The following is a 57,134-nucleotide window of genomic DNA, read 5'->3' as shown; positions in this document are numbered from 1 at the left end:
TAAAAAATTTAGCGGATCTCCGGCACCTGTTTAATGTCGGTCCCTCCGGGACAAGAGGCTTACAGCCTCTTTTGTGATTTGCGGTTATTGCTTTAATTTGTGCATTATGAAAAATTATATCCTTACGCAGCAGGTTGCCGAAAATAAGTTGCGACGCATGGCCTTTGAGATCCTGGAGAATAATTCGCAGGAGAAAGAATTGATCCTTGCAGGAATCCGGGAGAGTGGCAGCGTAATTGCACGGAAAATCCGGAAATTATTGCTGGAGATCACCAATAATCAAATAAGCATAGAATTAATTACGATAACACTCGATAAAAAGCTTCCCGGAGATGTTACGCTGAGCGAAACCCTTTCTTTTGATGACCGTGTGATCATTGTCGTGGATGATGTGGCCAACAGCGGCAAAACACTTTTATATGCTATGAAACCTTTTTTGAATTTCCACCCCCGGAAGATCGAATCCCTTGTTCTGGTAGGACGTACTCATAAGGCTTTTCCGGTGCAGCCGGATTATACCGGGCTGTTCCTTTCCACCACCCTGCAGGAGCATATTTATGTCGAGACAGAGGGGGATGAGGTAAAAGGAGCCTGGCTGGAGTAAGACGGCCTAAGTGTAAATACCTAAAGATCAAATCAATAATAATAAGAAACATTCTTTGCCGTTTGATGGAGTGCTCAGATTGGTTTCTGATAAATTGTTGATACATAAAGTGAAAGCATGGTTAAGGCTCCGTTACCCTTTGATGAAAACATTCGTCTCCGGCAGTTATATACTTATGAAATTCTGGATACTCCGGAAGAAGAAGATTTTGACGAAATCGTCCGTCTGGCTGCTCAAATCTGTAATACTCCCTATTCCTTAATTGCCCTGGCGGATGCCGACAGGATCTGGTTCAAAGCAAAGACCGGAACGAAAATGACAGCCTCATTAAGAGATATCTCCTTTTGCGGCCACGCCATTCTGAAAAATGAGCTATTAATTGTTCCGGATACGCTGCTGGACAAAAGATTTCATGACAATCCCCAGGTAACCGGAGATCCTGAAATACGGTTCTATGCCGGTGTTCCGCTGGTATCTCCGCATGGCGCCCGTTTGGGGACCTTATGTGTATTTGACAGCGTTCCACGCCTGCTGGGGGAAGATCAACAAAATGCCCTGACTGTATTGGGAAAACAAGTCGTCAGGCTAATGGATCTGCATAAGGCTAAAATTGAAGTAAACCGGCTTACCCGCCAGGAAAAACTACTTTTCGAAGAAAGAGGAAGGATTGCTGAAGTGAAAGATAAAATAGTGACTATACTTTCCGGTGATCTGCGAAATTCCCTTGGCTCCTTAACCAGTCTGTTACAATTGATTCCGGATAAGACCGGAGGTCTTGCTCAATCCGGTTTATTGCTGGAGAGGGCAGGAGGACAGTTGAAGGTCACTCTATCCCTGGTAGATAATCTGGCAGGTTGGGCGCAGCTGCAGTTAGATACCGGAGAACCGGAATTCAGGGATTTCAGGCTGTTCGAGGTAGTCAGGCAGCTGACTGGCAGCCTTGAGAAACAAGCCGGTGAAAAAGGACTGACCCTTAGAAACCAGGTACATCCTGACATGAAAATAGCTGGTGACGAAGCCAGGGTCAGATTCATTCTCCGCAACCTGCTGACCAATGCCATAAAATTCACACCGGGCGGCCAGATTGCCGTTGACGCCGTACTTACGCAAAAAACCATACTGATCTGTGTCGAGGATAGCGGCATAGGAATGCCACCTGCCTTATTGGAGCAACTTTTTCTCGAAGGCAGGAAAACACCCCGCAAAGGCACCCAAAATGAAGCAGGATCAGGTCTTGGTCTTCTAATGGCAAAGGAATTGACAGAGCAGATGATGGGCAGGATCTCCGTAGAAAGCGAAGAAGGAAGGGGTACGGTGATTGCTGTTTGTTTGCCTCGTTTTCCAGAGGGATCCTCCCCCTGTAACCTATTCACACTCGTGGAAAAGTTGTCTGTTAAAAAAGACTGACCAGATCAGGTTTTCAGCCTCAAAAAGGGTAGATTTGCAATCCTTCCCAAAAGGACGGGAATAGTTTGCATAATAGGCCATTTTGGCCTAAAACCTTGCCAAAATCGAGTATGGAAGAAAATAGTAAGCCACTGGAAACCCAAGACAGCAACCGCATCATCCCGGTAAATATTGAGGAGCAAATGAAAACAGCCTATATCGACTATTCTATGTCGGTAATAGTAGGCCGCGCATTACCGGATGTCAGGGACGGATTGAAGCCCGTTCACCGCCGCGTGCTGTTTGGAATGAATGAATTAGGGAATCATAGCAACAAACCTTATAAAAAATCAGCCCGTATCGTGGGTGAGGTAATGGGTAAATTTCATCCGCATGGTGATAAATCCATTTATGATACTATGGTCCGCATGGCCCAGGAATGGAATATGCGGTATGTGATGATCGATGGACAGGGAAACTTTGGCAGCCAGGATGGAGACGATCCGGCCGCCATGCGTTATACCGAAGCGCGGTTGCACAAAATGGGAGAGGCGATGTTGGAAGATATTGAAAAGGATACGGTGGATTTTCAGGCGAATTTCGATGACTCCCTGAAGGAACCAACTGTTCTGCCTACGCGAATTCCTCAGTTACTGCTCAATGGATCCAGCGGTATCGCCGTTGGTATGGCGACCAATATGATGCCCCACAATTTGTCCGAGGTCATCGATGGCTGTATCGCTTATATCGAAAACAAGGATATTACCATTGACGAATTAATGGTACATGTTAAAGCCCCCGATTTTCCTACCGGAGGAATTATTTATGGAATGGAAGGGGTTAAGGCCGGCATGCATTTCGGAAGAGGCAGGGTTGTTTTGCGCGGTAAACTGCATGTCGATACCAAGGCCAGCGGAAGGGAACAGATCATCATTACCGAAGTGCCCTACCAGATGAACCGGGATGCTTTGTGCGACAGGATCGGCCAGCTCGTCAATGAAAAGGTGCTGGAAGGGATCGCTCATATCAACAACGAATCCAACAACAAGGAAGGTACCCGTATCGTCATCGACCTGAAAAGGGACGCTGTGGCGAATGTGGTGATCAATCAACTTTATAAACATACAGAATTACAAACTTCCTATGGGATCAACAACGTAGCCCTGGTAAAAGGCCGGCCGCGTACCCTGAATATAAGGGATATGATCAGTGAGTTCGTCGAATTCCGCCATGAAGTTGTGGTCAGACGCACCCAGTTCGAATTAAAGGAAGCGGAAAAGAAAGCCCATATTCTGAAAGGGTTTCTGATTGCGCTCGATCACCTGGATGAAGTGATCGCCCTGATCAGGAGTTCCTCGACTCCGGATCTGGCCAGGGAAGGACTGGTAAATGCAGGCTGGGGACTGGACGAAATCCAGGCAAAAGCAATCCTGGAATTGCGTTTGCAAAGGCTTACCGGAATGGAAAGGGATAAGATCCGTGCCGAATACGATGAATTGATGAAACTAATCACCTTTCTGAAGGAACTGCTTGGTGACGAAGTCAAACGATTCGAGGTGATTAAAAAAGAATTACTGGAAGTAAAAGAAAAATGGGGTGATGAAAGGAAGACGGAGATCACCTATCTGGACGATGAAGTAAATATCAAGGATCTGATAAGGGAAGAAGATGTAGTGATCACGATTTCCCATCTTGGATATATCAAACGTACCTCGGCCACTGAATACCGTCAGCAACGCCGGGGTGGAAGAGGGGCCATTGGTGGAAAAACAAGGGAAGAGGATTATATTGAGCATCTTTTCGTTGCTTCTACCCACCACACTATGTTATTCTTTACGGAAAAAGGAAGGTGTTACTGGCTGAATGTATATGAGATCCCGGAAGGTGACAAAACCAGTAAAGGGCGTGCTATTCAGAATCTGATCCAGATTCCGCCGGACGATAAGATCAGGGCAATTGTAGATGTAAAGGATCTGAAAGATGAAGCATTTGTCAATAACCATTGTATCGTACTTTGTACCAAACAGGGCATCATAAAAAAGACTTCCCTGGCCGATTTCAGCCGTCCACGCCAGACGGGCGTAAATGCGATCACCGTGCTGGAAGGAGACCTTTTGCTGGAAGCCCGCATGACAGATGGGAACAGTGAGATTCTCCTGGCCGTAAGAAGCGGAAGGGCTATCCGGTTTGAAGAACAGAAAGTGCGCCCTACAGGAAGGGGAGCAATCGGCGTAGGCGGGATTGAAGTGGATGATAAGACCGATGCCGTTATTGGCATGATCTGTGTCAATAGGGATGATAAGACCAGGACAGTTCTGGTTGTAAGCGAAAAGGGTTATGGCAAACGGACTTCCCTGGAGGAATACAGGATTACGAACAGAGGAGGAAAAGGAGTGAAGACGATCAGTGTAACGGAAAAAACAGGCGGATTGGTCGGTATCCTTGATGTTACGGAGTTTGAAGATCTGATGATCACCTGCAAGAGCGGTGTAACGATCCGGATGCCGGTAAACGGGATCAGCGAACAGGGGCGGGCAACCCAAGGCGTTAAATTAATCCGTTTGGATGAATCGGATGAAATTGCCGCAATCACCAAATTGGATAAATTAGAGGAAGATAATGGATTGCCGGTTACAGAAATAACAGAAGGAGAAATTTCGGCAGTTACTCCGCCTGAATTGGGGGAAACACCGGAAAATGATTCACCTGCCACTAATTTGGGCTCTGAATCAGAAAAACCTGAAAATCAGTAATTAAGGGCTATTATTTAAAATAAATATTCAAAAATGGAACCAAAAATCCATAAACTCCTTAAAACGAAACGTATGATTAAGAGCAAAGGTCTCTTTCTGACAGGATTGTTTGCTTTGGCCACTTTGGGTCTCTTTGCACAGAACCTTGATAAAGCCAAAGAATATTTAAAGGCAAATAAACTTCCTGAAGCCAAAGCGGAGATCGATAAGGTTTTGGGAATCGATAAAAATCTGAAGAACGGGGAAGCCTGGTATATTAAAACAAAGATTTATAATGCCATTGCTGCCAATGATCAGTTGAAAATCCAATATCCCGATGCCCGGGACCAGGCTTTTACAGCACTGAAAAAATATACGGAAGTAGACGATAAGAAATTATTACTTCTTCAACTGGACGCATACAAACCTGTTAATGAAATCTATCAGGGATATTTCCAGGTAGGGGCCAATGATTATAATGCGGCCAAATACAGTGAGGCCCTTCAGAGTTTCAGCGGTGCTCTTCAGACAAGCGCCTTTATGAATGAAAAAGGATGGACCAATCTCAAGATCGATACGACATCTACACTGTACGCAGGAATTTCTGCTGAAAAAGCCGGCAAAAGGGACACTGCGGTTATTTATTACAGCAGGTTAGCCGATGCAAAGATCTCTAATATCAATGGCTCTAATATGATTGAGATCTACAAATGGCTGGTAGATTATTACAATCAGAAAAAAGATGTTGCGAATACGGCTAAATATCTGGCGATCGCCAAACAGGAATTCCCAGATGATCTTTTCTGGCCAAGTCTCGAATTGGAAAACCTGAGGGAAAAAGGGCCTAAGGATTCCCTGTTTGCCAAATACGAAGAAATCACCGCTCACTTTCCTAAAAATCACCTGTTCTTCTTTAATTATGGACTGGAATTATATCAATACTCTTCAGATACCAGCTCAGGAAAACGTCCTGCCAATTCTGACGTATTGATCCAAAAAGCCCAGACGAACCTGGCCAAAAGCCTGGAACTTCAGCCGGACTATCCACAGGCTGCCCTGGTACTTGGACAGATCTATTATAATGCCGGCGTAGACCTTCAGGGACAGACCAAGAAAATACCTGGAAAAGCTCCGGAAGATATAAAGAAAAGAGCCGATCTGCGTATCGCGGCCGGTAAAAAATTCGATGAGGCCATTCCTTATTTTGAAAAAGTGGAACAGATCCTGGGAACAAAAGGAAAGTTGAAAATGGATGAAAAGAATACGTTGAAAGATGCCTATGACCTTTTGATCACGATTTATGAGCAGAAGAACCTGAAAGAAAAAGTAGAAGCCTACACGACAAAATTTAATGAAGTAGATAAAGCACACTAAGTTTAAAATTACTGAGGCAAAGAGCCATCTCCGCAGTTTTTGCTGCAGGGATGGCTCTTTTGTTTGCGTGGTTTTGCTATGAAGACTGTTCTGGTTCTCCGGTCTTTGATCCTATTTTAATTTTTCATATATTTATCGATCCGAGCCCTTTACGTAAAGAGAAATTCTTTTTATTTCCGTAAAAAAAGAAACCATGCCCACGACCAGGAAACTGAATTGTATACTACTCGTAGACGATAATGATGCGACAAATCTTTTGAATAAACTGGTTATCGACGAAATGGAGATTACTGAAAAGGTTGCTTTTATGAAAGACGGACCCTCGGCGCTCCAATACCTGGGTTCTCATGCAAGCGGGCAGGAACATGGTGTAGAACCTATACCGGAGTTGATCTTTGTGGATATCGGCATGCCTTCTATGGATGGATGGGAATTTCTTCGGGAGTACAACAAATTCTCTGTTAAGGGTCTTCCTGAAAATACGGCAAAAAAAACGGTAGTAGTAATGCTGACAGGATCCATAAATCCGGAGGACGCAAAAAAAGCAAAAACTTTTCCCTCTGTTACCGAATTTCGTTTGAAACCCCTGAGCATGGATATGCTCGAAGAGATCATGGGGTTGCATTTTGGGGATTAATAACCGCTATTCGTTAATGAAATTTACTCATAAGGGCCAGTTCTGCTTTCTTCTGCCAACCCTAACCTCCCCACCACTGATTTTCACTTTCTCCAATAAGCATTATTTCATTTTTCATCCGAGCCTATACTTTACTGTGGAATAAATCCCGGAAGTAACCGAGCGAAGCAAAGGTTACGAACGAGTAGAAGCGAGAACCGAAGCTTCTAAGAAGTTCTAAAAGGTGGCGGTTGAGGGTAGGGCTGGCAGCAGCGCTTGTGTATGCAAGGGTTCATATTTGTAAATTACGCTCATGCAATGGAAGTATTCTGGCGGGTATATAGTAAAATTTGACAGAGCTTCGTCGAAGCGTCGTCCCTTGCTTCTCCTCGCCCGCAACATTCGCTTCGCTCAGTTGTGTTCGAGCGGTTCTGATGTTGATATTGGCCTTGCTGATATTTTTTCAGATGCTGGGTTATAGCTTTGGCTAATGAGAAAAATCAGTCAAATTTTACCATATACCCGCCAAAAGCACCTAGAGCAAATTCATCCCATTCTTCTCCAGATGCCTGTAAATCTCCGACCGCACTTCTCCGGAAGTAAGGGAGGTCTTGCCAATGTCCTTACACCAGAAATAGATCTTTATTTCAATTGTTTTGGAGGAAATATTATTCATAAATATTTCAGGCTCCCTGCGTTCCAATACATTCGGATTGTCCATTATGATTTTTTTCAGGTCTTCCATCTGAATGGTATCCGGATTGGCTGGTTTTTCGATGGTAAAAGACAGACCGACCCTTACATGGCGGTTGCTCAACGTCCAGTTAACAATATTATGGGATAGGACATCCCCGTTCGGGATGATCACTTCTGCACCTTCTTCGGTCAATAAGGTGCTGGATCGAATACTGATCTCCTTTACACGCCCCTTTTTATCCCCGATCTCCACGGTATCTCCGATCCTGAGCGGCCGGTCGAATATCAGGATAATGCCGGATACAAAGTTATTTACAATGCTTTGAAGCCCGAGGCCTATACCGACTCCTAATGCTCCGAGGATAACCGTTATCTTATCTATCGGAAGCCCCGAAGCGGCTACGGCGAGCAAAAAACCAGCGACCAGTAAGATAAGCCGGGTTATAAGCAGTCTGGATCGTTGTCCCTTATCGTCAATAGCGGCATCGTCGCCCGTATCTCCAAAGAAATAAGCGATATATTTCTGTAAAAAATTTGCAATCCAGATAATACCCAGGAAAAGGGCCACTCCGCCAAGGGTAAAGGAAAAACTGCCCAGGTCACGTGGAGCTGAAAATAGCTCCAGAATCATATCGTTGATACTATCGAATAAATTAAGATTGGTCGTAAATACGATCAGCCATAAAAGAATAGCCAACGCATTGACGAACCGGGAAATGGATCGGGAGATACCGGCAAAATCAAATTGTTCCGGGTATTTTTTGCGGACCCTGCTGGTTTGGATTTGCAGCAGGAAGGCCTCCACGATCAAGCGTACAAAAACCGTCAGGCTAACTGTTTGTGCAAAGGCATAAACGGCACTAGTCCCGAATATTTGAGACAAGGTGACCCTTCCGGTTAAATTGCAAAGCACGGCAAGGGCATTAAGGAATACATATAATCCGGCGGAGAAAAGGACGATTCTTGGCCATTCGGTGGTCCTTTCTGCCGCCTTATCTGTGCTTTTATCTTGCATCCGCTGTCTGTTTCTCCATTTGAAAAGGAAAAACAAACCAAAGGCAGCCGAAAGGCCATTCTGCAGTACATTTCCCCAACGCTGCCAGCTCATGGGCAGTCCAAGTATACGGGTGACAGGTACCAGCAGAAACAAAAGAATAAAGAGGCACCATCCATAGAACTGGTTACGGGCCAGCCTCTTCCAAAAAAGGATCGTTAAGAGGACGATCAGTAGGAATTGGGTGGATTCAATATAAATGGCAGGCGCATGCAGATCAAATAAAGGCGCCAGACTCAGCAAAAAGATCAGGGATACGACTACTGGTCTGGGATGGATATACCTGAAATGAAAATCGTCGATGGCATGCAAATTATCCAACCGTTTCAGTCTCCTGAAATTGGACCAGACCCAATAAAAAAAGACGACTCCCGTTAGCAAAAGCCAGGATCGTTTACCACGGGTATTGGAAAAGTAATATTGGACCAGTTTCTGCTCGCTGTCAAATGACTTTTTAAAATTGTCTCTGGAATAATTAGCAGTGGCGGATGAACGGGGCTCCCATAAATAGCGGCGCTCTTTTCCAAAGGCCCTGTTGCCTACTGTCTCTAGTTCAGTATCAACCTGGTATAACAATTCCCGGATCGTAATAGCATTCGCAGAGGCACGGGCCTGAAGGTTATTGATCTCCCGTGCATTGGTCCGAACCAGGCTATCTACCAGTTTCCATTTTGTTTTTAATTGAAGCATCTGGGGCTGGAAACTAGTTCTTAAGGATGAATCCTTGAAGATCTTAAACAGTAGCGTATCTTTTTTGAGTCCGGCAATACCCCTTTTTACCTCATCCATCGTGCTGTCATAACTATCCAGGAAATCCGTATAATCTCCTGTTTTATCCTCCAGTTCATCCAGGAGGGTGTTAAACATTTGCAGGTTGCGGATATTAAAAGTCCTGTCATTCTGGGACATTCTTTCTTTTAAAATGGCCAGTGCCGAGTCTTCCTGGTCAAGCTGTTCATGGATATCCTTTAACTGTATAAAGGATGCCGTGGTGGCAGGCACCTGGTTAAGCAGCTGAAAAACCTTTTCCAGATTTTCCAGGTAATCGCTACGTGTCAGGGTATTGCTTTCCGAGAACAAGGAAGAGTCAAATTTTCTTCTGTCGGACCTGATCGTATCTTGTGCAGTTACGAATCCGGCTCCGAAAAGACATAGGCTCAGAAACAGGAAGGTTCTCATGGTGGAAATCGATTTGAAGCGCAAATTAAAGGGAATAGGCGGTATTTTCCTTACCTTTATCGGTCTTTTCTGCAAAATAGTTGACCTGTATTGGATATGGAATTCTTTGGGAAAAAGATCATATCTTCATTTTCACTTTATTGTTCTTCTCTTCCATGGTCAATTCACTAACTTCTTAAAAATGAAGCACGATGAAATCCATTCATTTTATGATGGGAGTATTCCTTTTTTTTGCCGCTTGTGAAAATAAAAACAATAAACCAACCGACAAGGATGTAGCTGCAACAGGTGATTCAGTATCGGTCCGTGATACGGTAAGAAATGTTTCAACGATTGAGTTTCAGCAGGGCATTACGCCGGAGGCCGTATTGGAAAAATTCAAGGTGGGCAACAGAAGGTTCCTGGATAATAAAATGCTTCATCGTGATTATTTATCACAGGTTGATCTTTCTGCTAAGGGGCAGCACCCTTATGCCATAATAGTCAGTTGTGTGGATTCCCGTAAACCTGCGGAGATCATTTTCGATAAGGGCATAGGGGATATGTTTAATGCCAGGATTGCAGGGAATTTCGTGAATACGGATATCCTGGGCAGTCTTGAATTTGCCTGTAAGGTTTCCGGGGCGAAACTGATACTGGTTATGGGGCATAGTGATTGCGGGGCTATTAAAAGCGCCTGTGACCACGTTAAACTGGGTAATATTACATCCATGCTTGCCAATATAACACCTGCTGTCAATGCAGTCAAAGGGTTTGACCCGGACAGGACCGCTGCCAATAAAGATTTCGTTGCAGCAGTGGCGAAACAGAATGTCATAATGGCCATGGCAAAGATCCTGAAGGAAAGCCCGATACTCAAAGAAATGGTTGATAAAAAAGAGGTGATCATTGCCGGATGCATGTATAATCTCAAAAATGGAACTATAGATTTTTATTAGGTAAACCAGGATCATTCTTTTCCTTCCCAATCTTTTGGGTGGAAATTCAGCTTTTCCATTTCCGCCATCATGCTGGTATGCAGGGATTGATCTTTACTCATTCGCTGAAGAGATAACTCCGGAAAGACTTTGGCTCCATCTACCGGAGAGGTGATCTCCTGCTCATAGTCACAATTGCCGATCTTTAAGATCGGACAAAAGGCACAGCTGCCCACGGTCCGGTGGAGGTGGCCGGAGGCGGCGTTAAAACTTAAATTACCGGCCCGGGCCTCTTCCACCAGCTGTGCAATTACCTTTTGTTTGGCTTTCTGGAATTCTTTCGGATTACCTGTTGCATGCGGGGAAAAAATAACTCTTGCAGAAGCCGTCAGGCCTCCGGGCAAGGTTCCCAAACCCAGGACTACTTTCTTGTCTATTAATTTTTCCAGGGTATCATTTACTTGTGGATCCCCTTGTGTAAAGGATCCTTTAAAGGTACTGATGAAGGCGCCGGCCGTTGTCTGACTGAAGATCAGGATCACCTTGGGCAGACTTTGCAAAAGTTGCCGTAAAAAATATTTTCTTTTAAAAAAACATTCCTGGACAATACCTTTTACCTCTTTGGTGCTCATCGGTGGTAAACTTGGGTTTGCGGTATCTTTAGCTGTCGTCCATTTGGCTGAGGCACAAGCTACCATATTCCCATAACTCAGATCTTCCCCAACCGAGAGGTGGTGACCCTTCCAATGCATGACTTTTGCAACAGAAAAAAGAAGGTCCTGGTAGGCAAGATACATCGCCTGGTGTTGTGGCGCTGTGGCAAGAACCTGTTCTCCGGATGGATCGGCGGGAACCTTGAGGAGCAAGGTGGTGAAAGGATTGTCCGTGGGTGCTCCTCCGTATTGTTCATAGTCTTTTCCCGGGATCTCCAATTTATCCGTGGAGCGGTATCTGAAATAATGGGCATATTGCTGGTAATTATCGAATAAGGGGGCAATGGAATTCATCTTGCCCGGCCAGAAGCCTGGAAGATTGGGGTTGATCCCCAGAGCCAGAATCGGAGCCTTCCGGCAGCCCGACAGAACTTCCGGGACCATGAATGCCCGGCCAATATATTCGGGTTCTTTTTTGACGGCCGGCCCGAAAGGGCTGAAATCCCAAGGATAATCATAACTATGATAAGTACCCCATTTCCGGAAATAACCACAGGGGTGCGGGCTTTCCAGGGGTTCTTGCGAGACGCGCATCGCATTGCAGGGCATTACCTCATAGATAAGCTCCACTTCAACCGGCATTTGTGTATTCATGGGCGTGCTATTAATCCGTCATTTATTATCCTGTCATTTTATTAACTTGTCAGCCTGTTTAGCCTACTTCAGGGAAGCAACCACCGCCCAGCAGGCGATAGCGCTGTTCACCGTAGTCCAGTATCCATATTTTTCATAAGTCCTTGCGGCAACCTGTACCTGGTCCTTGTAGGCGAGTGTTCCGTCGATCTGGGGATCGCTGGCATTTCTGATGGCCAACCAGTCTGGAGAATTGACCATTTCACTACAGGCCAGTCCCAGCACGGCATCGCCCATTTCTACGGCCAGTCCAAGTGATTGAAGCTTGTATAAATCGGTAGAATCGTCAAAGGCAAAAAAATCTGTAGTCACCACATCTATTTTCTTGAATTTGGCAGAGGTCTTCGTTATGATCTGTGAGGTCCGGCTGCTTTGGGGCAATCTGGATGTCGTTATTTCCATCAGCTTGTCATTAGCCACGGAAACTTTTGTAAGTGGGAGGTTTTTCTTGCTGACGAATTCACTATTTCGAAAAGAGGCGTTCTTAAAGGTTTTGGTACAATCAAATCTTACCTTTTTTGTGAGCGCGACGTCTCCCAACTGAACATTGGCACCTACACCTCCGGCAGTTCCCGTAGTAATAACCAGGGTCGGCTGCACTTCTGCTATAAGCTGTATCCAAAGGTCTTTTATAGGAAGTTTTGCCCCATCCCGGGCAAAATGTAATTCTGATTTAAAACAAATGACATTCTTCTTACCGATTTTTGTCCTGAACCAACTCCCTAATCTTTTTGAATTCAGCGAAGGAGCACCGCCTTTAATGATCGGCCGGAAATGGGAGACCCAGTTATGCGTATAGTTATACCAGCTATCCTTGCTTCGGAAATTTGGCGTCAGGATGTCGGAAAGGGCCATTGCTTCTGCAACTGTCCAGGTTACGATAAGCACATCCGCTCTGGGAAGTGGAGCTTCAGGGTCGGGGGTGGCGGAAAGTTTTTTTGGTGAAGGAGCCAGTCCTTTTGGCCAGGGGATAGGAGGAAGGGTTTTGGGAGAAAGAAATTCTGGCTGAAGGGTAGATGTCTTTAGTGAGGTTGCTGCAACTTCAGGATCAAACGTAAGGATATGATCGATGAGTTGATCGGAACTACCTGTTAATACTTTTCCCATAATTTTGATTTAATTCGGTTTATAATTGATTGGACCGACCAGCAGTACCCCATGGAAAACGGAGCCATCGCTAATCGTTATTCCCTATATAATTTCATTGGGAAAGGATAGAATTATTTTTCTTCAGAGAAGCATTTGTGAGAGTATTATCGGGAAGACAAGTATTTCAGGTGGGATCAAGGTCGGATTTTTTTTGAAACAAATGAAAAACCCGGACCATTTTTTACACAAATACCGTGTTTATACGTACCCGGTAAGTAGTATACGGACTGACTTCACAACATCAAATCCAGGGTATCTTCCATCTTCCTGTACCGGAAGGCATCGACGATATACAGGAAGCCCATGATCAACCCAAACACACCGATTACCGTAGTAACGCCGCTGGCTTTCGGGAAGGGGTGAATAATAAGGAGAGATCCGAAAAAGACACATAGGATGCCTACCCAGAAAATAAAGCCCCATCCCCGTACGAATCGTTTCAGGGAAAGGGCGGCTATGATTTTAAAGATCCCTACCAGGAAAATCCAGGCTCCGGTAATAAAGGGAAGGGCAATAAAAGTAAGTAAGGGGTTGAACAGGAAAAGCATCGCAAAAAAAAGGTGCAGGATACTTTCGGTCTGCATCCAGATCCTTTCCCTGGGATATCGTTTATTGGTGGCTGCTGCGAATATCAGCATTATACCATTAATCAGCAGGCAAATGCCGGTGAACTTTACCAGTTTCAGGTAGCTGCTGAATGGATCAATAAAAGAGAATATCCCAATTCCAAAGAATATAACCCCTGAAATGATCAACAGTAACCAGGTAATCTTTAATTTGGCATTAAGGGGCATCGGGCAATTTAGGAAACATTTCCGGTAATACTGTTTTACTTTGGTGCAAATTTCGGAGCCAGTTTAAAAAGGAAATTTGGAAAAAAACGGTTTACCAGCAGGGCCACTTTTTCCAAACCGAATTTGCCAATATAGGCCTCGGACCGGCCTGCCGAGATAACACGCAATATTTGACCGGCAGCTTTATCTGCCGCCAGGCCATTTTTTATATTTTCTCCCAGGTGTCCCAGTTTGGACCCATCACCCGTTATAGCATTTAAGGAGATATTGGTCCGGATATAGCCGGGGGTCAGAACAGAAACTTTTATATGGCTGCCAGCTACTTCAGCCCTGAGACAATCAAAGAAACCATGCAAAGCATGTTTGGCCGCAGCATAAGCAGAACGCATGGGTGTTCCGATCTTGCCCATTACACTGCTCATAACCACAAAATGACCGGTTTTCCGGGCTAAAAAATGAGGAAGCAAATGATTGGTAAGTTCCACATAACTAAAGTAATCCAATTCCATTATCTGCCGGTGTATTCCCAGATCCGTATCGATGGCATACGATCGCTGGCTTATACCCCCATTGTGGACCATAATATCGATATGGCCAAATAAAGAGACCGCTAAAACCGTTTTGGCTTCCAACGAAGGGATATCCTGCAGATCCAAGGCCAGAATTTTCACCTGATCAACATGAGCACAGGCTTTTTTGACTCTTTCCAGCTCTTCGGTCCGCCTGCTCGATAAGATAAGGTTTGCTCCGGCACCCGACAAGGCATATGCTAAGGCCTCACCGATACCCGAAGAAGCTCCGGTGATCCATATAATTTTATTCTCGTAAAAATTCATTCGATTTTCCTTTTATCCTGGTTGCCATAATCAGGATAATGAAAATACGATTTTACATTAATTTGTTACCTGAATATTTATTTCTTCTCCGGGTTTTACTTCATATTCCAGAGAGGAGATGATTATTCCCTGCTGGTCTTTTTCATGTATTAATGTAAGGTTGGCATTCCTGTTGACTAAAACTTTTTTAAAGGTCCCTGAGAACCGGGCCTTCCAATGTAATGGATGTTTGCCGGTATTGACCATGGCCGACCAGTTGGGATTAAAATGGGTGAGCGTCAGGGTCGTATTTAATACGGGCAGGTCAATCAGCTGAGACCTGACTGAATCGCCGGATCGGTAAATTGTGCTCACCGTCCGGGTTTGGGCATTTGCTTCAACGCCCATCAGGCCCTGGACCATAGCTTCAATTACCCCATAGGATACTTCGGGGTATTCCCTTCTTTGGGTGGACGGGTTAGCCAGGTGGAGCATTAATTCATAACCCTTATCCCAATAACCATTTTTATAATATTGTAAAGGCAGGTAAGAGAGATTCTCAACATTAAGATCCATGGACTGAAGGTGTTCAATGGTTTTTCTTTTGCGCAGGGTATCTTTCAAAACATCAAACCAGAGCAGGAATGTCTCTCCTTCCTCTTTGCCAAATTGTTTTTTATTGGTGTAATGCGTATTGTAGCGAGCGGCTTCACCGTCCCACCAATCGGCTTCGATCCGTTTCAGGTAGGGCATTGCTTGTTGCCGGTAACTGGCGGATAATTGGAGATCGCCATTGGCCTTCAGGATGTCGGCAAAGGAGTTCAGTCCCCGATACAAGGCTGCGGCCAGATCCACGCCCATTTTTAAATCCGGCACGCCTTCCGAATAGGAGGGAAGACCTCTGCAGCGGTTAAAGGGATCTTCGATATTAAACGGGACCGGGGCATTCGGGTAAGCCGGCCGTGTAAGTAATGAATCTGGCTGAAGGATCCATTTGCGGATGTATTCCCCGGTACTCCGGGTATAGAAATTCAGGAATACCCGGTCTTTCAGGTACATCGTATCACCTGTCCATAAATAGGTCCGCCAACAGGCATCCAGCAGATCGAAATTAGCATCCAGGTTATACCAGAATTCCCTGTCACTCCGGTAATCCGATGGGGAAGGGCGATCGAATTTATCAATTTCCCAAAAAGAACACCAGTCTTTGGATGCGGAAATATTGGTCGTGAATTTTGAAAACATGTTTCTGTTTTCCCTGTGCATACCCAGGATTTCGGCCCCGATACACTGGTGGGATACGTCCCGCATACAGAAGGCGTAACGTGGAGGCAAGGCAGATTCGTACCAGGGGCCAACAGGATCTCCGGGGTGACCTCTGTAATGAAGGGCCATAGTCTTAGCCCAGGCAAATGCGTTTTGAAGGGAGCTGTCCGTAGATCTGAATTGCACACCTGAATGCTGACCAACGTCTTTATGCTGATCAAAACCTTTTTGCTGACCAACACTTTTATGCTGACCAAAGGCCAGGAAAGCCAAACAGAATTGAATGATAAAAAGAAAGAAGTGCATTTTCATTAATCTGTATTTTTTAGAGAAACAGTCAGTGGTTTTTTTCCATCCCAGGAATAGGTCTTTACCGTTCGGTCTTCTTTTGAAATATGGATCTGTTCAAATTTGCCCGCTCGTTTAACGGTTATGGTAAAGTCCTGGCCAAATGCCCGGATATGTTCCAGTGCCATGCTGTTCCAATTTCCGGGAAGCCTTGGGTTGATGGTAAAGGTTTTGAACCCTGTCGGTTCAATGCCAAACAATCCTTCCGTTATTACCCGGCAGTATAAGCCGCTTTCTGCGGACAAATGCCGTTGATCCCCTTCCGGCCAGGCTTCCACCGCATAAGGTACATGCTCACCCAACAATCGCATGGCAGAATAATAATTGAAATAGGATAAGCTTGTGTCTGTTGCTCCGGCATAAAATAATCCCCGGAAGGCATAGAGTGTGGAACGGTCCCAGAATATATCAGAACCTGATTCGGTCAGGATTCCGTTCCTTGTCCACAGATAAGCAGAAAGTAGGGCTTCGATGGTCTGACCCTTTCTCTCAAAGATGCCCATCACCAAAGGAAGGCAAATCCATGAACGCAAACTGGTATTTCCCTCGTAGTACCGGTATGTGTCGAACCCCTGCACACGGGCACCAAAATACCGGTTAATATTTTTTTTCAACTCCGCAGCCTCAGACTTATACTTTTCGGATTCGTTCGTTTTTCCAAGCGCGCCTGCTAACTGACCTGCACTGATAAAAGCGCCATAAGCAAGTGTATTGGTGGACAAATTGATTTTTCCGGCAGGAAAACGCCCTTCAAGTTCATCAGAGGTTGAAGGAATAACTCCTCCGGCCGTTTTTATTCTATCAAGGTATTCCAAACACCAGCTGATCAAAGGCCAAAGACGCCTGGCCTCCGTAGAGTCCGCATAGGCCAATGCAAAGCGGGAAGCACCGTAGGCGATCATCGCCTGGTCGCCGCGATCGCCTGCTCCATTCCAGATACCGGCACCTTCTGCCACAATTGAACTGGGGATCGGGTCGTACTGCGGGTTCATATACCTGGAAAAAAGACGGTAGCAATTTTTCGCGGATTCATTACCTGCCGGGTTTCCCAGAAAAGGGAAAAATGGATTGATATATTCTGCCTGATCATTAGCCCAGATTGCCGCGTAATAACTTCCGCCACCCGGACTATGCATCAGTCCCTCTTTCGTATCGAAAATACTTTCCGCCGCACGGACCTTGGCAAAGGCAAACATCCGGTTCAAGGTATCGTTAGGGGTATGCAGGATCAGGGTGTTCTTTAATCCTTCTACAAAATTCTTTCGTTTTTCCCATTCATAGTCAGCCGAATAATGATAAGGCTCATCGGTTGCTTTTCTACCGGAGATAACCACAGAAAATTCATGTGTTCTCCCTGGTAATAGCTGTACTATGCCCGCGTCCATAGTCCGGTAGCAGAGGATATAAGCGCCATACACACTTTTTGCGGGATCGGTGACCCTGGTTTTATTTAAAACCGGTATGCTGACCATTACCGGTTTGGCAGTGGTATTGGTGAGAACATATTTTTCCAGGCAGGCCGCCTTATCAACAGAAGGATAAATCCATCGTTCTATATGGATGCCTGTATTGCTGACACTTTGCGACAGGAGACCAGCATTGATGGTAAAGCTGACCGGTCTTTCCTTCAATAACCGGCCATCAACTATAACAGAATCGATGATATTCTCCTGATAGGCTTCCTGCAGACTTCCCCGGGTGTCATTGGGAACTGTCCGGAGCATGGGGAAAACAAGTTTCCGCTGCAGTATCAGCTGATTGGTTGAATCGATGCCATAGGTGATCATAGCCGACACTTGTCTGCCGCTCATTTCAATATGGTCTGCATGTGTAAGGATTTCGCCAGGAATAGTCCAGGTAATTCCTCCGTCTGCGGCCATATGCCACCAAAGTTTTTGGGCGGAAGAATAAAAAGGACAGGCGACAAGGACGAGCAAAAAAAACTTTTTCATGAAGCGCTGATTTTTCTCAGGGTAAGCAATAGTACTATTCTGTTCTATTCTATAAAATTAATTATTTTTTATGTAATCCACACTGTTTTTTTTGATTTTCAGGCGAGCCCTGCATTTGAAAAAATAAGGAAAAGCAGGGCCATCAGGATCAGCAGCAGAACGGCATAAATATGCCGGTTCTTCCATGGCTGAATATCCACGTGATTGTTCAGTTTTTGGCGGTAGGGTATGGTCATGGGATATAGTTTTCCGATGCCCAGCATCAGGGCCGAGGTTAGCAGGAAGAGAATAAAAAGAATATGCAAGAAATGAAGTTTGACATCGAAGAATAGCTGGATGGTCCCGTAGCACAGGATAAAGAAGATCAGCCCTGCTTTTGCCGCAATGGCCGGAACTCTTGTCGTTAAAAAGCCAATGATAAGGATCGTAAAGATAGGAACGTTAAAAAAGCCATTGACTGTTTGCACATAGGTATAAAAACCTTTTTTGGCAAAAATGATAAATGGAGCAATGAACATGGCGGTCAGGCAAACAGCTATTTCAAATCGTTTGGCGATCCGGATCAGGTTAGCTTCATTTTGCTGCCGGCCCTTTTTTTCAAGCCATGGCTTATAAATATTCAGCACAAACAGGGTGCTGGAACTATTCAGACCGGCATTAAAAGTACTGAAGGCCGCCCCGAATAAAATGGCTGCCATATAACCCGCCATAAATGGCGGGGAGACCAGGCTTGTCATTTTGGGGAATACCTCGGCAGTATTATGCATATGGGTGAAAAGGTGTACGGCGATAAGCCCTGGGATATTCAGCAGCAGCGGAGAGATCAGTTTCCCGAGGCAGGCAACGGCAATTCCTTTTTGACAGGAAGCCAGATCCCGGGAAGCCAGGACCTGCTGTACAATATATTGTTCCGTTCCCCAATAATACAGGTTAACCAGTAACATACCGGTAAATAATGTCGAAAAAGGAATGGAGTCGTTAACCCCGCCAATACTGTTCAAATGGTTTGTCCTTGCAGACAGGACAATATGCAACCCTTGTCCCGCATCTCCTCCGCCAAGATACTTCAGACCTAAAAAAGGCAGCAGCAACCCGCCGGCAAAGATGCCCAGACCGAGCAAGGTATCAGAAACAGCGATGGCACGCATGCCTCCCAGGATAGAATACAGGCAGCCAATAGCGCCAATAATCCATATTAATATCCAAATGGTTGTCCAGTAACCGGACCGGTAAAGATCCGAAAAATGGAATAGTCCGTTAAATGCGACGGCCCCGCTGTAAAGGACACTGGGAAGCAGGTTGACGATATAACTGATCAGGAAGATAATGGAAACGATTGTTTTGGTACCCCGGTCATACCGGGCCTCGAGATAATCAGGAGTGGTGGATATCCCTGTCCGGAGATAAATGGGCATAAAAAATTCCGATACGATGAGCATGGCAAAAACGGAGGTAACTCCCCAGGCCATGACCGTCATATTATTCGTATAGACCAGCTCATTTTCTCCGATGATCGTAGCTGTATTGATATTGGTAAATAGTAAAGCGCCGCCGACGAACAAAAAACTCAGATTTCTGTTGGCGAGAAATAATCCATTTAACGTGTCGATCTTTTGTTTTCTGACTTTATACCAGGAGACGACTGCTACGATACCCGTAAAAACCAGAAAGCTAAATATCGTCAGGAGATTCATGGTTAGTATTTCCTATAAGGTATTTCTTCGTAACAAAAGGGTAGGGATGGTTTCTTTTACTTTTTCCCTGTTCATGACCGCCTGACCTGCTCTTTTTCCCATCAGAGAAAAATTGGTGGACAAGGTAGTTATACCAATAATCTCTTTGGCGGGTTCGTCATTAAAGGAGAGGATTCCGAGATCTTTTCCGGGGCATAATCCTTTTTCTTTGCCATCTTTCATGATCTGCCATAAGGCAAAGTTGTCCAGCGTAATATAAACTTTTCCCTTTTCGACGGTGCCTGCCTTATACTCCGTCAGGATCCTGCCTTTGATCTTAAAATTTTTCAGGAATTTCTTAAAGGCCGGCACAATTTCCTTCGGGTCCAGAGAATCCGGGGAATGATAAAAGATTATTTCTCCGAACCTGCTGATATCAGGAGCCAACTCCTGTAATGCTTTGTAGGTGGCCTGTTCAAACTCCTGCGTGATATGATTGAATTCCCCTTCCAATGGCTCATACCGGTCAAACATGAGGAATTTACTGCGGGGGATCATGTCCAATAACGCGGAGGTTTTGGGGTGAGGTATCGGTGCTACGACATACATACCATATTTCCCTTTGATCTGCAGCAGGATCGTTTCGAAGATTTCTATATTGCCGTGGTGAAAATAAATGTTCAGATGGACGTCCTTTCCCAATTCCTGCCTGAAATTCCGGTAAAACTGTTCTTCGAAGGTATCCAGGTTGTACATGAGCAAGGCCACCTTCAGGGATTGGTCGGTATTCCCATTAGCCACAAAATACCCAAGCCTGTTCTTGGATTCTATGATGCCCCGGCTGATCAGTTCCCTGAAACCTTTGACAATGGTTTCCCTCGAGAAATGCAATTCCTTGATCATCGTATTGACGGAGGGAAGCATGTCATCACGGGTAATGATCTTTTCGTCGATGGCATTAATAATGCCTTGCACCAACCGGTCATGTTTGGAAAAAGAAGGCACTTCTGCCAGTTCCTGAATTTTTGCCAAAACATCGACCCTTTCGCGTTTGCTCATGTTAGGTAATTTACCGGGAATTTGCCCCTGAATGCTAAAATACGAAACGTCAGACCGGGAGCGAAATTAACCTTTCCCGGTCTGGCGTTTTTATATTGGTCCCTCTAATATTTTGGATTCTGAACGAGGTTCTTATTAAGATCAATTTCAGTTTGGGGTATGGGCCATAAATAATTTTTGGCCGGATTGAAGGTACGCGGAGCGCCGGCTGTAATTGTTGTGCCTGGCGTCAGGGATACGCTTCCGTCGGTCTGACTGACGGTGCCGATCAGACTCCCGGTCACCTGTCCGGTCATCACCTGTTCTCCGATCTGCCAGCGCTGAATATCGAACCAACGCAGACCTTCCAGGGCGAGCTCCACCCTTCTTTCCCTGCGAATCAGCGTACGAAGGCTTGCCTGGTCATTGTATTTCGTCTGATCGACTTTTGGCATGTTCACATCCGGCCTTGTCCTGACAAAATCAATATCGTCGTAGACGCTTGCGTCGATCTGATTGCTTTCAATCTTTGCTTCCGCATCCATTAATTTAATTTCTGCATAGCGGATAAGGATCACATTAAGCCCGCTATTGTTCGGGTCTCCCGGAAAATCGGCAATGACCGGTGTAAGTTTCCTTTCCGCATAGGCTGTTGGGCTGCAGTTATTGTTTCCCCAATGATCTACTGTTTGAGGGCTGGATGAAATCGGATCGTAGTACATTCCATAACCGAGCGAACTGCTGTACCGGCTGCCGGGATAAAAAACGGTAGCTGCCAATCTGGGATCCCTGTTCTGATAGGGCTGCGCCGGATTGTACAGGGAACCGGGATCGTCGATCGTCCTGCCATCCGTGGTCTCATAAGCGTCAACCAGGCTTTGAGTAGGAGCTGCGGAGCAATAGCCGCCGAGGGAATTAATGGTCAGATTACGCGTCCATTGAAAGGGATTGTCATTTGCCTTGAACTGAACGTCGAGGATCACTTCCTTGTTGTTGGCAAAGGGCTGACGGAAGAGATCGATATAACTTGAATACCGGTCATAGGTGAAAGGAGTGGTCATCAGTTTCTGACAATCGGTAATACAATCCGGGTACATTTGGTTGAACAATTCGATCCTGGCTTTTAAAGCAATAGCCGCTCCCTGGGTAATGCGCCCGATGTCACCACCGGAATAACTGACGGGCAGGTCCGGTGCAATGGCTGACAGTTCGCCCAGCAAAAAGGTCACCACATCGCTCTTTGGTGTTTGTTTGACCAGGTTGGCACTGTCGGTAGAAAGATTGTGCAACACCAGGGGAACGGCTCCGTATAACTGGCTGATGGAAAAATATTCAAAAGCCCGTAAGAATCTTGCCTCCGCTATGATCCTTGCTTTCAGGGTAGCCTCCATAGAAGTCTTGCCAACATTATCCAAAAACCAGTTGCAGGTTTGTATGCAGGAGAAGTTCCATTTAGTATATCCCGGGTTGGTCGGAGTGGCAATACCTGCCGATACCGCCAGCCAGTTTTCCCAGGGGAATTGGTCGAATGCGTTATCCGTGGCACAATCGCTCATGGCTGCAAAATAACCGTTGTTACTTTTGCCCCAGGTGGAATAACAGCCATTCAAGGCGGTAAGGGCATCATTGGACGAATGCCATAACACATCATTGGTATAGGAATCCAGGGGACTTCGGTCCAGGAAATTTTTTTTACATGCCGTTGATGCCGCTATTATACAAAGACCTATTATTAAGAATGAATTTTTCATACTGCTTTTTTTTGAGAATTAAAAGATCACATTAATGCCGATCGTGTTGGTGATAACCTGCGGATATGCGCCATAGGCATTGTTGCCGATCGTAGTCTCAGGATCCACCCATTTGTAAAAGCTGGTGGCCGTTAATAAGTTCTGACCACTGTAATACACTTTAATATGCTGGATGCCCAGCTTCAGGAGGCTGCTGTTCGGGAGGTTATAACTGACCGTCAGGTTCTTTAATCTTAGATAGGAAGCATTCCTCACCCAAAAAGAAGACACATTACTCTGGGGATTATTCTGTGAGAAAGTCGACCATAGACGGGGAAAGGAGGCTGATGGGTTTGCCGCAGTCCAGGCGCCAAGCATGGCGGTGGTAGGATTGCCAATATTGGCCTGTTGTAAAGAGCCCAGGGCAAACCCCTGAACATAATTCTTTACGTCAAGCGCCCCTTGAAAAAATGCGCTGATCGCAAATCCTTTCCACTCTGCCCCGAGGGTAAAACCATAGGTCATTCCCGGAAAAGGGCTGCCCAGGAATACTCGGTCATTGCCATCGATAACCCCATCCGGCTTGCCGGCTGGGCCACTTACGTCCTTGTACATAAGGTCTCCGGGAGCAATTACACCACCGCTTTGGGTAGCGTGACCTGTCACCTGCGCCTGAGTCTTGAAGATTCCTTCCGCCTGGTAACCATAGAATGCTTTGATGGGGTGCCCAACTACAAAACCGGAAGACATGGAGCCCGTTCCCGCCAGATCTGTTATCCGGTTCTTATTAAAAGAGGCATTGGCGGCGATGTTGTACGTGAATTCCCCGAGCTTATCTCTGAAGGCGGCTGCAAATTCCCAACCTGAATTACGAACGGCTCCTGCATTCTGGAAAGGCGTGGCAAATCCATACACCACACTTGCCGGTAGTTGCAATAAGATGCCATCTGTATTCTTCACATAATAATCTACTGTGAAATTTAATTTATTGCCTAAAGTCGTCAGATCAAGACCTATATCGGTCAGCGTCGTCTTTTCCCAGGTTATACCGGCATTGGCACCGCTGGTTGGAGCTATACCCGGTGCAACGGTCTGATTGAAGGAATAATTCTGCCCGCTGGTCACAACGGCAACAGAAGGATAGGAACTACCGATATTCTGGTTACCTAACTTACCCCAGGAGCCGCGTAGCTTCATGGCCGAAACTTTGTTGAGCAAGGGCTGGAAAAAATTTTCCTTATATATATTCCAGCCAGCGGAGAAAGAGGGATATGTTCCCCATTTATTACCTTCTCCAAAACGGGAAGATCCGTCATAACGAAGATTTGCTTCCAATAAATATTTGTCCTCAAAGGCATATCTTACCCGGCCGAATGCAGAACGAAGTGCTACATCATTGGCCGTACCAGCCGTCTGCTGGCCCAGTGTCGAGGCAGCATTTAATTCAGACAGGGAATTATTCAAAAACCCCTGCCGGTAAGCATACATACTGGAATAACCGGTCAGTTCCTGCGATCCCCCTGCCAGCACATTAAAGCTGTGACTTTTTATGCGTTTATCATACTCCAGCAAGGCCTGGAGATTGGTATAATTGGTGGTGATATTGGTGTTTGACAAGGAGCTTGGGCTGATTGTTGTCGCAATGACCGTCGGGTCTGTTGGACTGTAGTAAGTATCGGCAGATTTAAATTCCTGGAGCGGATTACCGTTATAGCGGTATGAAAAGGATGGTTTGAGATGAAGCCCTTTTACGAATTCCCAGTCGGCACCCATATTGCCCAGAAAAATGTAGTTCTGTTGATTATTATAACCCGGGGAATTTAACCAGGAGATCGGGTTACCGAAGGAAAGATAATTATAAACCCCATTTTTATATTGGTTAACTACCGTACTGTTCATGGCGGCAGTAGTTCCGATAATGCCTCCTAAATCACCGCCACCCAGACCATCCGGAGCTTCCTGGCTCGAATACAGAAAAGAAATGTTGGCATTGACACTTAATTTCTTCGAAAGTGCTGAGGTGATATTAAACCGGCTGGAATACCGTTCAAAGGAGGATTTTTTTATGATTCCACCCTGCCCGAAATAACCCAGGGAAAAAGCATATTGCGTTTTCGGGTCTCCTCCTGTCACACTAATATAATGGTTCTGCTGAATACCCTTGCCCTTATAAAGCAGTCCCTGCCAATCAGTATTGGGATGGCCGTAAGGATCTGTCTGGTTTTTAAAAAGGGTTATATCGTTATCGGTCCAGTAGGGTGTCTGTCCTTCATTGGCGCGGGCTTGATTGTACAAGGTTGCGGCCTGCCAGGAAGGCAGGTAATCCGGCAGGGCAGTCGCCTTTTGTTTGCCGACATAAGCATCGTAGTCGATCTGCATCCGTCCGTTCCTGCCCCTTTTTGTAGTTACGAGGAGAACTCCGTTGGCTGCACGGGAGCCATAAATAGCTGCCGAAGCGGCATCCTTCAATACGGATATAGAGGCAACATCACTCGGGTTTATATCGCCCAGATTTCCGATAATACCATCTATGACAATCATCGGAGCGCTGTTGTTCAAAGTGCCGATACCGCGGATATTGATAGCCCCCGCATCTGCCCCGGGTTGTCCCCCGGTGGTAGTGATGGTAACACCTGCCATGGTACCTTGAAGCGCATTGGTAAGATTGGTTACAGGACGGTCATCCAGATCTTTTGAGGTTATGGATACAACAGAACCAGTCAGATTTACTTTTTTCTGTGTGCCATAACCTACGACCACAATGTCTTCCAGCTGTTTGGCCTTTATGTCCGGCGCTAATTGTACATTGAAGGTGGATCCTTCGCTTACATTCACTTCCCGGGTTTCAAACCCGATAAAGGCGATCACCAGTATGCTGCTTTTTTCCGGAAGACTGAAGGAATAATTGCCAGCTGAATCGGAGATGGCGCCTTTTCGGGCACCCTTGACGCTAATGCTGGCCCCTGACAGCGGATTGCCTTTTTCATCTCTGATGGTGCCTGAAATTTTTTTGCTGCCCTGAGCCCGGGCAAGTGTGGCTGAGAAAAGAAGGATCCCACATATGGCTGTGACCAGGGATACCCTCAAGGCGGATTTCACATGCATAATCGTTAGTTTTTGGCTTTTATGAATAATAGTGTAGAAACAAATCTGTTCTGTTCTATTCTGTTTCGTTAATGAAGTAAATTTAGAACCATTTTTCTTATTTACAAATTTTTTTTGAAGGGCTATTATTGTACTCTTGTACAAAATTGGTTCTGCGTACTTTATACGCAGGAGTTTTCTAAACGACCCTTTCAACATGATGTCAAGAAAAATCTTAAGACCTGTATTATTGATCGGGCTAGCTGTTTGCCTCGTTTTTATGGCAAAAGCACAAAAGGCAGGAAGCAGGTATATGGGGAAAAGCACCAATAGAATTGTCGTAACGGATTTCGGGGCTGTTCCCGATAGCAGGAAGGATGCGACAGCCGCCATAAGGAATGCATTATTGGCTTGTAAGGGGAAATCCAATGCAGCGTTGGTTTTCCCAAAGGGTCGTTATGATTTTTTCGCGGACAGTGGCACCCGGAAGGAGTACTTTATCAGTAATACTTCTTCTGAATCCGAATGTCCTTCCAGGATAAAAACGATTGGCCTGTTGCTGGAAGGGATGAAGGATCTTCTGATAGAGGGAGAAGGATCTCTGTTCATGTTTCATGGGAAGATGATCACTTTTGCACTGGATCATTGTACCAATATCAGTCTGCACAATCTGGCCATGGATTTTGAACGGCCGACCATGTCGGAATTCACGATCACCAAATCTACGCCGGCATCCGTGGAAGTGCAGATCCATCCTGATTCCTGGTACCGGTTGGATAGTGGCCGGCTAACCTGGTATGGGGAAGGATGGCGTACAAACCAATACCATTGTATCCGGATCGATACGACCACGCATGCTTTGTTTTATGCCAATGAGGAATATGGTAAATTGATGGAAGGGAAAATAACCGTACTGTCCCCGTACAGGCTATTATTTCGCGGCTCGTTTGACTCAGCCCGTTACAAACCAGGGAATGTGTTCACGGTGAGAGATCCGGTGAGGGATGAAGTGGGAGCCTTTATCGTGTCCAGCCGGAATATAACCCTCAGAAATGTTCAGATGCATTATATGCATGGGTTGGGGATTGTAAGCCAGTACTCGGAAAACCTTACCATGGATAGCGTGGCGGTTGAGCCGGGAAAGGGGAGTGGTCGTTGGATCGCCTCTTTTGCGGACGGCATGCATTTCTCGGGGTGCAAAGGACAGATCAGTCTTACCCATTGCCGTTTTAATGGCTTGCATGATGACGCTGTCAATGTCCATGGAACCCATCTGCAAATCGTAAAAAAGGTTGCTGACCATGCATTGATCCTTCGTTTCATGCATCCGCAGACCTATGGTTTTATGGCGTTTTTTCAAAAAGATTCGGTCACTTTTGTTCATCCATCGACCCTGGGAATTTTCGCCGTCGGCCAGGTCAATACAGCCAGGCGTTTGTCAGACAGGGAAATTTTGGTAACTATGCAGGAACCTGTTCCAGGCTCGGTAAAAGTGGGTGATGTAATAGAAAATACGACCTGGACTCCTCATTTAACCATACGGAATTGTCTTTTTACCGGCACCAATACCAGGGGCCTCCTGGTGACCACCCGCAGGAAGGTGGTGATTGAAGACAATGATTTCATCAGGCTGGGTATGCAGGCAATTTTGATCGCAGACGATGCCCTGAGCTGGTATGAATCCGGTCCGGTCGACGATATGTTGATCCGTCATAACAGGTTCAGGGAATGCGGACATAATTCATTACCGGAAAACTATACCATCGCTATCGCTCCGGAAAATCATGAACTGACTCCTTCGCCGGTACACCGGAATATCCGGATCATGGATAACCTGTTTTATTGTTACAGCGCCCCGGTCCTTACCGCACATTCGGTAGATGGCTTAACTTTTTCCGGTAACACGATTACCTATTCCCGGTTTTTTAATACAGAAAGAAGTTTTGCAGTAAAAGACATTCTTTCCGGCGATTCCATAGCCAGCTTTCATTTTGTTTCCTGCCAGAAAGTGATCATCCGTAATAACAGGATAGATGCGGATTTCCCCGGTCGAAATATAAAACTGGAATCCATGGGTAGGGGACAATTGATACTGGAAAAGCAGGAGAATCTAAAATTCTGATGATTAGGCAGACTTCATCCGTAAAATAAGTTAGTAGTTTTGTATATGTGATATTTATATTTGGTTCACAAGACAATTTTAGTATTTTTATCCAACTTTATACAGCATCGGCTCATACCAGGGGAATTGACCTTGTCACCTATTTCCCGTTGACAAAATCCGGTACTCATATTTCATTCCATGAATTTTGGTAAAAGATCAGATATATCTTTAAACATCATTTTGCCTCTTCTGCTTGGCTTTTTAATATATGGGACAGGAAAAAGCATTTTTATCCCTGCTCTCGTTAGAAATTATTTGCCCGACAGCCTATGGGCATATTCCTTTATCTCCGCTATCCTGATTATCTGGGACCGGGAAATTAATATTACCTGGATAGCCGTTGTATTTCTTTTTTCCATCGGTTACGAGCTGCTACAGTTCTATCACAGAATAGCCGGAACCGGGGATATTAAGGATATTATTACCTATATGCTGTCATTTATCATCGCAATAAAACTGAATACATTTTTCAAAACTTTAATGTTAACCCCCATCCCCTAAATCATGTCAAAAGACAAAAAGAATTTTCTTTCCTCCTGTTGCCTGGTTGTATTTGCCTTTTTTGCCCTCTCTTCCGCAGTGAATAAAATTCATTACGGGGCCTTTAATTACAGCAACAAAGTAGAAGACCCTTCCGATAAAAGAAATTATCTCATTATGAACGATGGAACAAAAATCTATGGCGAAAAAATAGGTTGGCAGTCAGGAATATTGTTAAAGGACCAGATAAAAATCGATGATCAGAAATTCAGGATTACAGAAGTTAGAGGATATCAGAAAAATGGAACATTTTATGGAAGATTAAAGAATTCCTACATAAAAAGAATTGTGCATGGAAAAATAAATGTATACGTTGATTTCACGGATGTGACAACAACCACTACAGATCATGGCGGTTTTACCCATACCAGATCTTATACAAGAACCGACCAATATTCACAAAAAGGAGAAATCGGACCTTTGACCCCGCTTCCGGGGCAGGATGCAATAAAAAAGCTGGTCAGTGATTGCCCTTTGTCTGTGGAGATGTGTAATAAGAGTAATGCTCAATTGAGAAAGGCGATAAGAAAGAATGGGAATTATCTTAATAATATCTTTGACGTTTATAATAATGACTGTAAGCCATTGGACAAAAGTGAATAGAATTATTGTGGGAAATTTGAAATGGAGGCGGAATAAATATGGGCCACTTGTATTTTTTTATCGCAGAAGACCGGTATGAGTATCCTCTTATAGTCCTTACCCTCTAATTCGTCCAGCCTTTGCCAATGATTCAATAATTCTTTGGAGATCAATAACTGGCCGTTTATTTTTTCCCCATCGGGGTTCCAGATCATGGCCGGGTACCCCATATCTGCTCCCCAACCCTGGTTAATAAGATCCCCGGTAACATATCCTTTCATCCATTCTCCCTTTACATCACTCAGCATATGGTGATTTTCGCGCCCTGGCTGCAAGCTGCCATAAACAAAAAGTTTGTGTTCCGGGAACCCCAGTAGTTTATTCAATCCGGGAATATTCAATCCAGGAATGGTCATTAAATTTCCGATACCGGCCGGTGAATTATTGATCTGCTCCAATATGGAATTTAAATGCACAGGGTCATTCTCCCAGTAATTTTTATGGTCATTCATATATCTTGCGTTTTTTCATGGCTTTGTTTTATTTCAGATCTGTAAAAGAAAAAGAGACCCAACGTAATAACAATTCCACCGGCAATAGCCAACGGTTTTGGTAATTCGTCTATCCAATAATACCCGATTAAGATCGATAAAAACGGGACAATAAATAAAAAAGGAGCTGCCCTTGACGCTAATACTTTCGAAAGTACTAATCCCCAGGCCAAATAGGCAATCGCCCCTGGGAATATCCCTAAGTATAGGACAGCGAACAGAGTTGTTTTATTTGCCTGGATTAATCCTCCTATACTTGCCCATTCAAAAGGGGCCAGTGCCAGGGTAACAATCCATATGGAATAACAAACCATTTCAACACTACTGTACCTTGCCAATAGCGGTTTTTGAAAAACAATGTAAACGGCCTGTGCCAGGGCGGATAACAGCACAAAAAAAATGCCAGGAGAAATTTGAAGTCTTCCGTTTTCTCCAATTATAGTGATCCCAATTCCTGAAAAACTGATTAATATAAAAATGCATCCCGGAACCGAAATTTTTTCTTTTAAAAATAATACAGATAAAATGGCAACGAATATCGGCCCGGTACTAACTATAAAACTGGCAGTAGCTGCGCCCATTATTCTCAGACCAAGGTTCAGGCATATATTACAAATCCCAATACCGATAATGGCAGTTATCGATATTCTCCAAAAGTCTTTTTTCCCGGGGACCCTGATGCGTGAAAAAAAGGCAACAGGCAGCAATACTATGGATGCTATGGCAAAACGGAGAAATAGTAATTCAAAAGGCGAAAAATCCGATACTACCTTCCTTATCCCCACAGTAGTAGAAGCCCATAATATAACCGTTGATGCAATACAAAATAAAACGAATTTGCTCATAAAGATGCTCATATTGATTTAGCCTTTCATAAAAATAGTTATCTTTAATCAGCCTTACTTCGGTGTAAAATGAACTATGGACGCATTTAACAGTTTTAGGGAAATTGCTTCACTGATCGGAGAACCCTCCAGGGCCTCCATGCTTTGGCAATTGTTCGATGCAGGTACACTTAGCGCAGGTGAGCTTGCCATGACAGCCAATATAACTCCACAGTCAGCCAGTGGCCATTTAAAAAAATTGGTTGAAGCCGGTATTTTGAAAGTCGAGCAAAAAGGTAAATGCAGGTATTATCGTTATGCAAAACATGAAGTAACGACCACTATCGAAGCATTGAGAAATCTCGTAGCTTTAAAAAAGACGGACACGGATCATTTTTCCACTGAATATATGGCAATGAAGAACGCCCGGATTTGTTATGACCATATTGCCGGAAGATTAGGTGTTGGCATAACCAGGTCTTTAATTAAACAAAAACTGGTAGTAGAAAAGGAAAAATCGTTTATTGTCACCAATAAAGGTCTTCAATGGCTGGAGAATTTTGATATTGATATAATGACGATTGGAAAAGGAAGAAGACCTTTTGCCTTGAAGTGTATAGACCTGACAGAACAGGCCCCTCATTTGTCGGGAGGTTTAGGTGCCGCCTTACTAAACAGCCTGTTAGAAAAAAACTGGATAAGAAAAACGAGACATAACAGGATCCTGATTATAACAGGGGAGGGTAGAAAGGAAATGACAAAGGCTTTTCATATTGAGCTTTGAACTCCTCTGGATTTTTTTCCCGCATTCCCGGAGAGACTTATTATTATTCCTTTTTTTCAAATTTTTTGAAGCTGTCGTTGATATAAACCAGGATATCTACGTTGGCGGCCTCCCGGCAAAAATCATAAGTAGGACGGTAGCGCACCATGAATTGTTGCAGCGAGTCACCCCCGAGATGCGTGAGACGGGAAATATAGTCGGGCGAAAAGCGGAAGTTTACATAATGCCGCTCCTCTTCCTTCAAAAGGCGCTTCTTTAACTTCAGGCGTTGGCGGACTTCGGAAGAACCGTGGGGTATAACATTCAGCTCGATGCCAACTCCATCGCCCTGACGCTGACGCTCGACCACCGGCTGAGGCTCCTGCGCATAGATCCAACTATATACCTGTCTGCGCTCCAGACTGTCCATTTGGTAATTGCTCAGACTCCCTACCGTGACCGCTTCCAGGGAAACAGGCCGTAATTCCAGCAAGATGGGAAACTCCGCGCCCAGCATCTTCGCAGATACTCTAAGGGTGTCCGCATGGTAGCCGACGGAGGAGAAAATCACGGTATCGCCTGGCTGTACTATAATCCTGTAATTGCCTTCTTCGTCCGATAGTTTATGCGTCCGAAGGGTCTGGTTATATATACTTACTGAACTCAGGATCTCCAGATTTTCTTTTTTGCGGACCTTTCCGGTAAGGTATTGTTGGGCCAAGCCCGTAAAACCGGGCAGCAGGAAGAATAAAAGGTAAATAATTTGTCTCATAGTAGAATAAACTAAAAAAAAAACGAATAACCATTTCCTTTTCCCTTTTTCGGCTCATTTTTGGGGGACATAGCTTGGGAATAAGTGGAAATTTCTTGTTCAAGATGTTTTATGTATTGCTCGAACATGAAAGTGTAGAAAATTTGAATATCTTCTTGTTTCCTTGTTTCTTGAAGAGCCACGTAATAATCTGTTTTATCTTCTTTAAATACAATTGCCAGGGGCAACCCATGATAAGCCTGGATGTAATTCATTAGGAGCCGACTAGTACGACCGTTGCCATCATAGAAAGGGTGGATCGAAACAAGATCAAAGTGCGCTGTAAATGAGAGTTTCAATTGCTCTTCGTCGCTTTTGACGTTAGGAAGGTTTTCTTCCAACCGTTTTACAAGTTGCGTGGTATAATTGTAAACACTCCCGGTATTTTTCATTACCAGTGCATTAATATGTTGGATGAAATCAACAGTAATAGCTCTTTTTACAGCCGCAGCGTCTAATACGTACCGAAGTGCAGCATAATGGTCTTTGACCATTAAACTATGCATTAAAGGCTTTCCTTTTGGCGTAATATCCTCTTCCAAAAGTAATCGTGTCTCTACTTCAGTTAAAGTGGATCCTTCTATGCTGGACGAATGATGCACGATGGAATATTCGTTGAATTTCTCGTGATCCAAAACGTCCTGCAGGTTCAATTCCTTAAAACGACTCAATAATATGGAAATATCATCCGCCATAGTTTGCTAATCTGCTGATAATCAAATATATGAATTTGTAAAGGGATAACCCTCACAAATGACATCTTTTAAATATACAGGGTTTTAAATAAGAAGCCTGCCGTGGGATGCTTTTCAGAAGAAGAGCGCGGCGGGATCTAACATGGCAAATCTACGGATTTTCGCTGGAAGCTTCAGAAAGACGGCTGGGATACTGCGTTCATGAACATTTATTTGGGGAATATATTGATAGCCAAATGTGGCTTTGTTTATGGACATTTGGCTATCAATAATTTTATTAGTAGCCAAATGTATTACTATTACCCATCATGAATCGTGAACTGGAAAGTTATTACCTGAAACAACCCGAACCCGTCCAGGGTTGTCTTCTGGCATTAAAAAGCATTATTCTTTCTACCAAACTGGAGATCAGTCATAGACGGGCCTATCAGATACCATTCTTCTATTATAAAGAGAAGAAACTGGCCTTTCTGTGGGTTAATCGGAAGCGGCTGCTCTTCGGGATCGTCACCGACAGCAGCATGCTCGAATTACGGGAAGGAGCCAGGAGAAAAAATAAATATGAGACAATCGCGATCGATCCGAATGAAGATATTCCAGTGAAGGAGATCACTAAACTGCTTCTCAGACAAATAAAATTGTATGATGATGCGCATGTCTGAAATGGGGAAATGGTTATAGGCACAGTTTAAACTTATTAAAACATATGACATATCGCTTCGGAATATTTTTATTCCTTTCAGTGTTGCTTTGTAGTTGCAAGAGAGAGTATAAAGTAGAAGGTAGTAATGTTTACTTCATTTATTGGAATGAAGGGAGTGGGGACAATAAATGGTTAATTGACAGTGCAGAAGGCAAAACGTTTCAATCATTAGACTTGAAATGTGACTGTAATTTTACTTTTGGCAAGGACAAGAAGTCATTATTTATTGATGGTATTCAAATGAAAGGAATTGACCCTAATTCATTCACATTTTTTGGCAACTACATTTTTAAGGACAAATTTGAATTTGGCAAAATTAGAGAATGAAATCAACCTAGACCCGGTTTACTTATAACTCAATGTAATATTTCCTGAAAGCAATTGCGCCCAAAAACGTGTTTTGGGCGCCTTTTAATTGGATAAGGCGTCCTGGGATATGAATTTTATATCATCAATCGCTATTTAACATAATATTAATTATAAGACAAATTGTTATGTTTAAAATTAGGCTCCAACGCAAGTTTGATTTACAACATCTCGTTGTCAATTATCACTAAATCAGGTGTTTACAGCCTTCTTTTATCATGATAGCTTAATTTCTTAAAAATTGTAGTTTCCGACTTTCAATCCTGATCACCTGCCGCCTTCAGCTTTGATTGAAGATAAAATGCTCCTTTGTTTATGATCTTAGTATCCGTAGCTAAAGTTACCAATGGAATTATCTCTACATATCCTAATTCGGATACTCCTGTGTAAATTTCCTCTTTTTTGAACCGGGTGACCCCAGCCATAGTGGAATCCACGATGAATATATATTGTTTGCCTTCCGAGCGGATCACGGCATCCACCGGAACGGCCGTCGTTAGTTGATTTCCTACATCGATCAATGCAGTAACATACATCCCCTGAATGAGTTTATAGCGGACTGCATTTTTTATGATCGCATGAACAATTATTCCTTTGCTTTCATCCTCGAAGGATTTGTTGATACCATAGATCTCTCCCCGGATCTCCTGGTTATCCTGATTGGTCAGCAAAAAGTTTACTTTTTGTCCTATCCTGACTTTAAAAAGATCCTTTTCAAAGACGATCAGGTCGCAATGGATCTGCGAGTTATCGATGATTTCCATTAACGGTTTGCCTGGTTCTGCAAATGTCCCGGTATTAACGGAGATATGCCCAATGGTGCCACTTATGGGCGCCAGGACGGGCACCTGTGTTACAAAGTGCTCCTTTGCCGCGGAAGATGGGTCTATGCCAAGTTGTTGCATTTGTTTTTCCAGGCCGAAGAGTTTTGCTTTTTCAGCCAGGTAATGAGCTTGTACCTGCTGCAAAACTTTTCCTGTTCCCGCCTCCGCCTCATTTAATTCCTGCTGACGTTTCAATTCTTCCTGTGTAAAAACAAATCCGTTCTTAAGGGTAAGATACTCCTGTTGTATTTTCACCAATTCCTGATTTTCCATCCAGGCCAAAGCCTGACCTTTATGGACTGTTTGCCCTTCCAGGATGGAGATCTTTCGAATGATTCCCCCCAGCAACACATTGACCTCCGCTTTGTTCTGCGGTGGTACGGCTAACAGACCGCTTGCTTTAACAACGGCATGGAGGTTTTTTTTCTCCAGCGTTCCAATGGTAATGCCCACTGCTTTTATCTGTTCATCGGATAGCTCCGCAACAGGATCCTGGCTTGATTTTCCCGGGGAATTTCCCTTTTCTGCTGGATTTGCCTTCTCCCTTTCCTTATTCTTATTGTCTTTTTCCGGATCAACCTTTTCGCTGGGATTGCCACAGGCAGATAATAAAACACCTAAGAAGGCTATAAAGATGACATGTAGGATTATTCTTGTTTTAAACTGCTTCATCTGTTATTTTTTAATTTTTTTTAGGTCCTGGATGCCTTCAGCATACAACCCTTTTTAATTCTTATTCCTGTTAATTTCTGTTCTTACTATAGTTAACCTGGATGATGGCCTGATCATATTGTTGAAGGGCTGTCAAATATTGTAGTTTGCTCTGTATGGCCAATCCAATACTTTGAATAAATTCTATATACCCGATCTCTCCTTTACCAAATGCGAATTGGGCGATCCGGATCTGTTCGTCTGCCTGTTTTAAACCTATGGATTGATAATAAAGAAGTGTTTGCCGGTGTTTCTGATATTGATGATCCCAGGCCCCTGCCTGTGTACGTAATTCCAGGGAGGCCTGCTCGCGTTGTATTTCTGCCAGGGAAACACCTACCCTGCCGGCATTTACCCTTGCCTTTCCCGCCGTATTAAATAATGGAACGGCCAGGCCAATCTGGAAACCTGCCATCCGGGTGCCCGTGAAATAGCTGCGGTTTATCTTAGCCGGGTCGAATCCGGATAAAACCAGCTGGTGGCTGTAACCCAAGGTGAATTCGGGTAACATTCTGGCCTTCTCCCATTTTACAGCACTCGTCCTAACGTTTACCTGCTGTTTGAAATAATCCGATAAGGGGTGTTCGGAATTTAATCCGGAACCTGGAGTTGTGGAGTCCGATATCGAGTCCGATGTCGAGCCCGCTTCAACCGGAATTGACCATACCGGTAAGGTGGTATCAGCCAGCAGAATAGGTTCCCTGGTATTCAATAATTGTTGCAGCTCCAATTTTGATACCTCAATGTCTTCCTCCGCCTCTTTTTTAATCAACAGAATTTCCTGGTATTTATTCTCCGCCGTTAATTTTTCCAGTTTGGAGGTTTCTCCTGTTTGGTACCGAAGGGCAGCCTTGGTGGAAAAATTCCGGTAAATGTTATCCTGGTATTGGAGAAGACGGATCTTTTCCAGACCATAGAGGTAACTGATATAGGCCAGCTTTACTTCCCTGATTAACCCAGCTTCTGTCAAATGACGGAATTTGTCTGCCAGGATAGTTTGCTGGTTCAGCATCTCTTTCTGTCTTTTATAATATCCAGGCATGGCAAAACTTTGGGAGACACCAATGGCATTATCGATATTGCCACCGCTGGTAGGATCCTGAATAAGGAGGAAATTGGTTTTGGCCGGGTCAAAATAAGTCGACTGCAGTGCTTTGTTTTGTTGTACTTCCATGATGGCGAGCCTTAACCGGAGATTACGGTTTTTGGCTGAGTCGATCAGTCCTTCCAGGTTCATTTTATTTGCCAATGGGTCATTTACCTGCGCCGTTGCGGGAATAGTACTCAAAAATGCAAGCCCCAATACCATTATTCCCATCAGACTTGCCGGCTGAGTTTTTTCTCTACCCCCTTTTTTCTCTCCGGATGAAAAGGAATAAAGACAGGGCAGTACCAGTAAAGTAAGTAATCCTGCTGTTATCAGGCCCCCGATCACTACCGTCGCCAAGGGTTTTTGGACTTCGGCGCCGGCGCTTGTAGACAAGGCCATTGGTAAAAAACCTAAAGATGCTACTGCTGCTGTCATGATTACCGGCCGGAGCCTTGACCTGGTACCTTCCATGACCCGTTCATAGATATCCGTTATACCCTCTTCCTTTAATTGGTTAAAATAACCGATGAGTACAATCCCATTTAATACGGCCACGCCAAATAAAGCGATAAACCCGATTCCCGCTGAAATACTGAATGGCATGTCCCTTAACCATAGGGCCAGTATGCCGCCTATCGCCGATAAGGGAACTGCCGTAAAGATGAGAAGCATTTGCCGGATACTTCTGAATGTAACGAATAACAGGAAAAGAATAAAGGCTAAGGCCACGGGTACGGCGATGGACAATCGTTTTTTTGCTTCTTTTAAATGTTGGAATTGCCCGCCATAGGTTAAATAATAGCCTGCCGGTAATTTCAATTGTTTGGCCATAATGGCCTGAATGGACGATACGGTTCTTTCCACATCCCGCCCACGGATATTAAAACCTACATAAATCCTTCGTTTGCCATCTTCCCGGGAAATCTGTGCCGGAGCATCCTTAAAGGTAATGGCCGCTACCTGGTTCAATGGCACTTTATTTCCTGATGGAAGCGGAACATATAAGTTTTCAATATTTATACTATTTTCTCTTAAATCCCGCCTTAACCTGACAACCATATCGAATTTTTTTTCTCCTTCGAATACAACACCAACAACTTCTCCTGCAAAGGCTGTTCTTAGTATATGGTTAACCTCACTAATGTTCAGGCCATATTGAGCCATCTTATCCCGGTCATATTCTACGGCTATCTGGGGAAGTCCGCTCGTTTTTTCCACATAAGGCTCCATTACACCCGCAACAGGAGCAATCAGCCTTGCTACTTTTTCGGCTTGTTCGGTCAGGATATCCAGGTCTTCCCCATAGATCTTAACGGCTACATCCTGTCTTATTCCCGTCATCAGCTCGTTAAAACGCATCTGCATCGGTTGGGTGATCTCTACACTGATTCCAGGGAGAACAGCAAGCGCTTCCTCCATTTTACTGATCATATCTTCCCGGGTCTTTGCAGAAATCCATTTCTCTTTAGGCTGCATGGATACCATCATATCTCCCCGTTCAATCGGCATGGGATCGGTAGGGATCTCGGCACTGCCGATTCGGGTCACTACCTGTTTGATTTCCGGGAATCGGTCTCTGAGTATTTTTTCCGCTTTTGTAAAGGAGGCAATAGTCTGTGTTAACGAAGTACCCTGCATCATGGAAATTTCAACCGCCAGATCGCCCTCCTCCAGCGTAGGAATGAACTCCCCTCCCAGCCTGTTAAAAACAAAAAGACTTCCTATAAAAAGGGCTATGGCGATGGCCACCGTGGTTCTTTTCCAGTTCAATACTTTTTTCAGGATTGGTTCATATATTCTCTGAACAATGGTCAAAAGCCGGTCGGAAATATTCCTGTCTGTCTTGATTTTTTTATTGAGGAAAAGGGCGCTCATCATCGGTACGTAGGTAAGGGAAAGTATAAAAGCACCGATTATAGCAAAGGCGACTGTTTGGGCCATGGGTTTGAACATCTTGCCCTCTATCCCGACCAGGGATAAAATGGGCAGGTAAACGATCAGGATGATAATCTGTCCAAATGCTGCCGACTTCATCAGCCTGCTGGCACTCCCGAAAACAGCCTTGTCCATTTGCGGCTGGGAAAGCCGGATCACTCCACTCCCGTGATATTTATTGTTCCTGGCTATGGTGTGCACTACACTCTCCACAATGATCACCGCGCCATCCACGATCAAACCAAAATCAACGGCCCCAAGGCTCATAAGATTACCCGAGACGCCAAACAAACGCATCATGCCAAATGCAAAAAGCATGGATAACGGAATGACGGAGGCAACCAGTAAACCAGCCCTGAAATTCCCCAATAAGAGTACCAGTACAAATAAAACGATGAGACCCCCTTCGATCATATTCCGTTTAACAGTGTGAATCGTTCTTCCCACTAATTCGGTCCGGTCGATAAAGGCTTCAATGATCACTCCTTCCGGCAGGGACTGCTGAATCTGTTTCATCCGGTCTTTCACGTTCTCTATTACCGTACTGAAATTTTCCCCTTTTAACATGAGGGTTATTCCGGCGACAACTTCGCCTTCACCATTCCTCGTCACCGCACCATACCGGGTCGCACTTCCCCATTGTACCCTGGCGACATCCCTGATAAGGATGGGTACCCCGTTCGCATTTTTTACCAGGATTTTTTCCATATCGCCTAACGATCTTACCTGGCCTATGCCCCGGATGAAATAGGCATTGTTCCTTTGTTCGATATACGAACCTCCGGTATTCTCATTGTTCTTTTCCAGGGCGTTCACTATTTCCGTGATCGAAATGTTCTGGGCGTGAAGCCGTTCATTATCCACGGCTACTTCATATTGTTTGACATACCCTCCCCATCCGCTAACTTCCGCCACCCCTTCGGTACCTGCCAATTGAGTCCGCACAATCCAGTCTTGGATGGTCCGCAGTTCCATCCCCGTAAATTTTTTCTCATACCCGGCCTTTGGCCGGATAACATATTGATAAATTTCTCCCAAACCTGTGGTAATAGGTGCCAGTGAAGGCTCTCCTCCTCCCTTTGGAATGGATTTCTCGGCTTCTCTTAACCGTTCGCTCACTTGTTGGCGGGCCCAGTATATATCGGCATTATCTTTAAAAACAAGAGTGATCACCGAGATCCCGGATCTGGAAATAGATCGTTTCTCAATTACCTGGGGAATATTGGCCATGGCCAGTTCTATAGGTGCCGTAACAAATTGTTCTATTTCCTGTGCACCCAGATCCGGAGATTGGGTGATGATCTGTACCTGGTTGTTCGTTATATCGGGTACAGCATCGATAGGCAGTCTGGATAAGGAAAAAATACCCCAGGCTATTAATAAAACGGTCAAGGCACTTATAATAAATTTATTCTGAATAGAGAACCGGATGATCCTGTCAAACATAGTTTAACCATTAAAGGAGTTGCTAATAACTTATGCCTTTCCGCAGAAGTGTTCATCAGGAAATCCTTTTTAAAGGAATACGCATTAGGATGGTCCTTAAAGGGATCTACAAAGTCTGAACAATTAAAAGGAAGTCGTTAAGGGAAAGGCAAATGCTGTGAAAATTCAGGTGGGTCTCAAGAATAACTTGTGGAAGATCTGAAAATCCTGCAAGGTTAATCAGAAAATCATCCTTCATCCTGTGAATAATCTGAAAATCCTGTTGGGGATACGCAGCAAATCCTTTTTGGGATAATCCGAAAATAATTCTTGAAACAAAAAAATGGATTAAACCAGTTGAGGCGGCTGCCAGATGGGAAGGGCCATTTTTTGTACCCTGAAAGATAAATGTGAATAATAATTCGGAAGTGCGCCCTGGTCAGTGATGGAGACGGCTTGTATACCATCATTAATGGAAAAAGTAGCGCAACAGGAGCATTGACAAAAAGGAGGACAGGTATCGGTATCTTTATGATCTTGGTTCCGAAGGGGGCGCTTGGAAATTTCGCTACGGGTTTTCCCATCTGGAACCGACAAAAAGTCGTCGCCGCAAGGCATACAACTTAAGGTCAGCAGGAGAAAAGCCATAAAAAATCCAAAACGCTTCATTACACGAAGGTAAGCCCTATCAGGACAATAAAAGAAAAAGTCCTCAAAAATGACAATGTCGTTGCATTTTTGAGGACTTTTTTGGAAGGTATTTTGATGAACATAAGCCGTATTTCAGGTTATTTCATCCTTGTTTTTGCCGATTTCTTTTAGCTATCTCCTCGTCTTCCCTTTCCATTTCTTTCAATTCCTTGCCTTGTTGAACATAGCCAATGATTAATAATACCAATAACATATTTAGGAAGATGGTGAACAAAATCGCTGATGTTGTGTCCATGGTTGCCATTTTACAATTTTTCAATTTGTTTTTTTATACTATTGACCAATCTTTGCCTAAATAAGGTTAAAACAACCACCATAAGTGCTCCATTGAATATCCAACCATATCTGAATCCAATTTCCTTTGTATCACTAGCAAAATACAAAGCAGCCATCCCCGAAACAACAGGCAAATAAAAAGAATTCAAAAATCTTAAATTCTCTTTGTAATATTCTATCCTTTGTTTTACCTGTTCCGCACTGGGTCCTTCTTCACGTGTCATAACCTTTATTATTAGGGTCCGAAAATTTCGCCTCAATAGCAATAGCAAGGTACAAAGTTTATGAACCGAACAAATTTTTATTTTCCACATATGTAATAAAATAGGGTGTGCATGGACTTATGTAGTATGTTACAATTTTGTGAAGTAAAAAAGTCTTACGGTAACCGTCAGGTTTTATCCATTCCTCCCCTGGAACTGGACAAAGGCATATTGTTATTCGTTCTGCCGCTTAAAATGTGCGATTTTCTGAAGTTGACACTCGTAATCTTCGGAATAGTGTATTTCAGTGTGCTGGCGGGGGCCTTGTTCTTATTGTCCGGTTTTTTTTAATTGTGGCGGGTATCCTTTTTTTTGGGGAACTATTACCGTTACGAATCTTAAGATTGATTTGATCCGAAAAAAACAAAAATTAATGGATGAACCAATTATCGGATGAACTAAATAAAAGATGAATCAAATGGAGCAGGATGTTGGAGAAAAATCAGAAAAAACAGGAGGATATGGAAGGTAGAGGGGTATGTGATCTGGACCAGATATGGAGATCTTATTTCCTTTTCAGGACAGCCAGGTCGGAAAAATCGGGGCGAAAAACAGGAATAACTACATTTTCTTTGGAAAAAACTTCTGAGTCCAGAAGGTTGATCTTTACTTTCTGACCTTTATTCGATTTGATCGTAACTACTTTCTCCATACGATCTCTGTGCAGACCCAGGCATTGAATCGTTACAAAATATTTTCCCGCACGAATGGCAGGAATAGTAATGTTGCCATCCTGATCCATATAAAAAATCTGGTAGATCACCCCGGCACCGGTATGATCGCAGCGGTCGAAAATAAGTAAAACCGAATCTTTGTGGGCAAGATTGGAAACATGATTATTGAATTTGAACTGTACACCACCCAGACGGGACATCTTCTGGGCCAATGCTGCTTTGGGTTCCTTTTCTGCACGGACAATTGCCGAGAGAAGAAGAAAGGCGAGGAAAAGAGTAAATCGTTGTTTCAAGGGGTGGGTGGTTTGATTTATTATTAAGAATCAAGCCCCATGCCATTTCCTAAACAATTTAAAAACAACAATTTAGAAAAAAAAGTATTGACCGGCCGTCCCGATGAAAGAGTGTGCTCTCGAATGTAGAATAAATATATTTGTTTTAGTGCATCCTATACCAAATCATGAAATTAAATTTTATCATTTACTAATTGATTATCAATATCTTACGGGGTATTATTCCTATTTATCATTAGGTGGCTCTTTCTTTGTCTCAACCCAGGGTGATCCAAATTGATAAGGTGTCTTTAGCGCAGAATATTCTCGATCTCTTTTAAATCGCCTTCGCTGAACCAGGTATTGTTAAGACACATCAGAGAATCGGCCAACTGGGCAGGTTTGCTTGCTCCAATCAGCACAGAAGTCACCCGTTTGTCTTTTAATAACCAGGCAAGAGCCATTTGAGCCAGCGTCATATCCCTTTTAATAGCCATTTCATTCAACTGGCGTATTTTGCCCACTTTTTCTTCGGTGACCTGGTTTTCCTGAAGGAATCCCTCCGGTTTGGCTGCCCTGGAATCAGCAGGTATACCTTTCAGATATTTATTGGTTAACAATCCCTGCGCCAGCGGGGAAAATGGGATACAGCCAACACCTTCTTTTTCGAGAAGATCCAAAAGCCCTTCCTCTTCTACCCAACGTTCGAACATGGAGTATTTCGGTTGATGAATGAGGCAAGGAGTGCCCAACCCGCGAAGAATCTGAATAGCTTTGGCTGCTTCGGCGGGGTGATAATTCGATAATCCAACATATAGAGCCTTTCCCTGTCTCACGATCAGGTCCAATGCAGACATGGTTTCCTCGAGGGGAGTATCCGGATCCGGGCGGTGATGATAGAATATATCTACGTAATCCAGTCCCATTCGTTTGAGACTTTGATCAAGACTGGATACCAGGTATTTTTTCGATCCCCATTCCCCGTAAGGCCCCTCCCACATATAGTAACCGGCTTTCGTAGAAATGATCAATTGATCGCGGTATGCATGAAAATCATCCTTCAGTATTCTTCCGAAATTTTCTTCTGCTGATCCGGGGGGAGGCCCATAATTATTCGCCAGATCGAAATGGGTGATCCCTGAGTCAAAAGCGAGATGCAGGATATTCCGGCAATTTTCCAGTACGTCCACATGCCCGAAATTATGCCAGAGACCAAGGGATATGGCAGGTAATTGAAGACCGCTTTTACCGCAACGACGGTATTGCATGGATTGATAACGCGCAGGGCTGGGTGTATAACTCATGTCTGAAATGATTGAAGATCAAAAATAACTAACTTTATCCTTTCAACCCACCCTTTATGCAATCCGGTAAGATCCTTTTCCGAATCAGATGCCTGCTCGTCTTTTTTATGGTAGTTCTGGCGCTAAGCGGCATTACTGCATTCCCCGTCTATACAGAATTGAAATGGTTGCTGGACTCAGGGATTACTCCTTCCGCTACGCCCATCGGTGATTGGCTGGAAAAGGTATGGCTGGGGGTTAAAGATGCACAGGAAAGGCATCCTTTTATTTTCTATGGATTTGACTGGCTGGCTTTTGCTCATTTGGTCATTGCCCTTTTGTTCGTTGGCCCCTATAGGGATCCGGTGTATCGCGACATAGGGCTCTTAGAAAAAATAACCCTATGTCGCAATACGGCTAATAATGGCCTTCGGCTAGTGGACCTGTGGTCCACTAAGAACAAATGGGTAATAGAATGGGCCATGCTGGCTTGTATTGCGATCCTTCCCCTGGCCATGATCGCCGGGCCAATCCGGTCCATTCCCTGGATCCATATCTTCATCGATTGTTCATTCGGGATTATTGGTATTATTCCCCTGGGAATTATTCGTCACTGGATACTTCAACTGGAGGCAAGAAACCAATTGGGGACAAAAAACCTTTTAGAAAGTCAACTGGAAATCAAAAGCCAACCTATCCCATGAATCTTCAAAAGGCATTGGAAAAAGAGCATACCAAAGAACAATGTGACAGGATCGTTAATTTTATTGGTGCGGATAAGGATCGGTTTGCAGAATTAATGAAATTGTTTTTCGAAGGAGAGTATCGTATCAATCAGCGGGCAGCCTGGCCAATGAGTTATTGTGTACGGCTGCATCCGGAACTGATCTTACCTTACTTTTCGCCATTGCTTAAAAACCTGAAAAAAAAGAACGTACATCCGGCCGTTGTCCGTAATACCCTGCGTTTGTTGCAGGATGTAAAAATTCCGAAAAAGTTTCATGGCCAGGTAATGAGTGTTTGTTTCGATCTTATTCCAAATCCGGAAACTCCGATTGCTATCAAGGCCTTCGGGTTAACCGTCCTGCAAAACCTTTCCGGTGAATATCCTGAAATTCTCACCGAATTAAAACTGATCATCGAGGACCAATGGGATCAGGCTACTCCCGCATTCCGGTCAAGGGCAAAAAAAATCCTTAAGGGCTGTGATAACCCTTAAGGATCCGGTAAAAGATTTAGTAGAGCAGCCTTGTCTTTATTGTTTGTTTGACCTCTTTCAGTAATTGCAGAGCCTGGTTGGACAAACGTTTGTCAATATCAAGGACCACATAGCCAATCTCATCATTCGTCTTCAGGTATTGCGCCAGGATATTGATATTATGTTTGGAAAGGGTCGTATTTATCTCAGAAAGTACACCCGGCACATTTTTATGGATATGCAGGATACGATGAGTTGCTTCCTGTGGGGGAAGGCTCAGCTCAGGTACGGTATGCGAACCGATACTCATCCCCTTTTCCAGGTATTGGAAAAGTTTGTTGCTCACATCAAAACCTATATTTTCCTGGGCTTCTTCGGTAGAACCTCCGATATGCGGGGTCAGGATCACATTGGACAAGTTTTGAAGGGGCGTTTCAAAACGATCTCCATTCTTTTCAGGCTCCCAGGGATATACGTCTACTGCTGCTCCGGAAATTCCACCCTCTTGTATGGATTTTGCCAGTCCTTCCAGGTCGACTACCTCGCCCCTGGCATAATTCAGGAGAATAGAACCTTTTTTGAACTGTTTAAGGACAGTTTTGCTGATCAGGTTTTTGGTCTGAGCCGTATCCGGAACATGCAGGGTGATGATATCTGCCTGACTTACCACTTCTTTAAGCGTTTTTTTGGCAATGGCATTGCCTAAAGGCAATTTGGTCACGGTATCATAAAAGATCACTTTCATACCCAAAGACTCAGCCAAAATGCTGACCTGAGTCCCTATACTGCCATAACCTATGATTCCCAATGTTTTACCTCGTAATTCGTAGCTTCCTTTGGCTTCTTTTAGCCATATTCCGGAATGTGCGGCTTTATTTTTGTCCGGGATACGCCGGATGAGTAAAATCGAAAGACCGATTACTAATTCAGCAACGGATCTGGTATTTGAATAAGGAGCGTTAAATACGGCTATTCCCAGATTGGTGGCAGCTTTTAGATCAACCTGGTTAACCCCGATACAAAAGCAACCAATCGTTTGCAATTTTTTGGCTGCTTCCAGTACTTTGGGAGTTATCTGGGTTTTGGAACGTATACCCAGTATATGAACATCTTTTATTTCCTGGATCAATTGCTCTTCAGATAAGGCTCCGCCCAGCTTTCTTACGGAGCCATAACCTGACTCTTTAAAAAATTTAACGGCCGTATCGCTGATATTTTCTAAAAAAAGTATGTTAATTTTTTCTTTGGGATAACTCGTCGTTTTTTTATCTGCCATAATTTTACCCATCTTTTTACGTTACTTTCCGAAATGGTAGTGCAAATTAACACCGGATTATTTTAATTTTGCCGTTTTCTAACCCAAAAAAGTTATTCCTGTTGAAAGTTATTGGTTATTTACTAGTATCCGGAACCCTGTTAGCGTCTTGTGGCCAGGCTGCTCCGAAAGTACAAATAGAGCAGAAGATAGATACGATTGCGCCTTCCAGGGATTCTCTCCCCGGTCTTACGGGGCCGGAAATCCAGCATTATTCAAATATCGCAGGTCATTTCTTTGATTCTATGCTTGCAGGGCGCTTCAATGGCAGTGTCCTGGTGGCTAAAAAGGGAGTGATCGTATATGAGCGATATAAGGGATTCAGATCCCCTGCTAAAAAGAAAGATTCGTTAAATTTTCATACGGCTTTCCATCTTGCCTCAGTCTCCAAGACTTTTACCGCCATGGGTACTTTGAAACTTTGGCAGGAAGGTAAGCTGGATATCCATGATCCGGTGGCGAAATACCTGCCGGGTTTCCCTTTCGAAGGGCTCACTGTTCAAATGTTGTTAAATCACCGGAGCGGATTGCGCAATTACGTTCATTTTATGAACGCCAAAAACTGGAATATCCGAAAATTCCTTAGTAATAATGATGTTCTGGCTTATATTATCGCTCATCCGAAAGAAGTGCAGGGAGGTCAGCCCGGAAGACATTTTGAATATTCCAATACCAATTACGCGCTGCTGGCCCTGATCATCGAAAAAGCCTCCGGTCTCTCCTATTCCGACTATCTGAACAAGACCTTTTTCCAGCCCTTAAAAATGGAGGATTCCTATGTATTCAACCAGGGAGATACGGCAACCGCCATGCAATCCTATTATCTGACCGGCCGTCCCTTCCGGATGGAATTCCTTGACCTGGTATATGGAGATAAGAATGTATTCAGTACGGTCCGGGATATGTATAAATGGGATCAGGCGCTTAGATCCGGTCAATTATTTACCAAAGGAGTATTGGACAGCGCATATGCTCCCTACAGCTTTGAAAAACCGGGCAAACGTAATTACGGGTTAGGATGGCGGATGCTGTTAATTCCCAACGGGAAAAAGCTGATCTATCATAATGGCTGGTGGCATGGTAATCGCACTGTTTTTATAAGGATGCTGGATGAGGATGCTACCATTATCGCCTTTAGTAACAACGATTACAAATTAGTGTATTCGGCCAAAAAACTTTGTGACCTGTTCGGCGATTACCGGCAAGGCAATGAAAGTTTCGAAGAAGGCGAAGCGGCCGATCTGAGTGGAAAAGGCGGAGAGCCGAAGGAAGTAAAAAAAGAGGCGCCGAAACCCGTAAAAAAAGCAAGAAAACACCATAAAAAGAAGAGATAAGCCGGTAGAGGAATTCCAGGAACAGATTCGTCCCATAAAAATCAATCTAGATTGATGAAATAAAGTAAATTCCGTTATGGAAATATTTTCATCTGAACAGATACGTGCATGGGATGAGTATACGATCCGGCAGGAGCCGGTTAATTCCATAGATCTGATGGAACGTGCAGCCCGGAGCTGTTTGTCCTGGCTTGAAAATAAGTCTTATCTGGACCGGCCCTTTTCCATCTATTGTGGAAAAGGTAATAATGGCGGTGACGGACTTGCCTTAGCCCGGATTTTGGCGGAACTGGATTGCCAGGTAGTCGTTTATATCCTGGAATTCGGGCACAAGGGTACAGATGATTTCCAGATCAATTTGGCCCGTCTTCATCAAACCCGGGTGGAAATCCGTTTTATTCAGGGCGCACAAGATCCGGCTAATTTTCACCCCATCCTTCCTGGCGAACTCCTTATAGATGCCTTATTAGGCTCCGGACTTAACCGGAAATTGGAAGGAGTAACCGCTCAATTGGTAGAACATCTCAATCAATCTGGTAACGAGATCATATCCATCGATATCCCCAGCGGTCTTTTTGTAAGCAAAAGTTCCAAGGGTAATCCAGCTATCCACGCAGCGCATACGCTCAGCTTTCAATGTTTCAAACCAGCCTTCCTGGTTGCCGAGAATGAAGTCTATACCGGCCAGGTGCATATATTGGATATAGGACTGTCAGAGGGTTACCTGGAGGAGGCGGTCAGTGAACAGACCCTGGTCGACTTACCTATTATCCAGGCCATTTTCCGGCCCAGAAAAAATTCAGCGCATAAAGGAAATTTTGGTCATTCCTTATTGATTGCGGGCAGTTATGGGAAAATAGGTGCTGCTGTTTTGGCTGGAAGAGCCTGTCTTCGAAGTGGAACAGGATTGATGACCGTTCATGTTCCCACTTGTGGTTATGAAATCCTTCAAACATCCCTACCTGAGGCAATGATACAGACAGATCCGGATGAACGGATCCTAACAAAGGTTGAGGGAGACCTTTCTGTTTATTCCGTGATCGGAATTGGCCCCGGCATTGGGACGGATGCACGTTCAAAAGGAGTAGTTGCCGACCTTTTAACAAGCTATAAAAAACCGATGGTACTGGACGCCGATACATTGAATATCCTGTCTTCAGATCCTTCGTTGCTGACCCTTCTGCCTCCAAATTCCATCCTCACTCCCCACCCCAAAGAATTTGAACGTTTGTTTGGTGCTTCAGCCAATGATTTTGCCCGGTTGGAACTGGCGTCCTCCAAAGCAAAGGAGCTCCAATGTGTGATCTTGCTGAAAGGACACTATACCTATATCGCCATGCCCGGAGGCCGGGCTTATTTTAATTCCACCGGTAATCCGGGAATGGCCAAAGGAGGCAGCGGAGACGCATTGACGGGCATCCTTACGGCACTTCTTTCACAGGGCTATTCCCCCGGCGAAGCGGCATTGTTGGGAGCCTATCTGCATGGAATAGCCGGGGATCTGGCAGCTGCTGTTTATTCACAGGAAAGTATGCTCCCCTCCGATCTGATTGAACATTTGGGAAAAGCTTTTCTTTCTCTTTATCCTGACGAGAGTAATTCAATTTTGTCAACATACTGAAGGGTCTTATTTTTGTTTGCCGGTAACATATTTCGGGATGTAGCGCAGCCCGGTAGCGCACTACGTTCGGGACGTAGGGGTCGCAAGTTCGAATCTTGTCATCCCGACAGAACAAGAAGCTCGCAGCGAAAGCTGCGGGTTTTGTTTTTTCGGCAGCAGGGAAAGCTTGCTTTCCTAAGCGGACGAAGAAACAAAACCGTACAGACGAAGTCGGTACGAGGCTTCTTGGGTAAAACCAAGGTACAAGATAACCGGAGGGCGTAGCCCGGAGGTAATCTTGTCATCCCGACGCATAAATGGAGCCTCTGGCGAAAGCCAGGGGCTTTTGTATTTTACAACGGTGCGAACTTGTTCGCAAAAGCGGAAAAAGGGAAAAGCTTTGCCGCGGTAAAGCGGCGAGGCTCTATTTGTTCAGCTCCTCTTTTGAAGATCACCAGAGGCCAATAGGCAGGGGCTAATCTTATCGTCCCGATAGATTAGGGTCTGAAAAGGACAAACAGCCGTAAAACGCAGTGTTTACAGGCTGTTTCATTTGAAATTCGACCATTGAACTTTGTTCAAACAATGTCTTCTAAACTATTTTTCTTTCATTTAGAAAGCAAAAAGCAATACGATAGATTTTTCCACCAAGTCCTTATGTAAAATTAAGATTAATTTCATCCATATAAAAATGACAAAAATGAAACTACTTATTTTAATTGTACCCCATTTTTTGATTATTATGGCCCTTGGTCAAAAAAGTGAACATCATCTTCCTGTATTTCATGCCTTTCTTTTTGCTAATACCAACGATGTTGCCATTGGAGTAGCCTGTCGGGAAGATTTGTCCAATATAACGCGTCAGGTAGGTGTAATTTGCACCGCCACAGGATACAGATTGGATCAGCAAACTTTCGATGGGTTTAACTTTGATACTAGTAACATTAATAAGGTCCTGCAAAATTCGACTATAAACGACAGTGATGTCATTTTCCTATATTTTTGCAGCCATGGTGGACGTACAAAGGCCGACACAGGAGATTTCCCTAATATACTATTCCCAGGAAGAGATCAATATGTGAGCTCTGAAAATATTCATACCCGCTTTAAAAATAAATTTCATCCTAAATTACTAGTTACATTTATTAATGCATGTGATAGCCTCATGCCTGTAGAGCAGAGTCAAATAGTGTACTTTAAGGAAGCCTATAAACATGAATTTCCAAAGACATTACGCATGAATCAAGTGAATTTCTATAAAAAACTCTGGAAATACAGTAATGGAGATATTATAATGACTAGCTCGCAAAAAGGAGCAACTTCCCTGGGGACATCAGATGGGAGTATTTTTACAAATGAATTCATTAGAGTATCTGAGCAGTTTTCAAATATGCATGGCGGCATGGAAGTAACTCCAACAACCTGGAACAATTTTTTTAATTACCTGCAGCGCTCTACAAAGGCAAAAGCAGCGTGGACAAGTTATACATACTGGCACGATACAACTAGCCGTTTTCCAGTTTGGAAAAATTCTACCACCTCTCCCGATAAGTACAATTTTGATGATGACGGATATCCTGAAGTGCATATTTATATTGACCACATAATTTCTGAAACCGATAAAGGGTCAGTTATGGGGAATATTGGATTTAAGAAGTTAAGTATTGGTGTAACTAGCATTAATGGTTTTCCTGACCTACTTGCACCTAAGGTAAAAGCTGTTACTTTCTATATTAAAGACCCAGAAAACAATTCTGAAACAATAATACAAGGATCGAAAGAGAATGCTTTTAAAGTAACATATCAAAGTAAAAAAGAAATATTAGTATATGCTGTTGTTAAGTTTTTGGACGGACAGGAGTCTGACATAGTTACTATTGAATAGATTTATGGCGCCATGCACTCCCATTTATATTTTCCCCCAGAGGCATTATCCGTTACATTCCTTACCCATACAATTCCCAAACCTCCTCATCTATCAGCCTTTAGAGCGCCTGTACCATATATAGCTCCTCTAGGATCCGGGCCATCCCATTCCCTTTAGATTATATGGCATCTTCACAAACAAGTGAGTGGATATCACCCCCTCAGGTCTGCAGGGCAATAAGCAGCCAGTGGGCAAAACCAACGTCTTTTTAGCGAGGTTTGCGTACTGTTCAACCGCAACTATTGCGTATCCCTCCGGCTAAGTACGTCCTTTTTAAGCCCTCTGGTTAGGCTAGATTAGCTGCCAAAATTCATCATGAGGAAAAGCAAGAGAAAGTCGCCTGGAAGTTCCGCGGCAAGGCAGCTATTTTCAGACTATTTCAGGAGCAGGTTCAAAGTGGTCAAACTATAAAATCTTTTTGCACTGCGCATGGCGTTGCGGAAGGTACCTTTCATAACTGGAAACATAAGTACGGCGCTGGCGGAGAAACCCAGTCGACCACGGGTTTTGCAACGCTTCAAATCATACCGGAGCCTGGTTTATTTGCGGTGGTCAGCGGCATAAAGATCTATCAGCCGGTAAGTGCTGCTTACCTTAAAGAGTTGCTGTCATGGGCAGTCTAATCATGCTGAGCGATCACCGGGCCTATCATCTTTACCGCAAAGAGACCGATATGCGCAAAGGGTTTAACCTGCTTTGCGGTATCGTCCTCAATGAATTGGGACGACACGTTACGCAGGATGATGCGTTTATCTTCATCAACAAGCCACGCACAAACCTGAAGATGCTGGTCTATGAGCAGGGCGGCTTTACCATCTTCTACCGGCGGCTGGAGAAAGGCGCTTTTGAAGTGCCGGCTTTTGATCTGGATGCTAAGAGCATGCAAATAAGCGCCAATCAACTGTATTTTATTTTGCAGGGTGTCTCGCTGCAAACGGTCAAGGATTGTAAGAAATATCAACATAAATCAGGTAAATAGTTGAAAACTAAACTTGTGTAGATGCGAAAGCTGCGAGTTTTGCTTTTTCAGAGCATAAAGGAGCGCAGCGAACTTTACGAACGAGAAAGAGTGTGTCGAAGCAGCTCCGACGAAGTTCTAACTTGTTCTCCAATGCGGATGAAGAAGCAAAACTGAACCGACGAAGTCGGGACGGGGCTTCTTGTATAAAACACAGGGCTACAAGATCACCAAGTTGTCGCGGAAGCGGCACGGTAAAGATTAAAATCTGCAATGAGGTTTTAACTTCTTCTGCCAGTTCCTCGTCAGGCACTACATCTTCTTTATACGCATTAAATTTAGTTCCATTCATCAACCAAAATTACATCAGCCTGCCGCGGGAAAACTTTGGTGGTTAATACGCGGTGTACCTCTTCGTCTCCGTCGGCACAGCAATCGGCTAATACGGTTAAGCGGTAATCTTTATCAGCTGCTTCGCGCAGGGTTGATAATACTACTCCACTTGTCGCAATGCCGCTAAGTACCAAATGCTGAATGTTTTTAGCACGCAGCAGCACTTCCAAATCGCTGCCGGTAAATGCGCTTACACGGCGTTTAACTACAATTAATTCGTTCTCTTGCGGCAAAATCGATGGATCGACTTTTAAAAAATCTTCCATATTGGCACTGCCGAAACGCTCCTTAACGACTGCGAGGTTCTTGTTATTCACGCTTCCTTCGGGCCAACCCGGCCTGAAACCTACTACGATATAGATAACTGGAATATTATTGCTTCGTGCATTGTCTAAAGCCCTGGCAACACTTGCCTTAATTCTTGTTGAATCAGGCAGCATACCCAATATGGAGGTTTGCATGTCCATTACTAAAAGCGCTGTGTTTTGCGTGTTTTGTTCCATTTGTTTTGATACTTTTAATATTTAGTTTCTGATAAGCAAACTGCCTAAGGGGAGCATCCCAAAATAACCCATAGCCACATAGCCTATTACCCAGCCTTCATGTTTGGGTCTGAATTAATTTGCAACAGTGTAATAATAATTGTGGATTGCGGCTTCATACCAAAATCAAGGCGCAAATGCTATTGCCTACAAAGATGTGGCAAACAAACCATATCGCCCGTGACGATCGTCACAATCGGAACCGCTATTGCACCTTTCCGCGAATGCGGCTTAAAGTTTCGCGCGCTACACCCAAGTATGATGCCATCTGCGAAAGCGGAATACGCTGAATAAGCCTGGGATTATTTTTTTCAATGTAACGATAGCGCTCCGTTGGGGTGTATATTTTGAACAAGTCACTATGCTTTTCAGAGGCTAAAAGCATGCTGATGGCCAGCTGATGCACAAAACGCATCAGTTGCGGGTTGCCGCTAAACCTGGTAACCATCATATCCAGGTTAAAAATCCATACCGAAGCATCCTCACCGGCTTCGATGGTAAGCTCAGACGGTATCCTGTTTCTTAAGCTTTTCAGGTTCGAGGCAAACTCACCCTCAAAGGTAAAATTCATGTTGATTACGGAATCATCCATATTATAATAGGTACGCAGGTAGCCATCATCCACCAGATAAAACGAGCGGCAAATGTCTCCATCTTTCAGCAGCGTATCGCCTTTTTTTAGGTTCCGATGTACCGAACAGCTCATCAGCAAAGCAATATCCTCACCTGATAATTCTATTACATGCTTAATACTGTCATAAAGTATCTGCTCGTTCATTGGTTGGGAATTTGGATATTGGCCAGTAGTTCGTAATTTTTTTTCACGGCTTTCTTTTTATAGAATTCCTTATGAGATATGTTCATTATAGTTCGCTTCCTATTTTTTCCTTCAATTGGTATAAATATAAACCTAATTCAAGTTGTAAACTGGAATGGACTAAAATTTAGAGGGCGTAGCCCGGAGGTAATCTTGGGTTTGAATATATATTAGCTATCCATCTGCACCAATGTGCCTTCAGTTTCTCCTAAATTCCTCCCCCATTTGGCCACAGCATTTAATGCTGGTATAATTGTCTTACCAAAGTCAGTAAGCGAATATTCAACTTTTACCGGAGGCTTCAGGCCGTAAACTTTTCGGTTTATAAGCCCGGCCTTCTCCAACGATTTTAATTGGATACTTAACATTTTTTCGGTTATATCGGGAATCCGTTTTTTTAGTTCGACAAATCGAAGCGTTTCGTTTTTTAGGTACCAGAGTACCACACTTTTCCACTTTCCTCCAATGTACTCCATCGTAATATCCATTGCGCAATGATATATTTTACCATTCAGTTGAAAAGCTAAATTTTCACCCTTAATTATCATAAGAAGATATTTTGGCTGTCAAAATTGACAGCTATTGCAAAGATAGAAAACTATAAATAAGTTTGCAACTGTAAAAAGTATAGTTAAATAAAATAAAGCAAATTATGAGATCATCTGTGCATACTTATACCTCTCAGGAACCTATGATGAAGGTAAATGCTTATATTGTAGAAACACCTGATGAACTTGTTGTTGTCGACACTACGCTGACCATGAGTGATAGCAAAGCCCTAAAACAAAAGGCCGACAGCATAGGCAAACCAATTTCAGGCATTATTCTTACACATGGACACCCGGACCATATTGCTGGTACTTTCAATGTTTCACCAAAAGGGGATATACCCATTTATTCTTTGCCTTCAGTGAAAAAATTGATGGAAGAGACAGAAGAAGCCAAGCACAAGCAATGGTCAGGCTTGTTTGGCCAGGAATGGATTCCAAAATGGGTCTATCCGAATCAGATGGTTAAAGATGGCGACTCTGTTACCATTGCAGGATTACATTTTACTGTAATGGATATTGGTTCCGGTGGTGATTGCGACGCTAATTCAATTTGGCTTTTGGAAGATGAAAATAAAGCAGCTTTCATAGGAGATTTTATTTACAGCAATAACCACACATATATGAATGACGGTAGCATTCTCCGCTGGTTGGCCAACCTTGAAAGATATTCACCTCTTTTGAAAGATTTCAGTACCTACTTTGTAGGCCATGGCCCATCCTGCAATTTCTCCGCCATTGCAGAACAGAAGGAATATTTTCTTACCTATTGTTCCAATGTTTTGATAGCAACAAATGGAACGGGTATTTTCACTGATGAGACGAAGAAAGCTTTTGAACGAAGGATGCTCACACTATTTCCAGGGTATGGTTGCCAGTTCATGGTATCCCTTTCGGCAGACCGCGTAGGCAAAGAATTGATAAGCTCCGCTACTCATTTGTAATAATTATAGAAAACAAACATGAAAAAAATAGCAGTATTTGGAACCGGGATGGTAGGCAATACGATTGGAAAGAAGCTAATTGAATTGGGATATCGGGTAATGATGGGCAGTCGGAAAGCCAACAACGAAAAGGCTTTTTCCTGGGTGTCAAATAATGGGGAAAACGCTTCTTCAGGCTCCTTTTCCGATGCAGCCAAATTTGGTGAGATAATTTTCAACTGCACCAAAGGAGATAGTTCGCTTGAAGTGATGAAGCAGGCGGGTGGTTCTAATTTATCCGGGAAAATTTTAATTGATGTCAGCAATCCACTGGATTTTTCAAATGGTATGCCCCCGACATTAATACCCTCTTTAATAAATACCAACTCATTAGGAGAAGAAATACAAAAGCTTCTGCCTGATACTGAAGTCGTAAAAACTTTGAATATCGTAAACTGTGAAGTAATGGTTAATGCTGCGAAATGCGGGGGGGATGCTACCATGTTTGTAGCAGGAAATAACGCCGGCGCTAAAATTAAAGTTGAAGGGATCTTGCGACAATTTGGTTGGGAAGATATCATTGACCTGGGTGATATAAAACACTCCCGTAGTACCGAGATGTTGATGCCGGTATGGTTAAGCACGTATATGACTATCAGGAACGGTTATTTCGCATTTAAAATAGTGCGCCGTAGGTAGCCGTGCTATTTCTGGTCAAAAAAAGGTAAAATGTATTTTATCATTATATCAAAGGGTAGTTTTGATTTTGAAGAATTGTAGCTATTACCAGCAAATGTTACAACCAAGTGTAAATCTCGTATCACCATAATATACTGTCCTCCATTTCCAGAAGCAAAAACAATATTGTACTTAAATTTATCAGTTTTTATTTCTTCATTATACCATGTATAACCATAATAAGTAGGTTGCGGAATAGCTGTTTTATTTTTAGAGATCCTCACATTTGAAAAGTCTTCAATTTTTATAAGTCCTTTTGTCATTATTTTAATCCATTTTCCGGAAACAACTCTTCTATTATTAAAAACACCTTCATTTAAAACTAATTGTCCAATTTTGTTCATGTCTCTTGGAGAAATATAAAAAGAACCTGCTGTCGCTTCGTGACCAACAGGGTCTTTTGTCCACTTGTAATTGGTAATACCCAAGGGGTTGAAAAGATATTTATCTGCAAAATCCGAAACAGTCATGTGTGTAGCATGAGCAATTATTGCTCCTAATAGCATTGCATTAATTGACGTATAATCCCATTGAGTCCCTGGTTTGTTTTTTAATGGCAGGTCAAGACAAAATTTTATCCAGTCTTGCTTATTCTCCATTTCGTCTTCACAATCTTTGCTTCCATTCCATTCTTCGCAATCAAAACCAGATTTCATCTCAAGCAAATGTTCAATTGTCATGCTGTCTTTTAAAATATTCCAGTTTCTATATGGCTTATACTCTGGGAAAAAAGTATATACTTTTTCATCTACATTTTTAATAAACCCTTCGTCAATAGCAATACCAATCAATATCCCCGTAACTGACTTAAAAGCAGAACGGGAATCATGCAGACTGTCCTTGCTTAATCCATGAAAATAGTTTTCAAAAATAAGCTTGCCACTTTGGGTTATGGTAACTCCTTCAAGGTTAGGATATGAGCCATTGTTTACTGTAATCGTAATGCTATCTAAGAGATTTGCAGGAATTTGTTTTGCATTTACGCAAGAGCAAAATAATATTAGTAAACTTAGAGTTGTGAATAGTTTCATTAATTTTAGATTAATAACAAGCACTCTAACAACTAGCCTCTCATACTTTGCTTGATCCGTTCCAGGTGTTGCGCGCCCCAAGCGCTTAACTCACGAAGCACATCTTTCAACGTCCGGCTGTAGTCCGTTGCTTCATAGATGATCGACACTGGTGTAGTTGCGTACACATTGCGCTTGATGAACTCATTCAACTCCAAATCTTTCAGCTCTTTAGCCAGTATTTTAGGAGATATACCGCTGACTTCATTCAATATTTCATTAAACCGCTTCGGAGATTGTGTAAGACTCAGAATCAAGGGCAGTTTCCATTTACCGCCCAGGACATAGAGCGCATCAACTATGTTCTTAAGCGAACTGGCACATTCTTCTTTACCGGGAATTACCTTATCAGTGGTCGTTGTCATATCCAAAGGTAAGCACTTTCCTAAACGTAACTGCTTTCCTTTAGGTAACTACTATCCTTTCGATAGTTCTTGCAGCTAATTTTGCCTCGACCTTCTTACTTTTTAACATAAACAATCATTGTTGTCCGGATAAATCCGGGTTAAAATAGTCTGTATCCTTTTATTGAAGCGGGATACAGGTTAAAAATCG

General features: G+C 43.7%; 50 protein-coding genes and 1 tRNA gene. 22 read left to right on the top strand and 29 right to left on the bottom strand.

From position 1 onward, the window contains the following. Positions 1–106: 106 nt before the first annotated feature. The 5 genes from ACX0G9_RS24790 to ACX0G9_RS24770 all read left to right on the top strand — a co-directional run bounded on the left by ACX0G9_RS24790 (position 107) and on the right by ACX0G9_RS24770 (position 6,733). Positions 107–604, top strand: coding sequence for a phosphoribosyltransferase family protein (locus ACX0G9_RS24790; RefSeq protein ID WP_459067660.1), 498 nt, complete (start codon positions 107–109; stop codon positions 602–604). A gap of 117 nt (positions 605–721) precedes the next feature. Beyond that, a complete protein-coding gene (locus tag ACX0G9_RS24785) occupies positions 722–2,011 on the top strand; it encodes a GAF domain-containing sensor histidine kinase (protein WP_459067659.1) in 1,290 nt (429 codons plus the stop codon). A gap of 110 nt (positions 2,012–2,121) precedes the next feature. Then, on the top strand, positions 2,122–4,743 hold the full coding sequence (gyrA, locus tag ACX0G9_RS24780) for a DNA gyrase subunit A (RefSeq protein WP_459067658.1): 2,622 nt from the start codon (positions 2,122–2,124) through the stop codon (positions 4,741–4,743). A 72-nt stretch (positions 4,744–4,815) separates the two neighbouring features. Further along, the gene (locus tag ACX0G9_RS24775) at positions 4,816–6,096 is read left to right on the top strand and encodes a hypothetical protein (protein ID WP_459067657.1); all 1,281 of its coding nucleotides are present in this window, start codon (positions 4,816–4,818) and stop codon (positions 6,094–6,096) included. Positions 6,097–6,289: 193 nt separating this feature from the next. Then, on the top strand, positions 6,290–6,733 hold the full coding sequence (locus ACX0G9_RS24770) for a response regulator (RefSeq protein WP_459067656.1): 444 nt from the start codon (positions 6,290–6,292) through the stop codon (positions 6,731–6,733). A gap of 514 nt (positions 6,734–7,247) precedes the next feature. On the opposite strand, the gene ACX0G9_RS24765 is transcribed toward ACX0G9_RS24770, so the two are convergent. Further along, positions 7,248–9,641: a mechanosensitive ion channel family protein gene (locus ACX0G9_RS24765; protein WP_459067655.1), complete on the bottom strand. Its 2,394-nt coding sequence runs from the start codon at positions 9,639–9,641 to the stop codon at positions 7,248–7,250. A 191-nt stretch (positions 9,642–9,832) separates the two neighbouring features. Between ACX0G9_RS24765 and ACX0G9_RS24760 the strand changes: the two genes are divergently transcribed. Continuing rightward, entirely contained in the window at positions 9,833–10,579 is a 747-nt protein-coding gene (locus ACX0G9_RS24760) for a carbonic anhydrase family protein (protein WP_459067654.1), read from the top strand. 11 nt (positions 10,580–10,590) lie between these two features. On the opposite strand, the gene ACX0G9_RS24755 is transcribed toward ACX0G9_RS24760, so the two are convergent. The 10 genes from ACX0G9_RS24755 to ACX0G9_RS24710 form a co-directional block, all read right to left on the bottom strand. Continuing rightward, a complete protein-coding gene (locus ACX0G9_RS24755) occupies positions 10,591–11,865 on the bottom strand; it encodes a hypothetical protein (RefSeq protein ID WP_459067653.1) in 1,275 nt (424 codons plus the stop codon). 63 nt (positions 11,866–11,928) lie between these two features. Then, complete coding sequence (locus ACX0G9_RS24750) at positions 11,929–13,011, bottom strand: phosphorylase family protein (RefSeq protein ID WP_459067652.1); 1,083 nt, start codon at positions 13,009–13,011, stop codon at positions 11,929–11,931. A 275-nt stretch (positions 13,012–13,286) separates the two neighbouring features. Then, the gene (locus tag ACX0G9_RS24745) at positions 13,287–13,847 is read right to left on the bottom strand and encodes an HdeD family acid-resistance protein (protein WP_459067651.1); all 561 of its coding nucleotides are present in this window, start codon (positions 13,845–13,847) and stop codon (positions 13,287–13,289) included. Between the two features lie 35 nt (positions 13,848–13,882). Further along, the gene (locus tag ACX0G9_RS24740; protein ID WP_459067650.1) at positions 13,883–14,683 is read right to left on the bottom strand and encodes an SDR family oxidoreductase; all 801 of its coding nucleotides are present in this window, start codon (positions 14,681–14,683) and stop codon (positions 13,883–13,885) included. 57 nt (positions 14,684–14,740) lie between these two features. Then, positions 14,741–16,240, bottom strand: a complete 1,500-nt coding sequence (locus tag ACX0G9_RS24735) for a hypothetical protein (RefSeq protein WP_459067649.1) — start codon at positions 16,238–16,240, stop codon at positions 14,741–14,743. After that, positions 16,240–18,228, bottom strand: coding sequence for a hypothetical protein (locus tag ACX0G9_RS24730; protein ID WP_459067648.1), 1,989 nt, complete (start codon positions 18,226–18,228; stop codon positions 16,240–16,242). The genes ACX0G9_RS24735 and ACX0G9_RS24730 overlap by 1 nt, the downstream gene beginning before the upstream one ends. Positions 18,229–18,326: 98 nt before the next feature. Further along, positions 18,327–19,922, bottom strand: coding sequence for a solute:sodium symporter family transporter (locus ACX0G9_RS24725; protein WP_459067647.1), 1,596 nt, complete (start codon positions 19,920–19,922; stop codon positions 18,327–18,329). Positions 19,923–19,934: 12 nt separating this feature from the next. After that, positions 19,935–20,960: a winged helix-turn-helix domain-containing protein gene (locus tag ACX0G9_RS24720; protein WP_459067646.1), complete on the bottom strand. Its 1,026-nt coding sequence runs from the start codon at positions 20,958–20,960 to the stop codon at positions 19,935–19,937. 104 nt (positions 20,961–21,064) lie between these two features. Beyond that, entirely contained in the window at positions 21,065–22,690 is a 1,626-nt protein-coding gene (locus ACX0G9_RS24715) for a RagB/SusD family nutrient uptake outer membrane protein (protein WP_459067645.1), read from the bottom strand. Between the two features lie 18 nt (positions 22,691–22,708). Further along, on the bottom strand, positions 22,709–25,774 hold the full coding sequence (locus ACX0G9_RS24710) for a SusC/RagA family TonB-linked outer membrane protein (protein ID WP_459067644.1): 3,066 nt from the start codon (positions 25,772–25,774) through the stop codon (positions 22,709–22,711). 196 nt (positions 25,775–25,970) lie between these two features. Here ACX0G9_RS24710 and ACX0G9_RS24705 point away from each other — a divergent pair, with 196 nt between their 5' ends. Then, positions 25,971–27,875 (top strand): alpha-1,3-galactosidase-related protein, encoded by a 1,905-nt coding sequence (locus ACX0G9_RS24705; protein ID WP_459067643.1) that lies wholly within the window; start codon positions 25,971–25,973, stop codon positions 27,873–27,875. Positions 27,876–28,421: 546 nt separating this feature from the next. Further along, positions 28,422–29,060, top strand: coding sequence for a hypothetical protein (locus ACX0G9_RS24700; RefSeq protein WP_459067642.1), 639 nt, complete (start codon positions 28,422–28,424; stop codon positions 29,058–29,060). 2 nt (positions 29,061–29,062) lie between these two features. On the opposite strand, the gene ACX0G9_RS24695 is transcribed toward ACX0G9_RS24700, so the two are convergent. Together ACX0G9_RS24695 and ACX0G9_RS24690 are read right to left on the bottom strand one after the other, a co-directional pair. Beyond that, a complete protein-coding gene (locus tag ACX0G9_RS24695) occupies positions 29,063–29,551 on the bottom strand; it encodes a gamma-glutamylcyclotransferase family protein (protein ID WP_459067641.1) in 489 nt (162 codons plus the stop codon). Beyond that, a complete protein-coding gene (locus tag ACX0G9_RS24690) occupies positions 29,548–30,435 on the bottom strand; it encodes a DMT family transporter (RefSeq protein WP_459067640.1) in 888 nt (295 codons plus the stop codon). Before ACX0G9_RS24690 ends, ACX0G9_RS24695 begins: the two co-directional genes overlap by 4 nt. A gap of 76 nt (positions 30,436–30,511) precedes the next feature. On the opposite strand from ACX0G9_RS24690, the gene ACX0G9_RS24685 reads away from it, so the two are divergent. Further along, a complete protein-coding gene (locus ACX0G9_RS24685; RefSeq protein WP_459067639.1) occupies positions 30,512–31,198 on the top strand; it encodes an ArsR/SmtB family transcription factor in 687 nt (228 codons plus the stop codon). Between the two features lie 43 nt (positions 31,199–31,241). Here ACX0G9_RS24685 and ACX0G9_RS24680 read toward each other — a convergent pair whose 3' ends face one another. Together ACX0G9_RS24680 and ACX0G9_RS24675 are read right to left on the bottom strand one after the other, a co-directional pair. Next, entirely contained in the window at positions 31,242–31,949 is a 708-nt protein-coding gene (locus ACX0G9_RS24680; RefSeq protein WP_459067638.1) for a carboxypeptidase-like regulatory domain-containing protein, read from the bottom strand. 11 nt (positions 31,950–31,960) lie between these two features. Then, complete coding sequence (locus ACX0G9_RS24675; protein ID WP_459067637.1) at positions 31,961–32,683, bottom strand: Fic family protein; 723 nt, start codon at positions 32,681–32,683, stop codon at positions 31,961–31,963. A 308-nt stretch (positions 32,684–32,991) separates the two neighbouring features. Here ACX0G9_RS24675 and ACX0G9_RS24670 point away from each other — a divergent pair, with 308 nt between their 5' ends. After that, positions 32,992–33,345 (top strand): hypothetical protein, encoded by a 354-nt coding sequence (locus ACX0G9_RS24670; RefSeq protein ID WP_459067636.1) that lies wholly within the window; start codon positions 32,992–32,994, stop codon positions 33,343–33,345. 44 nt (positions 33,346–33,389) lie between these two features. Then, positions 33,390–33,713, top strand: coding sequence for a DKNYY domain-containing protein (locus ACX0G9_RS24665; RefSeq protein WP_459067635.1), 324 nt, complete (start codon positions 33,390–33,392; stop codon positions 33,711–33,713). Between the two features lie 296 nt (positions 33,714–34,009). Here the strand turns inward: ACX0G9_RS24665 and ACX0G9_RS24660 are convergent, their stop codons facing one another. From ACX0G9_RS24660 to ACX0G9_RS24640, 5 genes are all read right to left on the bottom strand, one after another. Next, positions 34,010–35,248 (bottom strand): efflux RND transporter periplasmic adaptor subunit, encoded by a 1,239-nt coding sequence (locus ACX0G9_RS24660; RefSeq protein WP_459067634.1) that lies wholly within the window; start codon positions 35,246–35,248, stop codon positions 34,010–34,012. A 70-nt stretch (positions 35,249–35,318) separates the two neighbouring features. Further along, positions 35,319–39,758: a CusA/CzcA family heavy metal efflux RND transporter gene (locus ACX0G9_RS24655; protein WP_459067633.1), complete on the bottom strand. Its 4,440-nt coding sequence runs from the start codon at positions 39,756–39,758 to the stop codon at positions 35,319–35,321. Between the two features lie 327 nt (positions 39,759–40,085). Then, positions 40,086–40,406: a DUF6660 family protein gene (locus ACX0G9_RS24650; protein WP_459067632.1), complete on the bottom strand. Its 321-nt coding sequence runs from the start codon at positions 40,404–40,406 to the stop codon at positions 40,086–40,088. 124 nt (positions 40,407–40,530) lie between these two features. Next, positions 40,531–40,683 (bottom strand): hypothetical protein, encoded by a 153-nt coding sequence (locus ACX0G9_RS24645; protein WP_459067631.1) that lies wholly within the window; start codon positions 40,681–40,683, stop codon positions 40,531–40,533. Between the two features lie 10 nt (positions 40,684–40,693). Beyond that, positions 40,694–40,948 carry a hypothetical protein gene (locus ACX0G9_RS24640; RefSeq protein ID WP_459067630.1) on the bottom strand — a complete coding sequence of 85 codons (255 nt, stop codon included), beginning with the start codon at positions 40,946–40,948 and terminating at the stop codon, positions 40,694–40,696. A 111-nt stretch (positions 40,949–41,059) separates the two neighbouring features. Here ACX0G9_RS24640 and ACX0G9_RS24635 point away from each other — a divergent pair, with 111 nt between their 5' ends. Next, complete coding sequence (locus tag ACX0G9_RS24635; protein ID WP_459067629.1) at positions 41,060–41,278, top strand: hypothetical protein; 219 nt, start codon at positions 41,060–41,062, stop codon at positions 41,276–41,278. Positions 41,279–41,492: 214 nt separating this feature from the next. Here the strand turns inward: ACX0G9_RS24635 and ACX0G9_RS24630 are convergent, their stop codons facing one another. After that, complete coding sequence (locus ACX0G9_RS24630) at positions 41,493–41,954, bottom strand: peptidase associated/transthyretin-like domain-containing protein (RefSeq protein WP_459067628.1); 462 nt, start codon at positions 41,952–41,954, stop codon at positions 41,493–41,495. Between the two features lie 290 nt (positions 41,955–42,244). Beyond that, a complete protein-coding gene (gene mgrA / locus ACX0G9_RS24625) occupies positions 42,245–43,237 on the bottom strand; it encodes an L-glyceraldehyde 3-phosphate reductase (protein ID WP_459067627.1) in 993 nt (330 codons plus the stop codon). A gap of 56 nt (positions 43,238–43,293) precedes the next feature. On the opposite strand from mgrA, the gene ACX0G9_RS24620 reads away from it, so the two are divergent. Continuing rightward, positions 43,294–43,920, top strand: a complete 627-nt coding sequence (locus tag ACX0G9_RS24620) for a hypothetical protein (RefSeq protein WP_459067626.1) — start codon at positions 43,294–43,296, stop codon at positions 43,918–43,920. Further along, positions 43,917–44,435 carry a hypothetical protein gene (locus ACX0G9_RS24615; RefSeq protein WP_459067625.1) on the top strand — a complete coding sequence of 173 codons (519 nt, stop codon included), beginning with the start codon at positions 43,917–43,919 and terminating at the stop codon, positions 44,433–44,435. Before ACX0G9_RS24620 ends, ACX0G9_RS24615 begins: the two co-directional genes overlap by 4 nt. Before the next feature lie 16 nt (positions 44,436–44,451). On the opposite strand, the gene serA is transcribed toward ACX0G9_RS24615, so the two are convergent. Further along, positions 44,452–45,690: a phosphoglycerate dehydrogenase gene (gene serA, locus ACX0G9_RS24610; protein WP_459067624.1), complete on the bottom strand. Its 1,239-nt coding sequence runs from the start codon at positions 45,688–45,690 to the stop codon at positions 44,452–44,454. A 101-nt stretch (positions 45,691–45,791) separates the two neighbouring features. Between serA and ACX0G9_RS24605 the strand changes: the two genes are divergently transcribed. The 6 genes from ACX0G9_RS24605 to tnpB all read left to right on the top strand — a co-directional run bounded on the left by ACX0G9_RS24605 (position 45,792) and on the right by tnpB (position 51,569). Further along, positions 45,792–47,063: a serine hydrolase domain-containing protein gene (locus ACX0G9_RS24605; RefSeq protein ID WP_459067623.1), complete on the top strand. Its 1,272-nt coding sequence runs from the start codon at positions 45,792–45,794 to the stop codon at positions 47,061–47,063. Between the two features lie 76 nt (positions 47,064–47,139). Further along, entirely contained in the window at positions 47,140–48,684 is a 1,545-nt protein-coding gene (locus ACX0G9_RS24600) for an NAD(P)H-hydrate dehydratase (RefSeq protein WP_459067622.1), read from the top strand. Between the two features lie 33 nt (positions 48,685–48,717). Then, positions 48,718–48,791 (top strand) — tRNA-Pro (locus ACX0G9_RS24595). Between the two features lie 572 nt (positions 48,792–49,363). Next, positions 49,364–50,548, top strand: a complete 1,185-nt coding sequence (locus ACX0G9_RS24590) for a caspase family protein (protein WP_459067621.1) — start codon at positions 49,364–49,366, stop codon at positions 50,546–50,548. Positions 50,549–50,898: 350 nt separating this feature from the next. Beyond that, a complete protein-coding gene (gene tnpA, locus ACX0G9_RS24585) occupies positions 50,899–51,213 on the top strand; it encodes an IS66 family insertion sequence element accessory protein TnpA (RefSeq protein WP_459067661.1) in 315 nt (104 codons plus the stop codon). Then, positions 51,201–51,569 (top strand): IS66 family insertion sequence element accessory protein TnpB, encoded by a 369-nt coding sequence (gene tnpB, locus ACX0G9_RS24580; RefSeq protein ID WP_459067620.1) that lies wholly within the window; start codon positions 51,201–51,203, stop codon positions 51,567–51,569. Before tnpA ends, tnpB begins: the two co-directional genes overlap by 13 nt. Positions 51,570–51,576: 7 nt before the next feature. Here the strand turns inward: tnpB and ACX0G9_RS24575 are convergent, their stop codons facing one another. The 4 genes from ACX0G9_RS24575 to ACX0G9_RS24560 all read right to left on the bottom strand — a co-directional run bounded on the left by ACX0G9_RS24575 (position 51,577) and on the right by ACX0G9_RS24560 (position 53,848). Further along, positions 51,577–51,900: a hypothetical protein gene (locus ACX0G9_RS24575; protein WP_459067619.1), complete on the bottom strand. Its 324-nt coding sequence runs from the start codon at positions 51,898–51,900 to the stop codon at positions 51,577–51,579. Further along, on the bottom strand, positions 51,887–52,444 hold the full coding sequence (locus tag ACX0G9_RS24570; RefSeq protein ID WP_459067618.1) for a cysteine hydrolase family protein: 558 nt from the start codon (positions 52,442–52,444) through the stop codon (positions 51,887–51,889). The genes ACX0G9_RS24575 and ACX0G9_RS24570 overlap by 14 nt, the downstream gene beginning before the upstream one ends. A gap of 244 nt (positions 52,445–52,688) precedes the next feature. Then, positions 52,689–53,261: a Crp/Fnr family transcriptional regulator gene (locus ACX0G9_RS24565; RefSeq protein ID WP_459067617.1), complete on the bottom strand. Its 573-nt coding sequence runs from the start codon at positions 53,259–53,261 to the stop codon at positions 52,689–52,691. Positions 53,262–53,470: 209 nt separating this feature from the next. Beyond that, a complete protein-coding gene (locus ACX0G9_RS24560; protein ID WP_459067616.1) occupies positions 53,471–53,848 on the bottom strand; it encodes a winged helix-turn-helix transcriptional regulator in 378 nt (125 codons plus the stop codon). 104 nt (positions 53,849–53,952) lie between these two features. Between ACX0G9_RS24560 and ACX0G9_RS24555 the strand changes: the two genes are divergently transcribed. Both ACX0G9_RS24555 and ACX0G9_RS24550 read left to right on the top strand, forming a co-directional pair. Continuing rightward, positions 53,953–54,792: an Ivy family c-type lysozyme inhibitor gene (locus ACX0G9_RS24555; protein WP_459067615.1), complete on the top strand. Its 840-nt coding sequence runs from the start codon at positions 53,953–53,955 to the stop codon at positions 54,790–54,792. Between the two features lie 18 nt (positions 54,793–54,810). Then, positions 54,811–55,470, top strand: a complete 660-nt coding sequence (locus ACX0G9_RS24550) for an NADPH-dependent F420 reductase (RefSeq protein ID WP_459067614.1) — start codon at positions 54,811–54,813, stop codon at positions 55,468–55,470. Between the two features lie 5 nt (positions 55,471–55,475). On the opposite strand, the gene ACX0G9_RS24545 is transcribed toward ACX0G9_RS24550, so the two are convergent. Together ACX0G9_RS24545 and ACX0G9_RS24540 are read right to left on the bottom strand one after the other, a co-directional pair. Continuing rightward, entirely contained in the window at positions 55,476–56,540 is a 1,065-nt protein-coding gene (locus ACX0G9_RS24545; protein WP_459067613.1) for a serine hydrolase domain-containing protein, read from the bottom strand. 32 nt (positions 56,541–56,572) lie between these two features. Continuing rightward, complete coding sequence (locus tag ACX0G9_RS24540) at positions 56,573–56,944, bottom strand: winged helix-turn-helix transcriptional regulator (RefSeq protein WP_459067612.1); 372 nt, start codon at positions 56,942–56,944, stop codon at positions 56,573–56,575. Between the last annotated feature and the right edge of the window lie 190 nt (positions 56,945–57,134).

The sequence above is a fragment of the Flavitalea flava genome (genome assembly GCF_054461575.1).
The sequence above is the reverse complement of the archived record's forward strand: the minus strand, read 5'-3'. Positions and strand labels throughout refer to the sequence as shown.

Excerpts from the sequence above, each read along its gene's own strand:
- ACX0G9_RS24790 (WP_459067660.1), top strand. The coding sequence starts at position 107 with ATGAAAAATTATATCCTTACGCAGCAGGTTGCCGAAAATAAGTTGCGA.
- ACX0G9_RS24785 (WP_459067659.1), top strand. The coding sequence starts at position 722 with ATGGTTAAGGCTCCGTTACCCTTTGATGAAAACATTCGTCTCCGGCAG.
- gyrA (WP_459067658.1), top strand. The coding sequence starts at position 2,122 with ATGGAAGAAAATAGTAAGCCACTGGAAACCCAAGACAGCAACCGCATC.
- ACX0G9_RS24775 (WP_459067657.1), top strand. The coding sequence starts at position 4,816 with ATGATTAAGAGCAAAGGTCTCTTTCTGACAGGATTGTTTGCTTTGGCC.
- ACX0G9_RS24770 (WP_459067656.1), top strand. The coding sequence starts at position 6,290 with ATGCCCACGACCAGGAAACTGAATTGTATACTACTCGTAGACGATAAT.
- ACX0G9_RS24765 (WP_459067655.1), bottom strand. The coding sequence starts at position 9,641 with ATGAGAACCTTCCTGTTTCTGAGCCTATGTCTTTTCGGAGCCGGATTC.
- ACX0G9_RS24760 (WP_459067654.1), top strand. The coding sequence starts at position 9,833 with ATGAAATCCATTCATTTTATGATGGGAGTATTCCTTTTTTTTGCCGCT.
- ACX0G9_RS24755 (WP_459067653.1), bottom strand. The coding sequence starts at position 11,865 with ATGAATACACAAATGCCGGTTGAAGTGGAGCTTATCTATGAGGTAATG.
- ACX0G9_RS24750 (WP_459067652.1), bottom strand. The coding sequence starts at position 13,011 with ATGGGAAAAGTATTAACAGGTAGTTCCGATCAACTCATCGATCATATC.
- ACX0G9_RS24745 (WP_459067651.1), bottom strand. The coding sequence starts at position 13,847 with ATGCCCCTTAATGCCAAATTAAAGATTACCTGGTTACTGTTGATCATT.
- ACX0G9_RS24740 (WP_459067650.1), bottom strand. The coding sequence starts at position 14,683 with ATGAATTTTTACGAGAATAAAATTATATGGATCACCGGAGCTTCTTCG.
- ACX0G9_RS24735 (WP_459067649.1), bottom strand. The coding sequence starts at position 16,240 with ATGAAAATGCACTTCTTTCTTTTTATCATTCAATTCTGTTTGGCTTTC.
- ACX0G9_RS24730 (WP_459067648.1), bottom strand. The coding sequence starts at position 18,228 with ATGAAAAAGTTTTTTTTGCTCGTCCTTGTCGCCTGTCCTTTTTATTCT.
- ACX0G9_RS24725 (WP_459067647.1), bottom strand. The coding sequence starts at position 19,922 with ATGAATCTCCTGACGATATTTAGCTTTCTGGTTTTTACGGGTATCGTA.
- ACX0G9_RS24720 (WP_459067646.1), bottom strand. The coding sequence starts at position 20,960 with ATGAGCAAACGCGAAAGGGTCGATGTTTTGGCAAAAATTCAGGAACTG.
- ACX0G9_RS24715 (WP_459067645.1), bottom strand. The coding sequence starts at position 22,690 with ATGAAAAATTCATTCTTAATAATAGGTCTTTGTATAATAGCGGCATCA.
- ACX0G9_RS24710 (WP_459067644.1), bottom strand. The coding sequence starts at position 25,774 with ATGCATGTGAAATCCGCCTTGAGGGTATCCCTGGTCACAGCCATATGT.
- ACX0G9_RS24705 (WP_459067643.1), top strand. The coding sequence starts at position 25,971 with ATGATGTCAAGAAAAATCTTAAGACCTGTATTATTGATCGGGCTAGCT.
- ACX0G9_RS24700 (WP_459067642.1), top strand. The coding sequence starts at position 28,422 with ATGTCAAAAGACAAAAAGAATTTTCTTTCCTCCTGTTGCCTGGTTGTA.
- ACX0G9_RS24695 (WP_459067641.1), bottom strand. The coding sequence starts at position 29,551 with ATGAATGACCATAAAAATTACTGGGAGAATGACCCTGTGCATTTAAAT.
- ACX0G9_RS24690 (WP_459067640.1), bottom strand. The coding sequence starts at position 30,435 with ATGAGCAAATTCGTTTTATTTTGTATTGCATCAACGGTTATATTATGG.
- ACX0G9_RS24685 (WP_459067639.1), top strand. The coding sequence starts at position 30,512 with ATGGACGCATTTAACAGTTTTAGGGAAATTGCTTCACTGATCGGAGAA.
- ACX0G9_RS24680 (WP_459067638.1), bottom strand. The coding sequence starts at position 31,949 with ATGAGACAAATTATTTACCTTTTATTCTTCCTGCTGCCCGGTTTTACG.
- ACX0G9_RS24675 (WP_459067637.1), bottom strand. The coding sequence starts at position 32,683 with ATGGCGGATGATATTTCCATATTATTGAGTCGTTTTAAGGAATTGAAC.
- ACX0G9_RS24670 (WP_459067636.1), top strand. The coding sequence starts at position 32,992 with ATGAATCGTGAACTGGAAAGTTATTACCTGAAACAACCCGAACCCGTC.
- ACX0G9_RS24665 (WP_459067635.1), top strand. The coding sequence starts at position 33,390 with ATGACATATCGCTTCGGAATATTTTTATTCCTTTCAGTGTTGCTTTGT.
- ACX0G9_RS24660 (WP_459067634.1), bottom strand. The coding sequence starts at position 35,248 with ATGAAGCAGTTTAAAACAAGAATAATCCTACATGTCATCTTTATAGCC.
- ACX0G9_RS24655 (WP_459067633.1), bottom strand. The coding sequence starts at position 39,758 with ATGTTTGACAGGATCATCCGGTTCTCTATTCAGAATAAATTTATTATA.
- ACX0G9_RS24650 (WP_459067632.1), bottom strand. The coding sequence starts at position 40,406 with ATGAAGCGTTTTGGATTTTTTATGGCTTTTCTCCTGCTGACCTTAAGT.
- ACX0G9_RS24645 (WP_459067631.1), bottom strand. The coding sequence starts at position 40,683 with ATGGACACAACATCAGCGATTTTGTTCACCATCTTCCTAAATATGTTA.
- ACX0G9_RS24640 (WP_459067630.1), bottom strand. The coding sequence starts at position 40,948 with ATGACACGTGAAGAAGGACCCAGTGCGGAACAGGTAAAACAAAGGATA.
- ACX0G9_RS24635 (WP_459067629.1), top strand. The coding sequence starts at position 41,060 with ATGGACTTATGTAGTATGTTACAATTTTGTGAAGTAAAAAAGTCTTAC.
- mgrA (WP_459067627.1), bottom strand. The coding sequence starts at position 43,237 with ATGAGTTATACACCCAGCCCTGCGCGTTATCAATCCATGCAATACCGT.
- ACX0G9_RS24620 (WP_459067626.1), top strand. The coding sequence starts at position 43,294 with ATGCAATCCGGTAAGATCCTTTTCCGAATCAGATGCCTGCTCGTCTTT.
- ACX0G9_RS24615 (WP_459067625.1), top strand. The coding sequence starts at position 43,917 with ATGAATCTTCAAAAGGCATTGGAAAAAGAGCATACCAAAGAACAATGT.
- serA (WP_459067624.1), bottom strand. The coding sequence starts at position 45,690 with ATGGCAGATAAAAAAACGACGAGTTATCCCAAAGAAAAAATTAACATA.
- ACX0G9_RS24600 (WP_459067622.1), top strand. The coding sequence starts at position 47,140 with ATGGAAATATTTTCATCTGAACAGATACGTGCATGGGATGAGTATACG.
- ACX0G9_RS24590 (WP_459067621.1), top strand. The coding sequence starts at position 49,364 with ATGAAACTACTTATTTTAATTGTACCCCATTTTTTGATTATTATGGCC.
- tnpB (WP_459067620.1), top strand. The coding sequence starts at position 51,201 with ATGGGCAGTCTAATCATGCTGAGCGATCACCGGGCCTATCATCTTTAC.
- ACX0G9_RS24575 (WP_459067619.1), bottom strand. The coding sequence starts at position 51,900 with ATGAATGGAACTAAATTTAATGCGTATAAAGAAGATGTAGTGCCTGAC.
- ACX0G9_RS24570 (WP_459067618.1), bottom strand. The coding sequence starts at position 52,444 with ATGGAACAAAACACGCAAAACACAGCGCTTTTAGTAATGGACATGCAA.
- ACX0G9_RS24565 (WP_459067617.1), bottom strand. The coding sequence starts at position 53,261 with ATGAACGAGCAGATACTTTATGACAGTATTAAGCATGTAATAGAATTA.
- ACX0G9_RS24560 (WP_459067616.1), bottom strand. The coding sequence starts at position 53,848 with ATGATAATTAAGGGTGAAAATTTAGCTTTTCAACTGAATGGTAAAATA.
- ACX0G9_RS24555 (WP_459067615.1), top strand. The coding sequence starts at position 53,953 with ATGAGATCATCTGTGCATACTTATACCTCTCAGGAACCTATGATGAAG.
- ACX0G9_RS24550 (WP_459067614.1), top strand. The coding sequence starts at position 54,811 with ATGAAAAAAATAGCAGTATTTGGAACCGGGATGGTAGGCAATACGATT.
- ACX0G9_RS24545 (WP_459067613.1), bottom strand. The coding sequence starts at position 56,540 with ATGAAACTATTCACAACTCTAAGTTTACTAATATTATTTTGCTCTTGC.
- ACX0G9_RS24540 (WP_459067612.1), bottom strand. The coding sequence starts at position 56,944 with ATGACAACGACCACTGATAAGGTAATTCCCGGTAAAGAAGAATGTGCC.